Here is a 57671-nt window from a genome sequence, read left to right on the forward strand (position 1 = left end):
CCGCAGGGCGGCCCGGAACAGCCGCCGGGGGCGGAGGGCGGGGCACCGGCCGCGGCGGGCGCGGGGGAGCCGCCGCGGTCGGGGCCCGGCGCCGAGTCCTTCGAGGCCACCGGCCGCACCGGCGACGGCTCGCTGCGCTACGACCGGGTCAGGAACGCCTTCGCCAACGTGGCGGGCGACGTGGTGGACGGCGACAAGTACGTCACGGTCGTCGGCGGCGCCCGCAAGCGGCTGCGCACCCTGTCCCCACTCGTCGAGGAGCGGGTGCGCTTCGCCTACCACGAGCCGCCCGGCTTCCCGGCGGCCCGCGACACCCTGCGCGCCCAGCGGATGCTGATCCTGCGCGGCGCGCCCGGGTACGGCAAGACGGCCATGGCGGTGCGCCTGCTGCAGGGCCTGAGCGCGGACCGGCCGCTCTACCACCTGGACGACGACGTCGACTTCGCCTCCCTCGCCGACCGGATGGAGCGCGGCGACGACGGCATCGAGCAGGGCGTGTGCTTCCTGCTCGACCGGCCCGCCGACATCGGCAACCTGCGCGGCGAGGTGTACGAGAAGGTGCGCGGCGCCCTCGCCGCGGCGGACGCCTGGATGGTGCTCACCGTGCCCGGTGGCCTGGCCGACAGCGAGGTGCTCACCGGCGTCGTCGACGTCACCGAACCGCCCGACCCGCGCGACGTGCTCGCCGCGCACCTGCGCTGGCGCCTGGGCGAGGCCGTACGGGCCTACCTCCTCGCCCAGGACGACGTGCGGCAGCTCGTCGAGGAGCTCCTGGACGGCGGCGCGGCCTGCAAGCAGGCGGCCGAACTCGCCGACGCCATCAGCGAGGAGTACGAGGGCGGGACGCTGGACCCGCAGCGGATCAGGGAGCGCCGGGCCCGGCACGCCGCCGAGGACGTCGAGATCTGGCTGGAGGGCCTGCGTGCCCCCGCCGAGCGCGCCCTCGCGCTGGCCCTCGCCGTGCTCAACGGGCTGCCCGAGGAGAACGTCGCCACCGCCGCCCGCGCCCTGCGCGAACGCCTGGAGGGCGAGCCGGCCTACCTCCTCGCGCCCGGGCCCGACGGGCGGCTGCCCCGGCCCCGCGAGCCCTTCGCGCTGCCGCGCCGGGCCCGGCTGATGCGGCTGCGCGCCCGCTACGCCGCCAAGGAGGACGGCGAGCCGGGCCGGGCGCTGGCGTACAAGGACCCGGCGTACCCGCGCCAGGTCATCGCGCACGCCTGGAACGAGTACGAGGTACAGGACGAACTCCTCGGCTGGCTGTGCGACCTGGTGGACGACCCGGCCGAACAGGTGCGCATCTACGCCGCATCGGCGCTGGGGCTGCTGGCCGCCGAGTCGTTCGCGTACGTGCGCGACCGGGTGCTGCGGCCCTGGGCGCACAGCGAGGTCCCCGCCCGGCGGATGGCCGTCGCGCACGCCCTGTCGGTCTGCGCGCACCTGCCGTGGATCCGCGAGCGGGTCGAGGAGGAGGTGGGCGGCTGGTTCGCCGGCCGCGCCGCCCCGCTGGGGCAGGCGACCGCGGCCCGGGTGCACGGACTGTCCGCCGAACCCGACCGGGCGCTCGACGCGCTCGGGCGGCTCACCGTCGTCGACCACATCGCCGTCGCCGTCGCCGTGGGCTGCGCCCTGACCGACCTGGTCGCCGAGGACGCCGGGCTGGTCGGACGGGTCCTCGGCCTGCTGCACACGCGCGCGTCCGACCACCGGGGCCGCCCCACCGCCCTGCTGTCGTTCCTGATCGTCGCCGCCCAGCTCGACGTGGACCGGGACGAGTGGAAGACCGGCGGGGTGCTGCCCAAATGGCCCGCGCTGCTCCATCTCGCCCACCAGCGCGAGGAGTTGCGGGTAGCCTTCGTCACACTGTGGCGCGAGGCCCTCAACCAGGCCCACTACTCGTCCGAGGCGGAGCAGGTGCTGCGCAACTGGGCCGCGCTGGCGGAGCGCGACCCGGTGCTGCTGGGCATGTTCCGGATGATGATCGGGGCCATCGCCCAGGGCGATTCCCGCTCGGGCCGGATCCTGCGCCGGTGCGCCGCCGACTGGGTCCACCCCGACAACCTGGCCCCGCTGCCCGAGGCCGCCCGGACCGTCAACGCCCAGCTCGACCTGGAGAGGGTGTGAGATGCCGAACTCCCCGTCCCTGATACTCAACGGCGGCCGGCGGCTGCGCCGTGCCGAAGTCGACCGGCTGGAGGGGCTGCCGCCCAACTTCGCCGTGGTCTACCCGGTGGAGGGCGGCCCCTGGGAGGTCGAGACGGCCAAGGACCGCACCCTGGCGCGCCGCGTCTTCGGCGGCAACCGGGTCTGCTACCTGGTCGACATGGGCGTGCAGGTGCGCACCGCCTCGACGACCAGGACGCCGGTGCCCTGCCGGGACCAGGCCCACGTGTTCGAGACGACGCTGCACATCACGTACCGCGTGGACGACCCGGTGACCGTGGTCCAGCGCAACGTCCCCGACCTCTCGCACGCCGTCTACCAGTACCTGATCGGCCAGATCATGCCGGTCGCCGCCGGGTACGCGATCGGCGAGGCGTTCGAGGTGCAGGCGCGGGTGAACGCGATGCTGGCGGGACCGGTGTCGGTGCCCGGCGGCGTCTGCGTGGAGAGCTGCCGCGCGGACATGCGGCCCGACACGGCGGCCCGGGACTTCACCCGCACCGTCGCCAGTACCCACAACGCCCACCAGCTCGGCAGCCTGCGCCACCACGGCGCGGTCGGCGCGGTCCGCCACGAGGTGGAGATCGAGAACCTGCGGCAGGCGGGCGAACTGGCCCGCAGGGAGAAGGAGATCGCCGCCCTCGGGAACCTGGACCTGGACTTCCGCGGGCTGATCACGGTGCACCTCTCCCAGCACCCGCAGGACACCGAGCGGGCCATGCAGATGCTCATGCAGTGGGAGACCGCCCGCCACCAGCACGCGTACGACCAGGAGCAGCGCCAGATCGACATGGTGCGCTACATGATGGACAAGGGGATCATCCGGGAGGTCGACCTGCCCGGCCTGCGCGAGGGCGTCCTGGGCGGGGCGGCCGGGCTCGTCGGCGGCCTCACCGGCGCCGCGGGCGCGCTGCCCGCGGGTGGCACCCCGCAGGCCGCCGCCGGGCCGCCGCTCGCGCCGCTGGCCCAGCAGTCCGCCCCGGCGGCCCCGCCGACCGTCACCTGGGGCGGCACGCCGCCGGCCGGCGCGGCCGGGGCCCGCGCCGCCTCCGGCACCGTCATCGCCCCCGTGTACGTCGCCCTGGACGCCTCGCTCGCCGCCTCCGGCCACCTCGACCAGCTGCGGGACTGCGTGCTCTCGCTGCGCGGCAAGCTGCTCGGGATGCCCGGCCTGGCGTCCGTGGTGCGCCTGTCGGTCCTGACGTACGCGGACGAGGCGCGGGTCGCGGTGCCGCTCACCCAGGTCGAGTGGAGCACCGGGACGCCCGACCTCCAGCAGGGCGGCGCCTGCCGCTGGGCGCCGCTCTTCCGGCGGCTGGGGGAGCTGCTGCCGCTGGAGGTCGAACGGCTCAAGGAGCAGGTGGACCGGGTGATCAGGCCCACCGTGTTCCTGCTCTCCGTGGGCCAGCCCGAGGACGGCGACGCCTGGCCGGACGCGTACCGCGCGCTCATGGAGCTGCGCTACCGGCCCACCATCGCGTCCTGCGCCGTCGGGCGGGCCGACCGCAGGGCGGTGCGGCGCGTCGCCGCCCACCCCGAACTGGCCTGCGCGGCGCCGCCGGACGCCGTGCTCGCGGAGTCCGTGCTGCAGTTCTCCGCGCTGCTCCAGCAGACCGTCGCCCAGCTGGCCACCGACGTCGTCGCCGGGGGCAGGGAGCTGCGGCTGGACCGCCCGCAGGGACTCCTGCGCATCGAAGAGCCAGAGTAGGAAGGGAACACGATCCATGGCCGAGACCCACGGGCAGCTGCTGCCGGTGTACGTCCTCGCGGACGAGTCCGGTTCGATGGCGCCGCACGTCGGCGACCTCAACGCAGGTCTCTCCTCGCTCCACCGCGCCCTGCTCGGCGAGCCCATGGCCGCCGCCAAGGTGCGCTTCTCCGTCATCGGCTTCAACAACTCGGTGACGGAGCACCTGATCCTGGCCGACCTGCGGGCCGAGAGCGAGCTGCCGCACCTGAGCGCGCGGGGCGGCACCAGCTACCAGGCCGCGTTCCAGGCGCTGCTGCGCCGCATCCCGCAGGACGTGGACACCCTGAAGTCCCAGGGCTACCGGGTGCACCGCCCGGCCGTGTTCTTCCTCAGCGACGGGCAGCCGACCGACGGGGGCGCCTGGGTCGCGGTGCACCGCGAGCTGACCGACCGCTCCGTCACCAAGGCGGCGCCCAACATCGTGGCCTGCGGCATCGGCCAGGCCGAGGCCGAGACGATGCTGTCGGTGGCGACCAGCAGCGACTTCGCGTTCATCTCGGTGCCCGGCGCCCAACTGGGCGACTCCATCGCCAAGTTCTTCACCGCGCTCACCAAGAGCGTGGTGCAGTCGGGCAACGCCGTGGCCTCGGGTACCCCGGAGCTGGTCGTGGAGCGCCCCGAGGGCTTCCGCATGGCGATCGACGAGGTGTGAGGCCGCGATGCCGATCTGGCCGCGCAGGCGGGAGGACCGTCCCGGAGGGGAGCCCGTGCCCGAGGGGGACCGGGGGCCGGAGCAGGACGGGCCGGAGGGGGAGGCGGGCGAACCGCCTGCGGGGAAGCCGCCGCGGCACGCGAGGGGCCGGAGCGGGGAGGAGCGGTACGGGGACGCCGTGGTGCGGCCCGTGGACCCGCGCACGCACCTGACGTCCCCGCCGGACGGGACGCCGCCGCTGTTCGGGCCGATGCCCCAGCCCCCGGGGTACGGGGCCGCGGAGTACGGGGCGCCGACGCCCCGGGGTCCGGAGCACCCGGCGCCCGAGTACCGGGCGCCGGAGTACCGGCCCCCGGAGCACCCGGCCCCGCCGCCCCGGGGTCCGGAACACCCGGCACCCGAGTACCGGGCACCCGAGTACCGGCCCCCGGAGCACCCGGCCCCGCCGCCCCGGGGTCCGGAACACCGCACCCCGGAGCACCCGGCACCCGAGTACCGGGCACCCGAGTACCGGCCCCCCGCGTACGAGGTGCCGCCGCCCCCGCACATCCCGGACTACCCGGTGCCGCCGCCCGGGGCCGCGCCGGAGGCCCCGCCCGGGCAGCGCCCGCCCGCCGCGGCGCGGTCCGGGCCGCCCGCGCGGGTCCCGCCCGCCGCCCCGGAGGACGGGCGGGGGCGCGGGCCCGCCTGGCGGCGCCTGGTGCTCGGCACCGGGAGCCCCGTCATCGAGGCGAGGCCCCCGGCCGCGGACACGTACCGCCCCGACACCCTCTTCGACGGCTGGTCCACCCCCGGCGTCACGCTGCGGCTCGCCTCGGTGCGCGGTGACGCCCACCGGGCCGACGGCAGCCCCCGCCAGGACGACCTGTCCGTCGCCTTCCACGAGCCCACCGGCGCCGTCGTCTTCGCGGTCGCCGACGGGGTGTCCCGCTGCCCCCAGTCGCACGTCGGGGCCACCCTGGCCTGCCGCACCGCCGTGGCGGACGTGCTGCGCCAGCTCGGCGGGCCCGGGCGCGCGGTCGACTGGCAGCGCACCCTCTCGGCGGCGGCCTTCCAGCTGTTCATGCGGGTCACCGGGGGCGCCGACCCCACGCCCGAGCAGCGCCAGGAGGCCGAGGGGCAGTACGCGACGACCCTCGTCACCGGACTGGTCGAGCCGGGCGTACGAGGGCAGTTGAGGGTCTGCCTGGTGAGCGTGGGCGACACCGGGGCCTGGCTGCTGTACGGGGGCGAGTTCCGCCCGCTGGTGACCGCCGACAAGGACGGCGAGGGCGTGTACTCCGCGAAGGTGTCCGCGCTGCCCCGGCTGCCCGCCGTGATCGAGCCGAAGTGGTACGACGTGCCGGTCGGCGGGGCGCTGCTGATCGGGACCGACGGCTTCGGCGACCCGCTGGGCGGCGGTTCCGGGCCGGTCGGCCGGGAGCTGGCCCGGGTGCTGGCCTCACCGCCGCGCCAGCCGGGGGAGCTGGCGCACGCGCTGGACTTCTCCCGGGAGACCGAGGACGACGACCGCACGCTGCTGGCGTTCTGGCACCGCGACGCCCTGGAGCGCGGGGGCGGGGAGGGCGGGCCGTGACCGGGGCCCTGCCGGAGGTGCGCGCCTCCGCGTTCGAGAAGGGCCGCCGGGTCGGCTCGGGCGGCCAGGGCACCGTCTGGAGCGTGGAGCGCCGGCGGATCAACGGCGTCTGGCCGGTGGTCTACAAGGAGTACGTGAAGGAGGCCAGGGACGCGCTCGACCCGGGCGTGCTGCGGGACATGGTCGCGTTCCTGCCCGCCCAGGACGCGGCGGTGGGCCAGTGGCTGGCCGAGCACACGGCATGGCCCGCGCAGGTGGTGACGGACGAGCCGGGCCGGGTCACCGGCTTCCTGATGCGGGAGCTGCCCCGGCGCTTCTTCCGCACCCTCGCCTTCGACCCGGGGGCCACCCGGGCCGCGGGCTTCGAGTTCCTGCTCAACAGCGGCGCCTACCTGAAGAGCGCGGGCATCGAGCTGTCGGACCGCCAGCGCTTCCAGCTGCTGCACGACCTGGCCGGCACCCTGCGCAGGCTGCACGAACTCGGCGTCGCGGTGGGGGACTTCTCGCCGAAGAACGTGTACTTCGCGCTGGACGCCGACCCCGGCTGCTTCCTCATCGACTGCGACGCGGCCGCGCTCGGCGGCCGGTCGGCGCTCACCCAGGTGGAGACGCCCGACTGGCAGGTGCCCAAGGGGGAGCGCCTGGCCACGCCCCGCAGCGACGTCCACAAGTTCGGGCTGCTCGCGGTGCGGCTCTTCGCGGGCGACCAGCACACCCGCGACCCGCGCGCGCTGGCCGCCGCGGACGCCAGGGCGGGGCGGCTCGCCGAGCAGAGCCTGCACGCCACGCCGGAGGCCCGCCCGGCCCTCGCCCAGTGGGTCGAGGTGCTGGGCGCGGCCAGGGAGCGCGCCTCGACCACCCCGTCGTCGGCGCCGCCCGCCACGCCCACGGCCACCGCGCCCACGGTCACCGCGACCGTGCCCGGGCGCACCGTCCCGCGGACCACGCCCACCACCACCGTGCGGACGCCGCCCCGTACGCCGCCGCGGGGGCCCGCGCCCCAGCCCCGTACGCCTCCCGCGCCGCCGCGGTTCACGCCGCAGCCCCCGCCGCCGCGCCGCTCCAAGGCCGGTCCGCGGGTGGCCTTCGCGGCGGTCGCCGTGGTCGTCGGGCTCGTCGCGTACGCGGTGGTCGACAACGCAGGGTCCGGCGCGGCGGATCCGTCCTCGCCGAGCTCCGGCGCGTCGGGCGGGAGCAGCGCGCCCGCCGGGCGCGAGGCGCAGGCCAGGTCGGTGTCCGGGCTGCTCGCCCGCAACCAGGGGAACCGGGGCAGCGTCGGCAGCGCGGTCACCGCTCTGGAGCAGTGCCGGGACGTCTCCTCGGCGCGCCGGACGCTGGTGGCGGCGGCCGAGTCCCGCGAGGCCCTGCTGCGGGACCTGGACGGGCTGTCCCTGGGGGAGCTGCCCGGCACGGTCAAGGACAGCCTGGCCGCCGGGTGGAAGGCGTCCGCCGAGGCCGACCGGGCCTACGCGGCGGTCGCCGAGGAGGTGTCGGGCGACTGCTCGTCGGACGCGGTGACGTCGTCGTCGCACTGGGACGACGCGATGGCGGCCAACACCCGGGCGACGGACGCGAAGAAGGAGTTCGTGGCGGGCTGGACCCCGATCGCCGGGGAGTACGGGCTGGACACGGTGCAGGAGGGTCAGGTGTAGGGCCCGGGGAGCCCCGGTGGGGCCCGGTGCGGAGGGCTCAGCCCACCGTGCCGCCCAGCCGCTTGAGCTCGTCGGGCCGGGTGAGCGTCAGCCGGTTGCGGCCGGTGGCCACCCAGCCCCGGCCCCGCCACTGCTCCAGGATCCGGGTGACGGTCCGGCGCGAGCTGAGGACCAGGCCCGCCAGGTCGTCCTGGGACAGCGGCAGCGCGATCAGGATCGAGCCGTCGCCGCCGCGCACGCCGTGCTCCTCGCCCAGGTCGAGCAGGAGGGCGGCGAGCCGGGCCTCCACGGCGTCGGAGCCGGTGGCCGAGCGGTGGCCGTCGGCCTCGCGCAGCCGCTCGGAGAGCACCTGCTGCAGGGCGAGGGCGATCACGGGGGCCTCGCGCGCGGCGGCCCGGAAGTCGCGGGAGGGCAGTTCGAGGGCCTCCACCGCGGTCAGTGCCGTCAGGGTGGCCGAGCGGGGCCCGCCGTCGAGCCCGGCCTGCTCGCCGAGCAGGTCGCCGCTGTCGCGGATGGCGAGGACCGCCTGGTAGCCGGCCATGGAAGTCCTGCTGACCTTGACGCAGCCGCGCCGGATGACGAGGAGGTGGTCGGTCAGTTCGTACTGCCGTACGAGATCGGTCTTGGGGGCGAAGGCGACGGCCTCGCCGACGGCCAGCAGCCGCTGCCGGGCCCCGTCATCCAGGAGCGACCAGAAGGAGGCCCGGCCGGGTCGCCCCGGCTCCGCTCGCGACACCGAACCATCCCCCGATCCGTCCGCGCCGGCCCCTCGCCCGCCGGCCCGGTCACTATAGCCAGGTCACATTCCGCTGTCCCGGGGCTCGTCGGCCTCCTGGAGGCGGCGGTCCAGGGCGAGCGAGAGCTCCGCCTCGACCACGCTCTTGGCCAGCGGGCGCAGCCGGCCGACGTCGTCGGGGGCCGCGTGGGTGCGCAGCAGTTCGGCGAAGAGGGCGGCCAGGGCGTCGGTGTGCTCGCGCACCCGGCGGCCCGCGTCCATCACGGCGGCCAGCGGGATGCCCTCCTTGACCAGGGCGGCCGAGACGTCGAGCAGGCGGCGGCTGATGTGGACGATCTGGTCGCCGTCGGTGGCCAGCCAGCCCAGCTCCAGGGCGGTGGCGAAGTTCTCCGGGGTGACCTCGCCGGCGAAGGTGTCGGCCAGTTCCTCGGGGGTGAGGCGGACCGGCTCCTCCTCGCTGGGCACCAGGCCGAGCACGTCGCCGACGTCGCGGCCGGACTCGAAGGCGGACGCCAGGTCGGCGATGCCGCTGAGGGTGTGGCCGCGCTCCAGGAGGGCGGCGATGGTGCGCAGCCTGGCCAGGTGGTGGTCGTCGTACCAGGCGATGCGGCCCTCGCGCCGGGGCGGCGGGATCAGGCCCCGCTCGCGGTAGAAGCGCAGGGTGCGCACGGTGATGCCGGCCTTCGCGGCCAGCTCCTCCATTCGGTACTCCTGTACGTCCGCCACGCGCGCCACCCTATGCCGTGCCCCAGGAAGTTGTACCGCCGGTAACTTCCCCCGTCCGACCCCTACCGCTCGGTACGGGCCCTGCTCTACGCTCCGCATTGTGCCAGTGATTGCTGGCATGGTTGGCAGGGAGCCGGTACCGGTACGTCTGGGAGGTCTTCAGTGGGGCAGCACGAGCACGTACGCGTGGCGGTGATCGGATCGGGGTTCGGCGGCCTCGGGGCCGCGGTCCGGCTGCGCCGCGAGGGCATCACCGACTTCGTCGTACTGGAGCGCGCGGACTCCGTGGGCGGCACCTGGCGGGACAACAGCTACCCCGGCTGCGCCTGCGACGTCCCGTCCCACCTGTACTCCTTCTCCTTCGCGCCCAACCCGGACTGGCCGCGCACCTTCTCCGGGCAGCGCCACATCCGCGCCTACCTGGAGCACGTCACCGACACCTTCCGGCTGCGCCCGCACCTGCGCCTCGGCCACGAAGTGCTGATGATGACGTGGGACGCCGAGGAGCTGCGCTGGGAGATCGAGACCTCGCGGGGCACCTTCACCGCCGACGTGGTGGTCTCCGCCACCGGTCCGCTCTCCGACCCCAAGACGCCGGACGTCCCGGGCCTGGACACCTTCGAGGGCAAGGTCTTCCACTCCGCCCGCTGGGACCACGACTACGACCTGACCGGCAAGCGCGTGGCCATGGTCGGCACCGGCGCCTCCGCCATCCAGATCGTGCCCGCCATCCAGCCGAAGGTCGGCAGGCTCACCCTCTTCCAGCGCACGCCCCCGTGGGTGCTGCCGCGCATGGACCGGCGGATCAGCGGCGCCGAGCGCTGGGTGCACCAGAAGCTGCCGTTCACCACGGCCGCCCGGCGCGGCTTCCTGTGGTCCATCCGCGAGCTCCAGGTCAGCTCCTTCACCAAGCGGCCGGACAACCTGGGCTTCATCGAGACCATGGCGAAGAAGAACATGGCCAAGTCCATCAAGGACCCGGTCACCAGGCGCCAGTTGACGCCCGACTACCGCATCGGCTGCAAGCGGATCCTGCTGTCCAGCACGTACTACCCGGCGCTCGCCAAGGCCAACGTGGACCTGGTCGCCTCCGGCCTCAGCGAGGTCCGGGGCAACACCCTGGTCGCCGCCGACGGTTCCACCGCCGAGGTGGACGCCATCGTCTTCGGCACCGGCTTCCACGTCACCGACATGCCCATCGCCGACCGCGTCGTCGGGGCCGACGGGATCACCCTCGCCGAGTCCTGGAAGGACGGCATGCAGTCGCTGCGCGGCGCGACCGCCGCCGGGTTCCCCAACTGGATGACGATCATCGGGCCCAACACGGGCCTGGGGAACTCCTCGATGATCCTGATGATCGAGGCCCAGCTGAACTACATGGCCGACTACCTGCGCCAGCTGGACGTGCTGGGCGGGCGCGCCGCCCTGGCCGCCCGGCCCTCCGCCGTCGGCGCCTGGAACCGCCGGGTGCAGGAGCGCATGAAGCGCACCGTGTGGAACACCGGCGGCTGCACCAGCTGGTACCTGGACTCCAGCGGCCGCAACACCACCGTCTGGCCCGGTACCACCGGGGAGTTCCGGCGCGAGACGCGTTCGGTGGACCTCGGTGAGTACGAGGTGGTCAGGCCGCCGAAGAAGGCCGAGGAGGCCGTCGGCGCCGCGACCGCCTCCCCGCGGGGCCTGGGCGCGGCCGAGGGTGACAAGGAGAAGGTCGCGTGAGCCGGGTGACCCGGGCGCGCGGCGCGATAGCCGCCCGCCCCGCCGAGCGCGAGCTGACCGCCGTCTCCGCCGACGGCGCCCGGCTGCACGTGGAGGTGCACGGCACCGGCGGGCCCGCCGTCGTCCTCGCGCACGGCTGGACCTGCTCCACCCTCTTCTGGGACGCCCAGGTGCGCGACCTGGCGGTGGACCACCGGGTCGTCGTCTACGACCAGCGGGGACACGGGCGTTCGCCCGCGCCCGGGCCCGGCGGCTGCTCCACCGAGGCGCTCGCCGACGACCTGGAGGCGGTGCTCGCGGCCACCCTGGAGCCGGGCGAGAAGGCCGTGCTCGGCGGGCACTCCATGGGCGGCATGACGCTGATGGCCGCCGGGGCGCGGCCCCGGGTGCGCGAGCACGCCGCCGCCGCGCTGCTGTGCAGCACCGGGGCGTCCCGGCTGGTCGCCGAGTCGCTGGTGCTGCCGCTGCGCCCGGGCGCCCTGCGCACCCGGCTGACCACCGCGGTCCTGGGCGCCGCGGCGCCGCTGGGGCCGGTGAACGCGGTCTCCAGGGCGGTGCTCAAGTACGCGACGATGGGCCCGGGTTCGGCGCCCGACCGGGTCGACGCGTGCGCCCGCATCGTGCACGCCTGCCCGACCGGCGCCCGGGTGGCCTGGTCGCACGTCCTGGCGGAGCTCGACGTGGAGGAGCGGGTGCGGGAGCTGCGGGTGCCCACCGCCGTGATCGCGGGCACCGCCGACCGGCTCACCCCGCCGGTGCACGCCCGGGCGCTGGCGCTGGCGCTGCCCGACTGCACGGGCCTGACCGAGCTGACCGGGGTGGGGCACATGACCCCGGTGGAGGCGCCGGAGGCCGTCACGGCGGCACTGCGCGCGCTGGTGGACACGTACGTACGAGTGGTGGAGCCCAGGCAGTCGACGAAGGAGGGGGCGGCGTGAAGGTCGCACTTGAGGGACAGGTCGCGGTCGTCACCGGCGCGGCGCGCGGCGTGGGCGAGCTGCTCGCCCGCAAGCTCTCGGCGCGCGGCGCCAAGGTGGCGCTGGTCGGTCTCGAACCCGAGGAGCTGAAGGCGGTCGCCGGGCGGCTGCACACCGAGGCCGACTGGTGGCACGCCGACGTCACCGACCACGAGGCGATGGCGCGGGTGGCCGAGGAGGTCAAGGAGCGCTTCGGCAAGGTCGACATCGTGGTGGCCAACGCGGGCGTGGCCTCCGGCGGCCCGTTCGGCGACTCCGACCCGCTGGCCTGGCGGCGGGTCATCGAGGTCAACCTGATCGGCAGCGCGGTCACCGCGCGGGCCTTCCTGCCGCACCTGGTCGCCAGCCGCGGCTACTTCCTGCAGATCGCCTCGCTCGCGGCGGTCGTGCCCGCGCCGATGATGACGGCGTACTGCGCGTCCAAGTCGGGCGTGGAGGCCTTCGCGCACTGCCTGCGCGGCGAGGTCGGCTACAAGGGCGTGCGGGTCGGCGTCGGCTACCTGTCGTGGACCGACACCGACATGGTGCGCGGGGCGGACCAGGACGACGTGATGCGCGAGCTGCGCTCCCGGCTGCCCTGGCCGACCAACCGCACCTATCCGCTGGGCCCGGCCGTGGACCGGATCGTGGCCGGCGTCGAGCGGCGCTCGGCGCACGTCTACGCGCAGTGGTGGCTGCGCGGCATGCAGCCGCTGCGCGGCTACCTGCCCTCGGTCATCGCCCTGGGCGGGCAGCGCGAGATGAAGCACTTCGAGCCGCGCCTGGGGCAGGTCTCGCGGGGCCTGGTCGGCGCGGGCGGCGCGGCGGACGAGGCGAGCCGGGTCTAGGGGCACGGCCCGTACACGCGGAAGTGGCCCTCCCGGCGTCCCGGGAGGGCCACTTCACGTTCAACGGAACCGGCGCGGGGCGACGGTGTCAGGCGCGGTGCGTCAGGACTCGTAGTCCTGGTCGAACTTGTCCTGCACCGCCTGCTGCGCCTCGCCCGCCTTGTCCTGGGCCTGCTGGCCGCGCTCGGACGCCTCGTCCTTGGCGCCCTGGGCGGCCTGCTTGGCCTTCTCGGCGAGCTCCTGGGCCTTGTCCTTGAACTGGTCTGCCATGCCCATGAAGATTCACTCCTACGAGGGGTGTGGGGATCGGGGAGCTGATCGGCTCCCCCTGGGCCTCGACCAGCCTGGCACGCCCCGGCATTCCGCGCATTTCGATCAATAACGGACCGTGTCCGACGGGCCGTTCGCGCAGGTCAGCCCGGTGACGTCCGCCCCGCGGATCAGTCCCGGGGCGGCAGCGGCGGGCGGGAGCGGTCCGGCACGTCGTCGTACCCCGGCGGGTCCGCCGCGCCGTCCCGGGCCAGCAGGTCCAGCGCCACCCGCACCGCGTCGTCCAGCTGCGCGTGCCGGCCCTCCGCCCAGTCCAGCGGGGTGCGCAGCGCCTCCTCGTCCGGCTCCACGCCGTGGTTCTCCACCGACCAGCCGTACTGCGGGAACCACGCCGCGTTCATCGGCACCGTGATCACCGTGCCGTCGCCGAGCCGGTGGCGGCCGGTCATGCCGACCACGCCGCCCCAGGTCCGCTGGCCCACCACCGGCCCCAGGCCCAGGAGCCTGAAGGCCGCGCTGATCATGTCGCCGTCGGAGGAGGTCGCCTCGTCGGCCAGCGCGACCACCGGGCCGCGCGGCGCGTTGGAGGCGTAGCTGACGGGCTGGGCGTTGCGCGTCAGGTCCCAGCCCAGGATGCGCCGGGTCAGCTTCTCGATCACCAGCTCGCTGATGTGCCCGCCCGCGTTGCCGCGCACGTCCACGATCAGCGCCGGGCGCGACACCTCCAGGCGCAGGTCCCGGTTGAACTGGGCCCAGCCGGACCCGCCCATGTCCGGGATGTGCAGGTAGCCGCACCGGCCGCCGCTCAACTCCCGTACCACCGCACGGCGTTTGGCCACCCAGTCCTGGTAGCGCAGCGGCCGTTCGTCCACCAGCGGCACCACCGCCACCCGGCGCGAGCGGCCCTCGCCCTCGGCGGGCTGGAAGGTCAGCTCCACCGTGGTGCCGCCCGCGCCCGCGAGCAGCGGGTAGGGCCCGGTGACCGGGTCCACCGCGCGGCCGTCCACGTGGGTGAGCACCGCGCCCTCGCGGATGCCGGTGCCGGCCAGCGGGGAGCGGGCCTTGGAGTCGGAGGAGTCGCCGGGCAGGATCCTGGCCACCTGCCAGCCGCCGTCGCGGGGCACCAGGTTGGCGCCGAGCAGGCCCATGGCGCGCTGGTAGTGCGGGGGGCCCTCGTTGCGCCGGGCCGGGGTGACGTAGGCGTGCGAGGTGCCCAGCTCGCCCAGCACCTCGCGCAGCAGGTCGGCGAACTCGTCGGGGGAGGCGACCCGTTCGACCAGCGGGCGGTACTGGTCGAGCACGCCCGCCCAGTCCACCCCGCACATGCCGGGCTCCCAGAAGTAGGCCCGGATGATCCGCCCGGCCTCGTCGAAGGCCTGGCGCCACTCGGCCGCCGGGTCCACCTCGTGCAGGATGCGGCGCGGGTCCAGGTAGACCGTGGAGTCGTTGTCGCCGGACTCGGTGGCGGGCACCGCGCGCAGCTCGCCCTCGTCCACGACGACGAGCCGCGAGCCGTCGCCGGAGACCGCGAACCAGTCCAGGTGGTCCACCAGTTCGCTCTTGCGGGCCTTGGTGATGGTGAAGTGCTCCAGGGTGGGGCGCCCGGAGGTGTCGGCCGGGTTGGCGAACGTCTCGCCCAGCGCCCCCGAGATCGGCCAGCGCAGCCACACCAGGCCGCCGCCGCTGACCGGGTGGAGCGCGGAGTACTTGGAGGCGGCCACCGGGAACGGCGTCACCCGGCTCTCCAGCCCCTCCGCCTCCACCGTCACCGTGCCGTCCGAGGAGTCGTCCTCGGCCGGGTCGAGGCCGCCCGCCGCCGGGCGCCCGTCGGGCGAGAGCGCGAACGGCGAGGGCGTCGCCGAGGACAGCGGCACCAGGTAGGGGCGGCAGCCCAGCGGGAACGACAGGTCGCCGGTGTGCACGTCGTACACCGGGTCGAAGCCGCGCCAGGACAGGAAGGCGAGGTAGCGGCCGTCGCGGGTGAAGACCGGGTTCTCGTCCTCGAAGCGGCCGTTGGTGACGTCGATGATCGTGCGGGCGCCCGGTCCGGCGATCCGGGCCAGCTTGATCTGGCGCAGCGAGCGGCCGATGCCCGGGTGCGACCAGGCCAGCCAGCCACCGTCGGGGGAGAACGCCAGGTCGCGCACCGGCCCGTTGATGGACCGGATCAGCTCGGTGACCTCGCCGTTGGACTCCTCGGTGGCGTCGATCAGCAGCAGCCGGCCGTCGTGCGAGGCGATGGCGAGCCGCTCGCCGTCGGGGTCGGAGACCAGCTCCTGGACCCGGCCCAGCTCGCCGCCGGCCAGCCGGCGCGGCTCCCGGTCGCCGCTGGCCCGCGGCAGGTAGGCGATCTCCACGGCGTCCTCGCCGTCCGCGTCGGTGACGTACGCGATCTGCCCGCCGCTGCCCAGCATCTCCGGCAGCCGCACCCGCACCCCGGGGGTGTCGGCGATGGTGCGGGCCGGGCCGTCGCGGTGGGTCAGCCAGTAGAGGCTGCCGCGCACCGAGACGGCGCTGGCCCGCCCGGTCTCGTCGACCGCGACGGCGTCCACGTGGCTGGCCGCGGGCACCTGGTAGCCGCGCCGGCCCGTGCGCGGGCCGCCCAGGCGCACCCGCAGCCGGCGCGGCACCGCGCCCGGCGAGAGGTCCTCCACGATCCACAGCTCGCCCGCGCACTGGTAGACCACGCGCTGCCCGTCGCTGGAGGCGTGCCGGGCGTAGAAGGCGTCGTGGTCGGTGTGGCGGCGCAGGTCGGAGCCGTCGGGGAGGCACGAGTAGAGGTTGCCGACGCCCTCGTGGTCGGAGAGGAAGGCGATCCGCCCGGCCACGAACATCGCGCAGTCCAGGTGGCCGCCGATGTCCGCGAGGAGCCGCTCGCCGTGCAGCCACAGGCGTCCGGTGGCGCCGCCGCGGTAGCGCTTCCAGGCGGCGGGCTCGTGCGGCGGCTTGCCGGTCAGCAGCAGGGTGCGGCGCTCGCCCCCGGCGTCGGCGACGGCGATGTCGGAGGCCGGGCCCCAGGGCAGCCGGCCGCCGGGCGAGCCGTCGGTGGGCACGCTGTAGGCCCAGGAGAAGTACGAGAACGGCTGGCCGTGCGAGGAGACCGCCAGGATGTCCGTACGCCCCTCCGCGTCCGGCGGCGTCCAGCCGCACACCCGGGTGTCGGTGGAGCCCCAGTAGGTGAGCCGGCGCGACGGGCCGCCGTCGACCGGCGCCAGGTGGACCTCCGGGTCCAGGCTGCGCCAGCTCGTGTAGGCGATGCGGGTGCCGTCGGGGGAGAAGCGCGGATGGCCGACCCGGGTGCGGTCCACCGTGATCCGCCAGGCCCGGCCGGGTTCGTGCCCTCCGGGCACCAGCGGGGCGACCCAGAGGTCGTCCTCGGCGGCGAAGCAGAGCAGGTCCTCGTGCAGGTGCGGGAAGCGCAGGTACGCGACGTCGTCACTCACTCCCCAATGCTTTCCGCGCCCAGGGGGGTCGGCAACTTGTGGTGCAGCACACATGCGAAACGGACCCGTTTCGCTGGCCGCGGGGGTACCGTCGATCCGTACGGTACGAAACCGTTTCGTACACGGTGTCGTCGGGTGGAAGGAAGGGAACGGCCATGGCGGGCAGGCTCACGCCCCAGCGCGAGTCCGAGCTGTACGAGGCCGTGCTCGACCTGCTGCGCGACGTCGGCTACGACGCCCTCACCATGGACGCCGTCGCCGCCCGCACCCGCTCCAGCAAGGCCACCCTCTACCGCCAGTGGGGGAGCAAGCCGGAGCTGGTCGCCCGGGCGCTGCGCAACAACAAGCCGGTGGACATCGGTCAGATCGACACCGGTTCGCTGCGCGGCGACTTCCACGAGATGGTCGCCCGTACCGACGCCTGCCAGATGGAGAAGGACTCCGCGCTGATGCGGGGCCTGGCCCATGCCGTCCACGACAACCCCGAACTCCACACCGCGCTGCGCGAACTGCTGATCGAGCCCGAAGTAGGCGGGCTCCAGGCGGTGCTGCGCCGGGCCGTGGACCGGGGCGAGGTCCGCGCGGACAACCCCGCGCTGGGCTTCGTGACCCACATGATGGTCGGCGCGTTCGTCGCCCGTCAGCTCATCGAGGACAGGAACGTCGACCCCGACTTCCTGGCCGCCTACATCGACGCCGTGATCCTCCCCGCCCTCGGCGTCGAACCGGGCTAGGGGGTGTCTTGTCGGTCAGGCCGGGCTCGCGGGGCCTGGTGCCGCACCTCGCGGCGTTGTCGTCAGTCGACAACGCTCCGCGTTGCGCTCCTTCCTCCGCCTTGCGATGCACGACACCAGGCCCCGCTCTCTGATCCGGCCTGACCGACAAGACACCCCCAACCCGTCCCCACCCGCACCACCTCGCTCCTGACGCGTCACCGCTCAACGCCGTCGGGTCGGCTTCCCATGCCCTGTCCCACCCACCAATGGGAGTACGCCCCCGTGGCAACGTTCCTCTACAAGCTCGGCAAGGCCGCCTTCCGGCGCCGGCGCTGGGTCGCCCTGATCTGGGTCGCCCTGCTCGCCGTCGCGGGCGTCGGCGCCTCCACCGCGGCCAAGGCCACCTCCAGCTCCTTCTCCATACCCGGCACCGAGGCGCAGCGCGCCTTCGACCTGCTGGAGAAGCGCTTCCCCGAGGCGAGCGCCGACGGCGCCACCGCCCGGGTCGTCTTCAAGGCCCCCGACGGCCAGAAGATGACCAGCCCCGACCACAAGGCCGAGGTCCAGAAGGTCGTCAAGGAGCTGAAGTCCGGCTCCGACCAGGTCGCCTCGGCCGCCGACCCGTACGCCACCCAGGCCGTCTCCAAGGACCAGTCCACGGTGTACGTCTCCGTGGCCTACAAGGTCAACGGGATGGAGCTCACCGACGCCACCCGCGACGCGCTCAAGGAGACCGGCCAGCAGGCCCAGGACTCCGGGCTGACCGTCGAGATCGGCGGCGACGCGCTCCAGGCCATGCCGGAGACCGGCGCGGGCGAGATCGTCGGCGTGGTCATCGCGGGCATCGTCCTGGTGATCACCTTCGGCTCGCTGGTGGCCGCCGGGCTGCCGCTGCTCACCGCGATCATCGGCGTCGGCATCGGCGTCTCCACCATCACCGCGCTCGCCAACGTCCTGGACCTCGGCTCGACCACCTCGACGCTGGCCATGATGATCGGCCTCGCGGTCGGCATCGACTACGCGCTCTTCATCGTCTCCCGCTACCGCGCCGAGCGCGCCGAGGGCCGCGCGCCCGAGGAGGCCGCCGGACGGGCCGCGGGCACCGCGGGCTCCGCCGTCGTCTTCGCCGGCCTGACCGTGGTCATCGCCCTGGTGGGCCTCGCGGTCGTCAACATCCCGATGCTGACCAAGATGGGCGTCGCCGCCGCGGGCACCGTCGTGATCGCCGTACTGATCGCGCTCACCCTGATCCCGGCCCTGCTCGGCTTCGCCGGGGACAAGGTGCTCGGCCGCGCCGCGCGCAAGAACAAGCCGGTCGAGGCGAAGGACAACGCGGGCACCCGCTGGGCCCGGTTCGTGCTGCGCCGCCCGGTGTGGGTGCTGCTGGTCGGCGTGCTGGGCCTGGGCGCCATCGCCGTACCGGCCGCGTCCCTGGAGATGGGCCTGCCCGACGACGGCTCCCAGCCCACCTCCACCACCCAGCGCCGCGCCTACGACCTGCTCTCCGACGGCTTCGGCCCGGGCTTCAACGGCCCGCTGATGGTCGTCGTGGACGGAGACAAGTCCGCCGCCGACACCACGTACCGCAAGATCGACGCCCTGGACGGCAAGGTCTTCGTCTCGCCGCCGAGGATGAACGCCGACGGCGACACCGCGATGATCACGGTGATCCCGAAGGACCGGCCCTCCTCGCTGGCGACCGAGAACCTGGTGCACGACATCCGGGCCGCCAACGGCGACCACGTGCTCGTCACCGGCGCCACCGCGATGAACATCGACTTCTCGCAGAAGATGAACGACGCGCTGCTGCCCTACCTGGCGCTCGTGGTCGGCCTCGCCTTCCTGCTCCTGATGGTCGTGTTCCGGTCGATCCTGGTGCCCCTGAAGGCCGCCCTGGGCTTCCTGCTGTCGGTCGTCGCGGCCCTCGGCGCGGTCGTCGCGGTCTTCCAGTGGGGCTGGCTCGGCTCGCTGTTCGGCGTCGAGCAGACCGGCCCGATCATGTCGATGATGCCGATCTTCATGGTCGGCGTGGTCTTCGGCCTCGCGATGGACTACGAGGTCTTCCTGGTGACCCGGATGCGCGAGGCGCACGTCCACGGCCAGCGGCCCGGCGAGGCGATCGTCACCGGCTTCCGGCACGGGGCCCGGGTGGTCGCGGCCGCCGCGGTGATCATGATCGCGGTCTTCTCCGGCTTCATCGGCTCCAGCGAGCAGATGGTCAAGATGATCGGCTTCGGCCTGGCCGTCGCGGTCTTCTTCGACGCCTTCGTCGTGCGCATGGCGATCGTCCCCGCGGTCCTCGCGCTGCTCGGCCGAAAGGCGTGGTGGCTGCCGCGCTGGCTGGACAAGGCGTTGCCGAACGTGGACGTCGAGGGGGAGGGTCTGAACCGCGACCACGGCCAGGACGACCGCGAGCGGGACCTGGTCGGCGTGTGACCCACTGAAGCCCACCGGGGCCCGGCGCCCGAGCGGAGCGCCGCGCGCCCCGGTGCGCGCCGGGCCCGTGGGGACGGGGACCCGGCGCGGGCGTCACGCCGTCGCCGCGTGCCGGGCGCTCAGCGCGCCCCGGCCGCGGCGACGGCGTACGTGCGCCGCAGGAAGCGCACCAGCGCGGAGGAGTCGAACTGCACGACCGTGACGTCCCCGCCGTCCGGCGCGTGGAACTCCACCACGGCCTGGACCCGGCCGCACGGCCAGACGCCCACGTCGCCGCGGCGGGCCGGGGCGCGCATGCCCTTCTCCAGGAGGGTGCGGGGGAAGGCCCACTCGGTGCCGCCGGGGAAGGCGAAGCGCACGTCGGCCGGGTCGCCGGGGTCGTAGCGCAGGGCCACCGGGACCGCACGCGAGAGCGGTGCGTCGGTCACGATCCAGCCCTTGGCGTGCTCCTCCACCAGCATGAGCGCCAGCTCCTCGCGTTATTAGTCGTGTTTGTTAATCAATGTCCCATATCCGCCCCGCATCTGCCCGGGCGGTCACGGGTCCCCGCGCACTCCTTTTGTGACGAGACCGCTCTTGCACACGTTTTGCAGCAAGCCTCACCATGGAGGGTCTTCAACCATTCGCCTTGCCTGATGCGGAGCCCTCCATGCATGTCCCTGACGGATTCATCGACGCGCCGGTGTCCGCGGCCACCGGCGTCGTCGCGGCGGCCGCCGTCGCCGTCAGCCTGCGGGGAGCCCGCAAGGAGCTCGACGAGCGCACCGCGCCGCTGGCCGGACTGGTCGCCGCGTTCATCTTCGCCGTGCAGATGCTGAACTTCCCCGTCGCCGCCGGGACCAGCGGACACCTGCTCGGCGGCGCCCTCGCCGCGATACTCGTCGGCCCCTGCACGGGCGTGCTCTGCGTCTCCGTCGTCCTGCTGATGCAGGGCGTCCTCTTCGCCGACGGCGGCCTGACCGCCCTCGGCGTCAACATCACCGACATGGCGCTCGTCACGGTCGTCGTCGCGTACGCCGTCTTCCGCGGCCTGCTCAAGGTGCTGCCGCGCGCCCGCCGCTCGGTCACCGTCGCCTCCTTCGCCGCCGCCCTGATCTCCGTACCGGCCGCGGCCTGCGCCTTCACCCTGATCTACGCGCTCGGCGGCACCACCGACGTGCCGCTCGGCAAGGTCCTGACCGCCATGGTCGGCGTGCACGTCCTCATCGGCCTGGGCGAGGCCGCGATCACCGCCGCGACGGTCGGCGCCGTCATCGCCGTACGCCCCGACCTGGTGTACGGGGCCCGCGGCCTGACCGCCCCGCTGAAGCTGCGCGTCAACGGCGAGCTCGTCGACGCCCCGGCCGCGCCCGCCGCCCCGGTGGCCGCCCGCTCCCCGCGCCGCGTCTGGATCGCCGGTCTGGTCACCTCCCTCGTCCTGGCCGGCTTCGTGTCCTTCTACGCCTCCGCCAGCCCCGACGGCCTGGAGAAGGTCGCCGCCGACCAGGGCATCGACCGCAAGGCCGAGGACCACGCCGCCAAGGACTCCCCGCTCGCCGACTACGGCGTCAAGGACATCACCGACGCCCGCCTCTCCGGCGGCCTCGCGGGCGTCATCGGCGTCGGCGCGACCGTCGTCGTCGGCACCGGCGTCTTCCTGGTCGTGCGCCGCCGCCGCACGGACGGCGCGGCCGCGCGCGTGGAGGAGACGGCCTGACATGGGCGCAGGGCACGCACACAAGCTCTACCGGCACGGGCACTCGCCGGTCCACGCGCTGCCCCCGCACTGCAAGCTCGTGGCCGCCTTCGCGTTCACGGTGGTCGTCGTGGCCACCCCGCGCGAGGCGTTCTGGGCCTTCGGCGGGTACGCGCTGCTGCTCGGCGCCGTCGCGTTCGCGGCCCGGATCCCGGCGCCCTTCCTGCTGCGGCGGCTGCTGATCGAGGTGCCGTTCGTGGCGTTCGCGGTGCTCATGCCGTTCGTGGTGCCCGGTGACACCGTCGAGTTCGCCGGGGTCTCGCTGTCCGTCCCCGGGCTCTGGGGCGCCTGGAACGTCCTGGCCAAGGGCACCCTCGGGGTCGCCGCCTCGGTGCTCCTGGCCTCCACCACCGAGCTGCGCGAGCTGCTGCTCGGCCTGCAGCGCCTGAAGCTGCCGCCGCTGCTCGTGCAGATCGCCTCCTTCATGATCCGGTACGGGGACGTGATCACCGACGAGATGCGCCGGATGTCCGTGGCCCGCCGCTCGCGCGGCTTCGAGGCCCGCGGCGTGCGCCACTGGGGCGTCCTCGCCAAGTCCGCCGGCGCCCTCTTCATCCGCTCCTACGAACGCGGCGAGCGCGTCCACCTCGCCATGGTCAGCCGCGGCTACACCGGCACCGTGCCGGTGATCGACGAGGCCACGGCCTCCCGGGCGCAGTGGGCGTACGCCGCGACCCTGCCGGTGCTCGCCCTCGCCGTATGTCTGCTGGGATGGACCCTATGAACGCCGCACCCTCCCCGGCCGCGCCCTCGCTGGACGTGCGCGGACTCGCGTACGCCTACCCCGACGGGCACCAGGCCCTCTTCGGTGTCGACCTGACCGTCCGGCGCGGCGAGCGCGTCGCGCTGCTCGGGCCCAACGGCGCCGGCAAGACCACGCTCGTCCTGCACCTCAACGGCATCCTCACCGGCGGCACGGGCACCGTCAGCGTCGCCGGGCTGCCCGTGACCAAGCAGCACCTCGCCGAGGTCCGCCGCCGCGTCGGCATCGTCTTCCAGGACCCCGACGACCAGCTCTTCATGCCGACCGTCCGCGAGGACGTCGCCTTCGGCCCCGCCTCCGCCGGCCTGCGCGGCCCCGACCTGGAGGCCGTGGTCGCCAGGGCCCTGGAGCGGGTCGGGATGGCCGGGTACGCCGACCGCCCGCCGCACCACCTGTCCTTCGGCCAGCGCCGCCGCGTCGCCGTCGCCACCGTGCTCGCCATGGAGCCGGAGATCCTCGTCCTGGACGAGCCGTCCTCCAACCTCGACCCGGCCTCGCGCCGCGAACTGGCCGACGTCCTGCGCTCCCTGGACGTCACCGTCCTGATGGTCACCCACGACCTGCCGTACGCGCTGGAACTGTGCCCGCGCGCGGTCATCCTCAGCGACGGGGTGATCGCCGCCGACGCGCCCACCGGCGAGCTCCTGGGCGACGAGGAGCTGATGCGCACCCACCGCCTGGAACTGCCCTACGGCTTCGACCCCTCGTACGCGACCCGGAATCCGGTCCGTTCGTAGACCGTTGCACCATGTGGGTGCGGCAATGGTCTCCGAGCGAGCGAGGAACGGGATGCACGTGGACGTCCAGGGCACGGTGGCGGCCGGCTTCGAGCCGGTCAGGGACGCCTTCGTCCGCAACTTCGAGCAGCGCGGCGAGCGCGGCGCGGCCGTCGCCGTCTACCGCGACGGGCACAAGGTCGTCGACCTGTGGGCCGGCACCCGCGACGCCGACGGCACCGCGCCCTGGGCCGTCGACACCGCCCAGGTGCTGCGCTCGGCCACCAAGGGCGTCGCCGCCGCCGTACCGCTGCTGCTGCACCAGCGCGGCCAGCTCGACCTGGACGCCCCCGTGGGCACGTACTGGCCGGAGTTCAAGGCCGCGGGCAAGGAGCGCGCCCTGGTCCGCCACCTGCTCGCGCACCGGGCGGGCGTGCCCGTCCTGGACCGCCCGCTGACCGTCGCCGAGGCCGTCGACCCGCACGCGGGCGTCGCGGCCGTCGCCGCCCAGGCCCCCGTCTGGGAGCCCGGCACCGACCACGGCTACCACCCGCACACCTTCAGCTGGCTGCTCTCCGGCCTGGTCCGCAAGGTCACCGGCCGCTCCATCGGCCGCTGGGTCGCCGAGGAGATCGCCCGCCCGCTCGGCCTGGACCTGTGGATCGGGCTGCCCGCCGACGAGGCCCACCGGGTCGGCCGGATCGCCCAGGTCCCCGAAGAGGACGCCTCCGGCACGGCCCTGAAGCTGCGCCCCAAGCGCGCGGTGACCGAGGCGTACGCCGACCCCGGCTCCCTCACCCGGCGGGCCTTCGCGGCGATCGACCCCAAGCCCGACGAGAACGACCCCCGCTACCGGGCCGCCGAACTCCCCGGCGCCTCCGGCATCGGCACGGCCCGCGGCCTGGCCCGGTTCTACGCGGCGACGATCGGCCCGGTCGACGGCCACCGCCTCTTCGCCCCCGCCACCCTCACCCTGGCCCGCACCGAGGAGTCCGCGGGCCCGGACCGGGTCCTGGTCGTCAACACCCGCTTCGGCCTGGGCTACATGCTGCACGGCACCGCGTCCCCGCTGCTCGCCGAGGGCTCCTTCGGCCACCCCGGCCGCGGCGGCTCGCTCGGCTTCGCCGACCCCGAGTCGGGGACCGCCTTCGGGTACGTCACCAACGGCATGCGCAAGTCGGTGACGGCCGATCCGCGCGCCCAGGCGCTGGTGCGGGCGGTGCGTTCGGTGCTGTGATCGCCCCATGAAGCGATTCGAGGGGTACGGAGTACTGATCACCGGCGCCGCCCGGGGCATCGGCGCGGCCACCGCGGCCCGCCTGGCGCAGGAGGGCGCCCGCGTCCTGATAGCCGACCTGGACGAGGAGGCGGCCCGCGGGACGGCCGCCACGGTCCCCGGCTCCCTCCCCCTGGCCTGCGACGTCGCCGACCGCGCCTCGGTGGAGGCGGCGGTGGCGTACGCGGCACGGGAGTTCGGGAGCCTGGACGTCCTGGTCAACAACGCGCTGGCCCGGGTCGACCGCGACCCGGCGGCGTTCGAGGACGAGGACGACGAGAAGTGGCGCGTCTCGCTGGACGTGAACCTGCTGGGCGCCATGCGCTGCGCCCGCGCCGCACTGCCGCTCCTGGAGGCCTCCGGCCGCGGCGCGATCGTCAACATCGGCTCGGTCAACGCCGAACAGGACTTCGGCAACCACGCCTACAGCGCGTCCAAGGCGGGCCTGTCCTCCCTCACCCGCACCCTGGCGGGCCACGCGGCCGCCCGCGGCGTCCGCGTCAACCAGATCAACCCGGGCACGATCGCCACCCGCGCCTGGGAGGGCCGCGAGGACGAACTGGAGTCCCTGGCCACCCGCGTCTACCCGCTGCGCCGGGTCGGCCGCCCGGAGGACGTCGCGGCCGCGGTCGCCTACCTGGCCTCCCGCGACGCGTCCTGGGTGACGGGGGAGACGCTGCGGGTGGACGGCGGACTGCTGGCGGTGAACACGTCGTTCGGCGGGGCGGTGAAGTAGGACGGGGAGCGGGGGCGGGGCGGGGTGCTCCGGCCCGCCCCGCCTCAGCGCGCGTTCACCACCCGCGCCCCCGGTGCCGGGGACGAGGCGACGCGGGCCGTGCGGCACAGGCCGGAGGTGCTGAGGGTCTCGGCGATCGAGCGGGCCGACTCCTCGTCCTTGGCCAGGAACGCCGTCGTCGGGCCCGAGCCGGAGACCAGGGAGGCCAGGGCGCCGGCCCGGGTGCCGGCCGTCAGGACGTCCGCCAGGGACGGGCGCAGGGAGACGGCGGCGGGCTGCAGGTCGTTGGTGAGGGTGGCGGCCAGGGCCGTGGCGTCGCCGGTGCGCAGGGCGTCGAGGAGCGCGGGGGAGGCCACCGGTTCGGGGGCCCGGGGGGTGAGGCGGTCGAACTCGGCGTACACCGCGGGCGTGGACAGGCCGCCGTCGGCGACCGCGAACACCCAGTGGAAGGTGCCCGCGACCGGCAGCTCGGTCAGCCGCTCGCCCCGGCCGGTGCCCAGCGCCGCGCCGCCGACCAGGCTGAACGGCACGTCGCTGCCCAGTTCGGCGCAGATGTCGAGGAGCTCGGCGCGCGGGGTGTCCAGGCCCCAGAGCGCGTCGCAGGCCAGCAGGGCGGCGGCCCCGTCGGCGCTGCCTCCCGCCATGCCGCCCGCCACCGGGATGTCCTTGGCGATGTGCAGGTGGACGTCGGGCGCCAGGCCCGCCCGCTCGGCCAGGGCGATCGCGGCGCGCGCGGCCAGGTTGGTGCGGTCCAGCGGCACCTGGTCGGCGCCGGGGCCCTCGCAGGTGACGCGCAGCGCGTCGGCGGGGGCCGCGGTGACCTCGTCGTACAGCGACACCGCGAGGAAGACGTTGGCCAGGTCGTGGAAGCCGTCGGGGCGCGCGCCGCCGACCGCGAGCTGGACGTTGACCTTGGCCGGGACCCGTACGGTCACGCTCACGCTCACTGTCCGGCCTCCGCGTCCTGAGCGGCCTCGTCCTGCCCGGCCTCGGCCTGCCCGGCCTCGGCGATGCGGGCGAACTCCTCCACCGTCAGCGCCTCGCCGCGCGCCTGCGGCGAGATCCCGGCGGCCACCAGCGCCCGCTCGGCCGCCGCCGCCGATCCGGCCCAGCCGGCCAGCGCGGCGCGCAGCGTCTTGCGGCGCTGGGCGAACGCGGCGTCGACGACGGCGAAGACCTGCGCCTTGGTGGCGGTGGTCTCCACCGGCTTCTCGCGGCGCACCAGCGAGACGAGCCCGGAGTCGACGTTGGGGGCGGGCCAGAAGACGTTGCGGCCGATGGAGCCGGCCCGCTTGACGTCCGCGTACCAGTTGGCCTTGACCGAGGGCACCCCGTAGACCTTGTTGCCGGGCCGGGCGGCGAGCCGGTCGGCGACCTCGGCCTGGACCATGACGAGGGTGCGCTCGATGGTCGGGAAGCGGTCGAGCATGTGCAGCAGCACGGGCACGGCCACGTTGTACGGCAGGTTGGCGACCAGCGCGGTCGGCGCGGGCCCGGGCAGCTCCCTGACCACCATCGCGTCGGAGTGCACCAGCGCGAACCGGTCGGCGCGCGCGGGCATCCGGGCCTCGATGGTGGCGGGCAGCGCGGCGGCGAGCACCTCGTCGATCTCGACGGCGGTGACCCGGTCGGCGGCCTCCAGGAGGGCGAGGGTCAGCGAGCCGAGGCCGGGACCGACCTCCACGACCACGTCGTCGGGCCTCACCTCGGCCGTGCGCACGATGCGGCGGACGGTGTTGGCGTCGATCACGAAGTTCTGGCCGCGCTGCTTGGTCGGGCGTACGCCGAGGGCCGCGGCGAGCTCGCGGATGTCGGCGGGTCCGAGCAGCGCGTCTGCTCCGTCGGCGGGGTTGGTGGTGCTGGTCACCGGTACAGCCTACGGCCGCAGTGCGGCCACGGACTCGACCCCCGCTGCACGTAGAGCTTCTTCGCCCGGAACGTCTGCTCCCCGGAGGTGGCGTTCTGGGCGACGCCACTGCCTCCCAGCGCCCGCCAGGTGCCCGGATCGAACTGGTACAGGCCGCCGTAGGTGCCCGAGGGGTCGACGGCGCCGGGGCGGCCGCCGGACTCGCAGTGGGCCAGGGCGCCCCAGTCCAGGCCGTCGGCCCCGGCGACCGAGGACGGCAGCGGTTTGGTGCCGACCTTGACGAGCCGGTCGACCGGCTCCCGTACGACCTCCTCGGCGATCTTCTTGGGCTTCTGCTTGACGCCGTCGATCACGCGCAGGGCGTACGTGACGCGGCGGGCGCCCTGCTCGCCCTGGCGGACCACCACCTCGGTGCCGGAGAACAGCGAGTCGTCCTTCGCCTTCTCGGTCTCGAAGGGGATGGGCTCCTCGCGGACCTCCTTGGTGCCGGTGATCCGCATGACGTTCACGGTCTGCCCGTCGCGCGGGAAGCTGCCGGGCGGCACCGAGGTGGTGTCCTGGCCGCCGAGGCTGATCCCGGCCTGCTCGACGGCCTCGCGCACGGTGGCGGCGTTGGTGCGGATGGTGCGCTCGCGGCCGTCGGCGAGGAAGGTCACCGTGCGCTCGGTGCGCACCTCCATCTCCAGGCCCTCGCGGGTGATCTCCAGGGAGCGGGAGGCGGACAGGTAGGCGCCCTCGGCGCGCACCCCGAGCTGGCGCAGGGCGCCGTCGACGGTGCGGGCGGTGGTCCACACCTGGCGGCGGCGGCCGTCCAGGGTGAGGGTGACGGGGCGGCCGTAGCGGACGACGATCTCGTCGCCGCTGGCCAGGGTGCGGCCGGGGGCGGGCGCCACGATGTCGTGGTCGCCGACGGCCAGGCCCTCGTCGGCGAGGAGCTCGCCGACGTCGTCGGCGAAGGTGTGCAGGGTGCGCGGGGCCCCGTCCACGGTGAGCTGCACGGCCTTGTCGTGGGCGATGAAGGCGCTGGTGCCGCCCGCGAGGAACGCCACGACCAGGGCCTGCGGCACCAGTTTGCGCAGCCCGTCGGGCCCCTGGGAGGCCTTGCGGCGGCGGGCGGCCCGGCGGGCCTGGGCGCGGCCCCCGGTCTGCTGGCGGGGCAGCCGGGGCTCGACCGGTTCGGGCGCGGGGGCGCCCAGCGGTTCGCGGGTGTCGACCGTGGCGGTCGGGGCGTACGAGAAGCCCTGGTCGGAGGGGTACGCGGAGGCGGGCGCGGGCACCTCGGCGATCCTGGCGGCCCGGCGCCCGCCGCGTTCGGCTCGGTGACTGCCCTGCGAGGTGCTCACGAGGCCGGGACCCTAGCGCCAGTGACGGTCACTCTCCAAAGCGACTCGGTCACGGAATGTTTCCGTTTTCGCCCGGTGATCGAAATGCACCGGATGCGCCGCCCCCGTCACCCGTGCGCCGGGGTCAGTAGTCGAAGGCGCGTGCGGTGTTGGCCGCCAGTGCGGTGCACAGGGTGTCCTCGTCGACGCCGCGCACGGCGGCCATGGCCCGGACCGTGACCGGGACGAGGTACGGGGCGTTGGGCCGTCCGCGGAAGGGCGCGGGCGTGAGGAAGGGCGCGTCGGTCTCCACGAGCACCAGCTCGGCCGGGGCGACGGCGAGGGCGTCGCGCAGCGGCTGGGCGTTCTTGAAGGTCATGTTCCCGGCGAAGGACATGTAGTAGCCGTTGTCCGCGCAGGTCCGGGCCATCTCGGCGTCGCCGGAGTAGCAGTGGAAGACGGTCCGCTCGGGGGCGCCCGCGTCCTTCAGGACCCGCAGCACGTCGGCGTGGGCGTCGCGGTCGTGGATCACCAGCGCTTTGCCGTGCCGCTTGGCGATCTCGATGTGGGCCCGGAAGGAGCGCTCCTGGGCGGCCATGCCCTCGGGGCCGGTGCGGAAGTGGTCGAGGCCGGTCTCGCCGACGGCCTTGACCTGGTCGAGGGCGGCGAGGCGGTCGATCTCGGCGAGGGCCTCGTCCAGGGCGGCGTCGCCGCCGGCCTGCCGGGCGCCCTGGCGGGACCAGCCGTCGGGGTCGCCGTGCACGATGCGCGGCGCCTCGTTGGGGTGCAGGGCGACGGCCGCGTGGACGGCCTCGTGGGCGGCGGCGGTCTCGGCGGCCCAGCGCGAGCCCTTCAGGTCGCAGCCGACCTGGACCAGCGTGGTCACGCCGACGGAGGCGGCCTTGGCGAGCGCCTCCTCGACGGTGCCGGACTGCATGTCGAGGTGGGTGTGCGAGTCGGCGACCGGGACCCTGAGCGGTTCCGGGAGCGGGGGCGGGGCGTCCTTCGAGGTCATGCGCACGATCGTACGAGGGACGCCCCGCGGCCCGCCGGGGGCCGCGTCCCGGCCGCCGCTCCCGGCGGCGTCACGCGGGGCCCTGCCGGCGGCCTACCCGGCGTCCCGGTGGTCGTCGCGGTGGTGGAAGGGGTGGAGCAGGTCCGAAAGGTGCCAGTGGTGCGTCCGCGGCGCTTTTTCGTCGCCTTCGGCACCTTCTTTCTTTTCCGCCGCCTTTTTCGCGTGTGCGCGGGCCATCAGGTTCTGCACAGAAGAGACCTGACCCGCTCGCATGATGCGTACGACATGACCGCCGCAATTCATGCAGGTCGGGCTGGACAGCGGGGAGGGCACCCGCTCGCCATTCGCCTTGTAGACACAGAATGCGTGACCGTGGTTGTCGGTGTGGTGCTCGATCTCGTAGGCCTGCTCCCAGCCGTACCCGCAACGCATGCAGGCGAAGGCGTAGGCCTCGTGGGCAACCGGTGCGCCCGGGTCGGGCACGACGGGGGAACCTGTGATCGGGGTGCCTGTGATCTCACTCATGCCAGCTCCTCTCCACTGAACCAGTGGACGCCTTTTCCGGCCGGAGCGCATCAGCGGCTGCCGATTAATGGAGCGGTCTTGGGCCTTCCCATGCAGAAAGACCCGGCGCCAGGTCTGCGCTTTGCATTTCAGCGCGGCGCTTTACCGTTCGCGGGCGCCGGGCGATCCGCATTCTTTGCCGCCACCACCGCATCGAACACCTCGCGCTTGGGAAGCCCGGCTTCCGCGGCGACCGCCGCGATGGCCTCCTTGCGCCGCTCCCCCGCCTCCTCGCGCACCCGCACCCTGCGCACCAGCTCCTCGGCGTCCAGGTCGCCCGGGGCGGCCTCGGGGGCGCCGGAGACGACCACGGTGATCTCGCCGCGCACGCCCTCGGCCGCCCAGGCCGCGAGCTCGCCCAGCGGCCCGCGCTTGACCTCCTCGTACGTCTTGGTCAGCTCCCGGCACACCGCCGCGCGGCGGTCCGCGCCGAACACCTCGGCCATCGCGGCCAGCGTGTCGTCCAGGCGGTGCGGGGCCTCGAAGTAGACCAGCGTGCGCCGCTCGTCGGCGACCTCGCGCAGCTTGCCCAGCCGCTCGCCCGCCTTGCGCGGCAGGAAGCCCTCGAAGCAGAACCGGTCCACCGGCAGCCCCGAGAGCGCCAGCGCGGTCAGCACCGCGGACGGCCCCGGCACCGCGGTCACCCGGATGTCGCGCTCCACGGCCGCGGCCACCAGGCGGTAGCCCGGGTCGGAGACCGACGGCATGCCCGCGTCGGTGACCAGCAGCACCCGCTGGCCCTCCGCTAGGGCCTCGACCAGCTCGGGCGTGCGCGCGGTCTCGTTGCCCTCGAAGTACGACACGACCCGCCCCCGGGTCTGCACGCCGAGCGCCTGGGTCAGCCGGCGCAGCCGCCGGGTGTCCTCCGCGGCGACCACGTCGGCGGCCTCCAGCTCGGCCGCCAGCCGCGGCGGGGCGTCGGCCGTGTCGCCGATCGGGGTTCCTGCGAGTACGAGCGTTCCGGTCACCGTTCCAGTCACATGACCATCCTCCCAGCCCGGACGGGCGACTCGCACAGGTGCTTTCCCTACGATGGCGCGGTGACCAGTACCGCGCCCGAAGCCGTCCACGGCCAAGACGCCCCCGACCAGCAGCCCGGCTGGCCCCAGCGGCTGCGCCGCTTCGGCTACGCGCCCGGAGCCGCCACCGGCCTGCGCGAGCGCCTGGTGCCCCCGTACACGCGGCCCTCGCCGCGCGTGTGGGCGGTGCTGGGTGTGCGCGAGGCCGCCGCCGAGCGTGCCGAACGGGTGCTCGCCTGGGCGGGCCCGCTGCTGGTGGCGCTGGTCGCGGGGGTGCTCAGGTTCTGGCACCTGGGCAGCCCCAAGGCGGTGATATTCGACGAGACGTACTACGCCAAGGACGCCTGGGCGCTGGTCAGGCAGGGGTACGAGGGCGCCTGGCCCAAGGACATCGACAAGTCGATCCTGGCCGACCCCGGCGCGGTGCCGGTGCCCACCGAGGCCGGGTACGTGGTGCACCCGCCGGTCGGCAAGTGGGTGATCGGCCTGGGCGAACAGCTCTTCGGGTTCGACCCGTTCGGCTGGCGCTTCATGACGGCCCTGCTCGGCACCCTGTCGGTGCTGATGCTCTGCCGGATCGGGCGGCGGCTGTTCCGCTCCACGTTCCTGGGCTGCCTGGCGGGCGCGCTGCTCGCGGTGGACGGGCTGCACTTCGTGATGAGCCGCACCGCGCTGCTCGACCTGGTCCTGATGTTCTTCGTGCTCGCCGCGTTCGGCGCGCTGCTCCTGGACCGCGACTGGTCCCGCCGCAGGCTCGCCGCCGCGCTCCCGGAGGACGAGGAGGGGGTGCTGCGGCCGGACGCGCGGGTCGCCGAGGACCTCCGGCTGGGCTGGCGCCCCTGGCGGATCGCGGCGGGGCTGCTGCTGGGCCTGGCCTGCGGGACCAAGTGGAACGGCCTGTACATCCTGGCCGCGTTCTGCGTGATGGCCGTGCTGTGGGACGTGGGCGCCCGGCGGACGGCCGGCGCGGTCCAGCCCTACCGGGCGGTGCTGCGGCGCGACCTGCTCCCGGCGTTCGTCTCCACGGTGCCGCTGGCGATCGCCACGTACGTCGCCACCTGGACCGGCTGGATCGTCACCAGCGGCGGCTACTACCGGGACTGGGCGGAGAAGGACGGCCGGGGCAGCTCCTGGTCGTGGCTCTTCCCCGACTGGTGGCGCAGCCTGTGGCACTACGAGAACCAGGTGTACGAGTTCCACGTCAATCTGACCTCGGGGCACACCTACCAGTCCAACCCGTGGAGCTGGATCGTCCTGGGCCGCCCCGTCTCGTACTTCTACGAGGACCCCGCGCCCGGCACCGACGGCTGTCCGGCGGACGCCACCGAGAAGTGCGCCCGCGAGGTCCTGGCGATCGGCACGCCGGTGCTGTGGTGGGCCGCGTGCTTCGCGCTGCTGTACGTGCTGTGGCGCTGGGTCTTCAAGCGCGACTGGCGGGCGGGCGCCATCGCCTGCGGCGTCGCGGCGGGCTGGGCGCCCTGGTTCCTGTACCAGGAGCGCACGATCTTCCTGTTCTACGCGGTCGTGTTCGTGCCGTTCCTGTGCCTGGCGGTGGCGTTGATGATCGGCGCGCTCCTCGGGCCGCCCGGCTCGGACGAGCGGCGGCGCACCATCGGGGCGGTCGGCGCGGGCGTGCTGGTGCTGCTGGTCGTGTGGAACTTCATCTACTTCTGGCCGATCTACACCGGCACCTCGATCCCGATGGACGAGTGGCGCGGACGGATGTGGCTGGACACCTGGGTGTGAGGCGGCGAGCCGTGCCGCGCGGGGGCTTCCCGTACGGCATTCCGTACGGCATTCCGTTCGGATAACGACCGCCACCCGTGTCCCCTCCGTCGCGTAGAGTCCCTCCCGTATCCCGCTTGAACGTGTTCAAGTCCAAGCGGGCACGGGGACGTACGGGGACGAGGGGGAAGCGCGGATGCGCAGTGGAGTGAAGGTCGCGATAGCGGGTGGGGTGTTCGCGGTCGTCGCGGGCGGCGTGGGCTACGGGGCCTACAACCTGTGGGACGACGTGACCGGGTCCGGGGGGACCTCGAACAAGAACGCCGTCGCCGAGCGGACCTCGGGACCGATCACGCCCGAGGAGGTCGACGCCACCGCCAAGGGCTTCTTCGCCGCCTGGGCCAAGGGCGACTCCGAGGCCGCCGCGCAGCTGACCAACAACGCCACCGCCGCGGGGCCGCTGCTCGCCGGGTACCGCGAGCAGGCCCGCATCGGCTCCGTGAAGATCACCCCGGGCACGGCCACCGGCGCGAAGCTGCCGTTCACCGTGAACGCCGTCGTCACCGCGGACGGCGCCAGCAAGCCGCTCAGCTACGCCACCGCGCTGACCGTGGTGCGCGGCAAGACCACCGGGCGCCCGCTGGTGGACTGGCAGCCGGCCGTGCTGCACCCGCAGCTGAAGGCGGGCGAGCACCTGAGCACCACCTCCTCGGGCGCCCCGCAGATCAAGGCCCTGGACCACGACGGCGTCGAGCTGACCGCCGAGAAGTACCCCTCCCTGGGCAACGTCATCGACCAGCTGCGCAAGAAGTACGGCGCCGAGGCGGGCGGCAAGCCCGGGGTGGAGCTCGTCGCGGAGGGCGGCACCGGCAACGAGCCCGCCCGCACGCTGCTCACCCTCACCAAGGGCACGCCCGCGGTGATCCGCACGACCCTGGACGCGGGCGTGCAGGCGGCCGCGGAGAAGGCCGTGAAGAGCTACGCGCAGGGGTCGGTCGTCGCGATCAAGCCCAGCACCGGCGAGATCAGGGCCGTCGCCAACAACCCCGCCTCCGGCTACAACACCGCGATGCTCGGCGCCCAGGCCCCCGGCTCCACCATGAAGATCGTGACGGCCGCGATGATGCTGGACCACGGCCTGGTCAACGGCCCCGACAGCAAGGTGGAGTGCCCGGCGACGGTCGACTGGATGGGCCGCACCTTCCACAACCTGGACGACTTCTCGATCGGCGGCGCCACGCTGCGGGACGCCTTCCGCCGCTCCTGCAACACCGCCTTCATCAAGCCGGTCAAGCCGCTGGGCGAGAAGGCCGACAGCGCGCTGGGCGAGACCGCGCGCACGTACTTCGGCATCGGCGCGGTGTGGACCACCGGGATCGCCTCGGCCGACGCCAGCGTCCCCGCCTCCTCCGGCACCGAGACCGCCGCCTCCTACATCGGCCAGGGCCGCATCACCATGAGCCCGCTCGCGATCGCCTCGATCACGGCCACCGCCAAGAGCGGCGCGTTCAAGCAGCCGGTCATCGTCCCGCGCGACAAGGTGGGCGGCGAGCTCGCCACCGCGCGCCCGCTGCCCGCGCAGATCGCCGCCACCCTGCGCGGCCTGATGGCCGCCACCGCGACCGGCAGCGGCACCGGCGCCCGCGCCATGGCCTCGGTCAGCGGCGACAAGGGCGCCAAGACGGGCTCCGCCGAGGTGGACGGCCAGGGCTCGTCCAACAGCTGGTTCACCGGCTACGCGGGCGACCTCGCGGCCGCGGCGGTCGTCCAGTCCGGCGGCCACGGCGGCGACGCGGCGGGCCCGGTGGTGGCCCGGGTGCTGAACGCGCGCTGAGGCGGGTGGTGGGGGGCAGGCCCCGCACTCCGCCCGTACGGTCCCGTCCCCCGGACCAGTAACCTGGGGGGTCGGTTCTTTCCGAGTCTGGAGCGCAATGGCAGTCAATCTGGTCAACGTCGAGAGCGTCAGCAAGGTCTACGGCACGCGCGCCCTGCTCGACGGGGTGTCCCTCGGGGTCTCCGAGGGCGACCGGATCGGTGTCGTGGGGCGCAACGGCGACGGCAAGACCACCCTCGTCCGGATGCTGGCCAAGCTGGAGGAAGCCGACACCGGGCGCGTCACGCACAGCGGCGGGCTGCGGCTCGGGGTGCTCACCCAGCACGACTCCCTCGACCCGGAAGCCACCGTGCGGCACGAGGTCATCGGGGACCTCGCCGACCACGAGTGGGCCGGCGACGCCAAGATCCGCGACGTGCTCACCGGGCTGTTCGGCGGGCTCGACCTGCCCGGCTTCCCGCAGGGCCTGGACACCGTCATCGGGCCGCTCTCCGGCGGCGAGCGGCGGCGCATCGCGCTGGCCCAGCTGCTGATCGCCGAGCAGGACCTGATCGTCCTGGACGAGCCGACCAACCACCTGGACGTGGAGGGCATCGCCTGGCTCGCCGGGCACCTGCAGGTCCGCCGCTCGGCGCTCGTCTGCGTCACCCACGACCGCTGGTTCCTCGACCAGGTCTGCACCCGCATGTGGGACGTCCAGCGCGGTGACGTCTTCGAGTACGAGGGCGGCTACTCCGACTACGTCTTCGCCCGCGCCGAGCGCGAGCGCATCGCGGCGACGGAGGAGGTCAAGCGGCAGAACCTGGTCCGCAAGGAGCTGGCCTGGCTGCGCCGCGGCGCCCCCGCCCGCACCTCCAAGCCGCGCTACCGCATCGAGGCGGCCAACGAGCTGATCGCCGACGTGCCGCCGCCGCGCGACGCCAGCGAGCTGATGAAGTTCGCCTCCGCGCGGCTCGGCAAGACGGTCTTCGACCTGGAGGACGTGACCGTCCAGGCCGGGCCCAAGGTGCTGCTCAAGCACCTGACCTGGCAGCTGGGCCCCGGCGACCGGATCGGCCTGGTCGGCGTCAACGGCGCGGGCAAGACCTCGCTGCTGCGGGCCCTCGCCGAGGCGGAGCGCACCCAGGGCGAGGAGCAGCCGGCCGCCGGGAAGGTCGTGGTCGGCAAGACCGTGCGGCTCGCCTACCTGTCCCAGGACGTCACCGAACTGCCGCCCACGCTGCGGGTCCTGGAGGCCGTGCAGCAGATCCGCGACCGGGTCGACCTGGGCAAGGGCCGGGAGATGACCGCGGGGCAGCTGTGCGAGCAGTTCGGCTTCGGCAAGGAGAAGCAGTGGACGCCGGTCGGCGACCTCTCCGGCGGTGAGCGCCGCAGGCTCCAGCTGCTGCGGCTGCTGATGGACGAGCCGAACGTGCTCTTCCTCGACGAGCCCACCAACGACCTCGACATCGAGACCCTCACCCAGCTGGAGGACCTGCTCGACGGCTGGCCCGGCTCGATGGTGGTCATCTCCCACGACCGGTTCTTCCTGGAGCGCACCACCGACCGCACCTTCGCGCTGCTCGGCGACGCCACGCTGCGGATGCTGCCGCGCGGCATCGACGAGTACCTGGAGCGGCGCCGCGCGATGACCGAGGCCGCCGCGCCCGCCCCGGCGCCCGTGCCCGCCGCGGCCGCCGCACCGGGCAGGTCGGCCGGCGACCTGCGCGCCGCCAAGAAGGAGCTCCAGAAGATCGAGCGGCAGCTGGACAAGATCTCCGCCAAGGAGGCCACGCTGCACACGCAGATCGCCGACAACGCCACGAACTTCGAGAAGGTGGCCAAACTGGACGCGGAGCTCAGGGAACTCGCGGGGGAGCGCGAGGACTTGGAGATGCGCTGGCTGGAACTCGCCGAGGACGCCTAGCCGTAGCCCCCTCCGGGTGAGGCGTGGCGAAGTCGTGGAGAGCCGATAACGGAGCCGTCACAGGCCGGTCCGCCCTTGGGTACAGGGGCGGACCGGCCCCGTTTCGGGCCCGGATCGGGTGATAGAAAGAAGCCCCGCTCGACTCACGCATCACTGCGGAATCCATGTCCGAATCGCTCCTTTCCGGCCGTACGCGCAGGCCGGAATCGCGGGGGAGGCCGGTCGGGCAGCGGACCCGCGCTAAGGGGGAATGGCTGATGACTCAGCCGCCCAGCCAGCAACCGCCGCAGGGGGGCTTCGGCGCGCCGCAGGACCCGCCGCCGCAGCCGGGACAGCCGCCGCAGGCGCCGCCCGTCCCGCCGGCCGCACCCCCGGCCCCGCCCGCCGCGCAGCCGGGCTACGGCCACCCCCAGCCCCCGGCCCAGCCGCCCGCCCCGCCCCAGGGCCCGCCCCCGGCCCAGCCCGGTTACGGCTACCCGGCGGGCGACCAGCCCGGCGGCGCGCAGCCCGGCTACGGCTACCCCGCGGGCGCGCAGCCCGGTTACGGCTACCCCCAGGCCCCCGGCCAGCCCGGCCCGTACGGGCATCAGCCGACCGTCCCGATGGGCCAGGCCCCCGGACCGTACGGCCAGCCCAACCCCTACGGGGGCCACCCGGCGCCGCCGCAGTACCCCGGCGCGCCCACCCCTCCGGGCGGCGGCGGGAACCCCTTCAAGGGCAAGCCCGGCGTGATCGTGGCGGCCGCGGCGGCGGCCCTGCTGGTGGTCGGCGGCGGCGTGTGGTTCGCCGTCAGCGGCGACGACGGCAAGGACCCCAAGCCGCAGGCGGGCAGCAGCCAGGACGCCAAGCCGACCGGCTCCGCCGAGGTCGACAAGGGCGACGGCAACGGCGAGGGCCGCGCCGGGAACGACGACCTCAACGCCGGGCGCAAGGCCGGTGAGTCCAAGGTCGAGTGGCTGATGAAGAACGACGTCGACCTGCCGCGCAACGGCTCCAGCGTGTACGGGCCGTGGGTGGTGGGCGACACCGTCGTCAAGGGCATGTACAAGACGCTCAACGGCTACTCCACGGCCGACGGCAAGCAGAAGTGGAGCGTGCCGCTGCCCACCGAGCTGTGCGCCGCGCCCGTCGCGCCCAGCGCGAGCGGCTCCCTGGTCCTCGGCTACCACGACAAGCCGGGCGACAAGGGCAAGTGCACCATGCTCCAGCAGGTCGACCTCAAGACCGGCAAGCCCGGCTGGAAGGCCCAGGTCCCCAAGGCCAACGGCTTCTTCCAGCTGTCCGAGATCACCCTGGCCATCAGCGGCGGCACGGTGACCGCGGCCGGCACCAACAACTCGTACGGCTTCTCCATGACCGACGGCAAGCAGCTGTGGGGCAAGCGCCCCAGCGGCCAGTGCCAGCCGTACGCGTTCGCGGGCGGCCCGAAGCTCATCGCCGCCGCCAGCTGCTCCACCGGCGGTGACTACAACAAGGAGCAGCACGAGGTCAGCGAGGTCGACCCGGCGACCGGCAAGGTCAAGTGGGCGTACAAGATGCCGCCCAACGTCGAGGTCGACAAGATCTACTCGGTCAGCCCGCTGATCGTCTCCGGCATCAAGCGCGACTCCGCGAACAACAAGCAGTGGAGCATCATCGCGCTGACCGACGGCGGCAAGCTGCGCTCCCAGCTGGCGGGCGGCAAGGACAAGTTCGCGCCGCGCTGCGGCGGCTCCTTCGTGGTCCTCGGACAGAACCTCCAGGACTGCACCGGGATGGCCGCCGACGCCAACACCTTCTACCTCGCCACCGACTCCGGCTCGGTCAGCACCGCCAACGCCGTGGTCGCCTTCGACCTGAACACCGGCAAGCCCAAGTGGCGCGCCGCCGCGCCCGCCGAGCGCACCATGGCGCCGGTGCGCACGGACGGCGGCAACGTCCTGGTCTACCTCCAGCCGCGCTACGACAAGGGCGGTGTGCTCGCCACGCTCGCGCCGACCGGCGGCGCGCCGAAGACGCTGCTGCAGAACCCGGCCTCGACCGCCGAGATCGAGAACTCCTTCTACAGCCCGCGGTACGTGTACGACAACGGGACCTTCTACGTGGCCAGCGGCCGGGTGAGCGCGTCGAACGACGCGGAGGAGAAGGAGACCAAGACGATGATGGCGTTCGGGAAGTAGGAGAGGGAAACCACCGATGACGCAGCCGCCCCCACCCCCGAACCAGCCCCCTGGCCCGCCGCCCGGCGGAGGCTTCGGCGCCCCGCAGCAGCCCCCGGCCGGCGGCTTCGGCGCCCCGACGCCGCAGCAGCCGGGCCAGCCCCCGCAGCAGCCCGGCTACGGCTACCCGCAGCAGCAGCCGGGCCACGGCCAGCCGCCGCAGCAGCCGTACGGCTACCCGCAGCAGCCCCAACAGCCCCAACAGCCCCAGCAGCCCTACGGGTACCCGCAGCAGGCCCCCGGCCAGCAGCCCAACCCGTACGCCGGGTCCGGGTACCCCACGGCGCCGATGAACCAGCAGTCCCCGTACCCCGCCCCGCAGGGGCCCGGGGGCGGCGGCAAGAAGCTGTCGACGCAGATGCGGATCGTCATCGCCGCGGCCGCCGCCGTGGTCGTGATCATCGGCGCCGGCGTCTGGTACGCCTCCAGCGGTGACGACGGCAAGAGCGAGGCCAAGGGCGGCAGTTCGGCCGCCGGCGGCGGGGGTGGCGGCGCCAAGGCCGCCGACGGCGCGGGCAAGGAGAAGGTGCCCGGCAACCCCAAGTCCAAGGTCGCCTTCCAGCTGCCCGTGCCCGCCGTCACCGACACCACCGACGTCAGCGGCTCCTGGGTCACCGACAAGGCGTACGTGAAGACGGGCGTGAACTCGGTCGTCGGCTACGACCTCGTCAAGGGCACCCCGCTCTGGACGATCCCGCTGCCCGGCCAGGTCTGCGCCGCCTCCCGGCACCAGAGCGCGGACGGGAAGACGGCGATCGCCTTCGAGCCCGCCAAGCGGGTGCCGCCCAAGAACTACCAGCGCTGCTCCGAGGTCGGCGCCATCGACCTCACCACCGGCAAGCTGCTGTGGAGCAAGTCCGTCACCGGCGGCAAGGTCGGCGACGACAAGGCGTCGTTCTCCGAGGTCACCCTCAGCGGCAGCACCGTCGCCGCGGGCGGCACCGACGGCGGCGCGGCCTGGGACATGACCGGCAAGGAACTGTGGAAGCCGCAGGTCAGCGCCGACAACTGCTACGACATGGGGTACGGCGGCGGACCCGCGCTGGTCGCGGCCCGCAAGTGCGGTCCGTACGACAACCAGACGGTGACGATCCAGACCCTCAACCCGGCGACGGGCGCGCCCACCTCGGCGTTCAAGCTGCCCGCCGGGGTGGAGTGGGCCTCGATCGTCTCCACCAAGCCGCTGGTGGTGGCCGCCGACGTCGGCGACACCGCGGGCGACGGCTCGGGCATCTCCGACTTCTTCTCGGTCGACGAGGGGACCGGCAAGCTCAAGACCAAGATCTCGGTGCCGGGCGACCGGTTCGCGGCGCGCTGCCGCTCCACCGAGGTGGAGAGCTGCCAGAAGGTGGCCGTCGGCAACGGCCGGATCTACCTGCCCACCGAGGAGCACGAGGTCGGCGACGGCGAGTACGGGCGGACCAACGAGATCGTCTCGTTCGACCTGACCACGGGCAAGCCGACCGCGGACAAGGCGGAGGCGGGCGGCCGCTACCGGATCACCCCGCTGCGCATGGACGGCGGCAACATCCTGGCGTACAAGACCCCGCCCTACGGCAAGGGCGGCCAGATCGTCTCCGTCGACGGGGCGAGCTTCAAGCAGACCGTGCTGATGGAGAACCCGTCGGACGAGCCGGTCCGCAAGGCCGAGGGCAGCTTCCCCGCCGACTACTCGGAGATCCTCTACACCGGCGGCAGGATGTTCCTGTCCGGCGGCACCGTGAGCAAGCCGCAGTCGTCCTCCCTCGACCGGAAGTACCTCGCCATGTCGTTCACGACGAACTGAGGCACCCGCCCCCGGGCGACCGCGAACCGGGCGATCTTGCCCCCGGCCGACCTCAAGTAGCCCTGATTGGCGAAGAATTCGACATTCTGGGGGGCTTCTGACAAGTAAGGGGCGCGCGATGTCGAACAAGCGTGTAGCTTGCCGGGTCAGGAGGGCTGGGGGGCCGGGCGGCCGTCTCCAGGGGGATGGGGGGGTTGCTCGATGGGCGTGCGACTCATGGTGGTCGATGACCACCGGCTGCTCGCCGAGGCACTCGCCTCGGCCCTGAAGCTGCGCGGGCACCGGGTGCTCGCGGCGGCCGCGCCCACCGCGGGCGCGGCCGAGCTGGTGGTGAGCAGGGCGCCGGAGGTGTGCCTGCTGGGTACCGCCTCGCCCGCCGAGCCGGGGGTCTTCGACCCGATCGTGCGGATCAAGCGGGAGCGGCCGCAGGTGGCGGTGGTGGTCCTCGGGCCGGTGCCGAGCCCGCGCGGGATCGCGGCCGCGTTCGCCGCGGGCGCCTCCGGCTACGTGCGCCACGACGAGCGCATCGAGGGCGTGGAGCGGGCCATGGTCAAGGCCAGGGCCGGCGAGGCGGCGGTGGCGCCGCAGCTGCTCCAGGGCGCCTTCACCGAACTGCTCAACCCGGCCGTCCAGCCCGACGACGAGGGCCAGCGGCTGCTGCAGATGCTGACCCCGCGCGAGGTGGAGGTCCTGGTGCGGGTCGCGGAGGGCGAGGACACCCGGCTCATCGCGGCCGGGATGGGGATAGCCCCCAGCACCGCGCGCACCCACGTGCAGCGGGTGCTGATGAAGCTCGGGGTCGGCTCGCGCCTGGAGGCGGCGGCCCTGGCGGCGCGCACCGGCCTGCTGGAGCGCGCCGCGCTGGCCCCGTCGGCCCCGCACCCGGGGGAGCGGGGGGCGGGTCCCGAGCGGATCTGAGGCGTACGGAGTTCTCGGTTCGTACGGAGTCGAAGGGCGCCGTCCCTGGTGGGGCGGCGCCCTTTCGCGTGCCCGGGGCCGTGCGCTCGTGGCCCCGGTCGCGCGTCCGTACAGGTTGCTCCGCCGGTTCCTGGCGCGCGGCATTGACGATGCCTGTTGGCTTGTGGTTTTTTATGTGCGGTTCTGTTGGGCAAGGGTGCGAGGAGCCCAGGTGAAGAAGACGTCGACCCGGCTCGCCGACGGACGCGAGCTGTTCTACTACGACCTGCGCGACGACACCGTCCGCCAGGCCGTCGACCGGCGCCCCCTGGACCCGATCGCCACCACCAGCGAGATCCGCCACGACCCGCTGCTCGGCGACTCCGTGGCGATCGCCTCGCACCGCCAGGGCCGCACCTACCACCCGCCCGCCGACGAGTGCCCGCTCTGCCCCTCGGGCGACGGACGGCACACCGAGGTCCCCGAGGACGACTACGACGTGGTCGTCTTCGAGAACCGCTTCCCCTCCCTGGCCGGCGACTCCGGCCGCTGCGAGGTCGTCTGCTTCACCCCCGACCACGACGCCTCCTTCGCCGACCTCGACGACGAGCAGGCCGGCCTGGTCCTGGAGGCGTGGACCGACCGCACCGCCGAACTGGCCGAACTCCCGCAGGTCAAGCAGGTGTTCTGCTTCGAGAACCGGGGCGCGGAGATCGGCGTCACCCTCGGCCACCCGCACGGCCAGATCTACGCGTACCCCTTCGTCACCCCGCGCACCGCGCTCGTGCGCCGCTCCGTCGCCGCGCACCGGCGGGCCACCGGCCGCAACCTCTTCGACGACACCGTCGCCCGCGAACTGGCCGACGGCGAGCGGGTGGTGCTGGAGACCGCGCACTGGGTCGCCTTCGTCCCGTACGCCGCGCACTGGCCCTACGAGGTGCACCTCTACCCGCGCCGCCGGGTGCCCGACCTGCGGTTCCTGGACGAGGCGGCCCGCACAGAGTTCCCACAGGCCTACCTGGAACTGTTGAGGCGGTTCGACCGGGTCTTCGGGCCCGGCGAGCCGCCCACCCCGTACATCGCCGCCTGGCACCAGGCGCCGTTCGGGGAGCCGGACCGGGACGACTTCGCCCTGCACCTGGAGCTCTTCACCGTCCGGCGCACCCCGGGCAAGCTGAAGTTCCTCGCCGGTTCCGAGTCGGGCATGAACGTGTTCATCAACGACGTGCCGCCGGAGGCGGCGGCCCGCCGACTGCGAGAGGCAGCGACCGCGTGAGCAAGTATCTGGTGACGGGCGGGGCCGGCTACGTCGGCGCCGTCGTGGCGGCCCACCTGATCGGGGCCGGCCACGAAGTGACCGTCCTCGACGACCTGTCCACCGGCTTCCGCGCCGGGGTGCCCGAGGGCGCCGCGTTCGTCGAGGGGCGGGTCCAGGACGCCGACCGCCACCTCGACCCGTCCTACGACGGAGTCCTGCACTTCGCCGCGTCCTCCCAGGTCGGCGAGTCCGTCACCGACCCGGAGAAGTACTGGACCAACAACGTCGGCGGCAGCCTGGCGCTGCTCTCCGCGATGCGCCGGCACGGGGTGCGCCGCCTGGTGTTCTCCTCCACCGCCGCCACCTACGGCGAACCGGTCTCCACGCCGATCACCGAGACCGACCCCACCGCCCCCACCAGCCCCTACGGCGCCACCAAGCTGGCCGTGGACCACATGCTCACCGGCGAGGCCCGCGCCCACGGCCTGGCCGCCGCCTCGCTGCGCTACTTCAACGTGGCCGGCGCCCACGGCGCCCTCGGCGAGCGGCACGACCCCGAGTCCCACCTCATCCCGCTGGTCCTCCAGGTCGCCCTGGGTCGGCGGGAGTCGATCGCGGTGTACGGGGACGACTACCCGACCCCGGACGGCACCTGCGTGCGCGACTACATCCACGTCGCCGACCTGGCCGAGGCCCACCTGCTCGCCCTGGACGCGGTCACCCCCGGCGAACACCTGGTGTGCAACCTCGGCAACGGCAGCGGCTTCTCGGTGCGCGAGGTGATCGAGACGGTCCGCAAGGTCACCGGCCACCCCGTCCCCGAGACCACCGCCCCGCGCCGGGCCGGCGACCCGGCCGTCCTGGTCGCCTCGGCCGCCGCCGCCCACGAGCGGCTCGGCTGGCGGCCCTCGCGGACCGACCTGACCCGGATCGTCGAGGACGCCTGGGACTTCGCCAGGGGAGCCGCGAAGTGACCGCCGTCGCGGACGACTTCACCCGGTTGTACGGCCGCGCCCCCGACGGGGTGTGGGCCGCGCCCGGGCGCGTCAACCTGATCGGCGAGTACACCGACTTCAACGACGGCTTCGTGCTGCCGCTGGCCCTGCCGCACACCGCCGTCGCCGCCTTCGCCCGCCGCGACGACGGCGTGCTGCGGCTGCACTCGGCCGACGTGCCCGGCCCCCTCGTGGAACTGCGCGCCGACGACCTGACGCCGCTCTCCCCGTACGGGCACGGCGGCTGGGCCGCCTACGTCGCGGGCGTGTTCTGGGCGCTGCGCGGGGCGGGGCACCCGGTCGCGGGCGCCGACGTGCACCTGGCCTCCACCGTGCCCACCGGCGCGGGCCTGTCCTCCTCGGCGGCCCTTGAGGTGGTCACCGCCCTCGCCCTGGACGAGCTGTACGGCCTGGGCCTGGCCCGCGAGGAGCTGGCCCGCACCGCCCAGCGCGCCGAGAACGCGTTCGTGGGCGTGCCCTGCGGCGTGATGGACCAGACGGCGTCCGCCTGCTGCACCGAGGGCCACGCGCTGTTCCTGGACACCCGGGACCTGGGTCTGCGCCAGGTGCCGCTGGACCTGGCCGCGCACGGGCTGCGGCTGCTCGTGGTGGACACCCGCGTGAAGCACGCGCTCGGCGACGGCGCGTACGCGCGCCGCCGCGCCGGCTGCGAGGAGGGTGCGCGGGCGCTCGGCGTGCGCGCGCTGCGCGACATCGACCACGCGCAACTGCCGGGGGCGCTCGCCGAGTTGCCGGACGCCACCGTACGCGCCTACGTGCGCCACGTGGTCTCGGACAACCACCGGGTGCGCCGGGTCGTGGACCTGCTCGACGCCGGGAACGTACGGGCCGTGGGCCCCGTCCTGACCGAGGGCCACGCCTCCCTCCGCGACGACCTGGAGGTCTCCTGCGCGGAGCTCGACCTGGTGGTCCGGGCCGCCTGCGGGGCCGGGGCGCTGGGCGCGCGGATGACCGGCGGCGGCTTCGGCGGCTCCGCGGTGGTGCTGGTGGAGGAGGCGGGCGCGGACGCGGTGTCGCTGGCCGTCGAGGAGGCGTTCGCCAAGGCCGGGCACACCGCCCCCCGGATCTTCCCGGCGGTCGCCTCCGCGGGTGCGCGCAGGCTCAGTTGAGCGTCTTGACCAGGGTGTACTCGGTGATGCCGGGCGGGTAGCCGACGACGGTGCCCACGATCTCGTACCCCTGGCGGGTGTAGAAGCCGGGGGCCTGGAAGTCCCAGGTGTCCACCCGCGAGCGGGTGCACAGGCGGGCCTCGCGGGCCCGTCGCTCCGCCTCGGCGAGCAGCCGCGCGCCGAGGCCCGAGCCGCGCGCGCCCGCGTCCACCCACAGCAGCTCCACGTGCAGCCAGTGCGCCCAGGTGCGGCCCGTGAGCCCGCCGACGAGGGCGCCCGAGGCGTCCGACGCCCAGACCTGGAGCGGGAGTTCGCCGTCCTGCCCGGTGCCGGCCAGGGCGCGCAGCGCGGGCGAGGAGGCGAGATTGGTCTCGCGCAGCCGCGAACGGAGCAGTGCGTGGCGTTCCTTGTCGACTTCCGTCTCGATCCGAAACATGCGGCTCACCCTAAACAGACCCGCGACGGCCCCGCACCACCAGTTCTGCGATTCTCCTTCCCCTGTCGGCCCCCGGTCGTACTCTGATGCACAGCACCGGTGGGGGCCGGTGCTGATCAGGGGGCGAGACAAGTCGGGTACGACGCCCGGGGGCGGGGTAGCTGTCACTGCACGGCGGCGGCCGTGCGATCCCGAGCACCTCACCATCCGGGCGCCGTATCCGCGCCGGTCCGTTCCTCGACACACATGGGGGTGTCCGTGGTTCGTATCCGGGTCCTGGTGGTGGACGACCACCGCATCTTCGCCGAGTCGCTCGCCGCCGCGCTGGCGGCGGAGCCCGACGTGGACGTGGCGGCGGCCGGGAGCGGTCCGGCGGCGCTGCGCTGTCTGGAGCGCGGGGCGGCCGAGGGCCGCAAGTTCGACGTGATGCTGGTCGACGCCGACCTGGGCACGGCCGCCGCGCCGGTGGCCCGCGCGGTGCCGGTGGGCGAGGACGGCGTGGTCGACGGCATCTCGCTGGTCGCGGGCGTGCGTTCGGGCCAGTCCTCGGTGCGCACGGTGGTGCTGGCCGAGAAGGACGACCCGCGCCGGGCGGCGCTCGCGCTGCAGGCGGGCGCGTCGGGCTGGGTCGCCAAGGACTGCTCGCTGCAGCGGCTGCTCGCGGTGATCCGCGGGGTGCTGCGCGAGGAGACGCACCTGCCGCCGGCCCTGCTGACCGGGGTGCTGCGGGAGCTGACCGCGGCCCGCAAGCACCGCACCGAGAGCGAGCGCCTGGTGGAGTCGCTGACCCCGCGCGAGCGGGAGGTGCTGCGCTGCATGGTGGCGGGCCTGGGCCGCAAGGCGGTGGCCGAGCGGCTGTTCCTGTCCCCGCACACGGTCCGTACGCACATGCAGAACGTGCTGGGCAAGCTCGGGGTGCACTCCACGCTGGCCGCCGTGGCGCTGGCCCGGCGCGCGGGGGTGGGTCCCGCGGAGCTAGCCGGGGACATTGTCGAACGGGGCGGTCAGCTGGCGTAGCAGGGCGGCCAGTTCGCCGCGCTGGGCGCGCGAGAGCTCGGCGAGGATCGCCCGCTCCTGGGCGAGGAGGCCGGCCAGGGCCTGGTCGGCCCGGTCGCGTCCCTCGGGGGTCAGGCGGACCAGGACGCCCCGGCGGTCGCTGGGGTCCGGGAGCCGCTCGACGAGGCCCTTCTTGGTGAGCCGGTCGATGCGGTTGGTCATGGTGCCCGAGGTGACCAGGGTCTGGGTGAGCAGCTGCCCGGGGGAGAGCTGGTAGGGGGCGCCGGCCCGGCGCAGCGACGTGAGGACGTCGAACTCCCAGGGCTCCAGGTTGTGCTCGGAGAACGCGAGGCGCCGGGCCCGGTCGAGGTGGCGGGCGAGCCTGCTGACGCGGCTGAGCACCTCGAGCGGTTCCACGTCGAGGTCCGGGCGTTCGCGCCGCCATGCTGCGACCAGTCGGTCGACCTCGTCCTCCATGTCGATCAGTGTAGAGGGTTCCTCGACATGAAGTCTCTTGACATCAAGATATATTCTCCTTGACGATGGGGCATGGTCGGGCCGGGACCGCCTTCCGGTTCGACGCGACCTGCCAGCAAGGAGGCTCGAACATGCATTCCGTTCCGCATTGGGACCCGCAGCAGTACCTGCGCCACGCCACCCACCGCACCCGCCCCTTCCTCGATCTCCTGGCCCGCATACCCGAGCTGCCGCCCGGCACCCGCCCCGCCCGCATCGCCGACATCGGCTGCGGCCCGGGCAACGTCACCGCGCTGCTCGCCGACCGCTGGCCCGACGCCCACATCACCGGCTACGACCTCTCCGCGGACATGCTGGAGCAGGCCGAGAAGCGCTACGCCGGAACCACCCCCGGCGGCGGCTGGCTCGACTTCCGCCCCGCCGACGCCGCCCACTGGACGCCCGACGAGCCGTACGACCTGATCGTCTCCAACGCCGCCCTGCAGTGGGTGCCCAACCACCCCGAGTCCTTCCCCGGCTGGATCGAGGGCCTCGCCCCCGGCGGCACCTTCGCCTTCCAGGTCCCGGGCAACTTCACCGCCCCCAGCCACGACCTGCTCGGCCGGCTGTGCGACCTGCCGCGCTGGCGCGAACGCCTCGGCGACCAGGGACGGCGCTTCGTCCACATCCTGGAACCGGAGGACTACCTGCTGCGCCTGGCCGACCTCGGCTGCGCCACGGACGTGTGGGAGACCACCTACTCCCAGCTGCTCCAGGGCGAGGACCCGGTCCTGGACTGGGTCAAGGGCACCGCGCTGCGGCCCGTGCTGACCACCCTGGACGGCGACGAGGCCGCCGTGGAGGAGTTCCTCGGCCAGTACCGGCAGATGCTGCGCGAGGCCTACCCGCCCGGCCCGCACGGCACCGTCTTCCCGTTCCGCCGCGTCTTCGCCGTCGCCACCCGCACCGCCTGACGGCGCGGCCCCGGGCACCTGGGGACCCGGGGCCGCGCCGCCCGCACGCGCGGGGGCGGCGCCCGGCGGCGCTCAGCTCTTGCGGTGCCCTATCAGCCGCGGCTTGGGCTCCAGGCCGTCCAGGCCGTGCCAGGCCAGGTTCACCAGGTGCGCGGCGACCTCCGCCTTCTTCGGCCGCCGGGCGTCCAGCCACCACTGGCCGGTCAGCGCCACCATGCCCACCAGCGCCTGCGCGTACAGCGGCGCCAGCTTCGGGTCGAAGCCGCGGGTCTTGAACTCGCGGCCCAGGATGTCCTCCACCCGCGTCGCGATGTCCGAGATCAGCGAGGCGAAGGTGCCCGTGGACTGAGGGATGGGCGAGTCGCGCACCAGGATGCGGAAACCGTCCGTGTACGCCTCGATGTAGTCCAGCAGCGCGAACGCCGCCTGCTCCAGGAGCTCCCGCGGGTGACCCGCGGTCAGCGACCCCGTCACCATGTCGAGGAGCTGGCGCATCTCGCGGTCCACCACCACCGCGTACAGCCCCTCCTTGCCCCCGAAGTGCTCGTACACCACCGGCTTGGAGACCCCGGCCTTCGCCGCGATCTCCTCCACCGACGTGCCCTCGAAGCCCTTCGCGGCGAACAGCGTGCGGCCGATGTCGAGCAGTTGCTGGCGGCGCTCGGCCCCCGTCATCCGGACCCTGCGCCCCCGGCGGGGCTTGTCGTTGCTGGTACTACCGCCGTCGATCGCCACGTCGTCAATCATGCCGCTTCCGCGGCGTTCTCCTTGCGCCGGGCCTCGATCCGCGAGCGCGACGGCCAGCGCACGTCGTACGCCCAGCCCGCCGCCTCGAACCAGCGGATCAGCCGCGCACTGGAGTCCACCTGGCCGCGCATCACCCCGTGCCGCGCCGACGTCGGGTCCGCGTGGTGCAGGTTGTGCCAGGACTCGCCGCAGGACAGGACCGCCAGCCACCACACGTTGCCCGAGCGGTCACGCGACTTGAACGGGCGCTTGCCCACCGCGTGGCAGATCGAGTTGATCGACCACGTCACGTGGTGCAGCAGCGACACCCGCACCAGCGAGCCCCAGAAGAACGCCGTGAACGCGCCCCACCAGCTCATCGTCACCAGACCGCCCACCACCGGCGGGATCGCCAGCGACACCACCGTCCACATCACGAACTGCCGGGAGATCCGCCGGATCGCCGGGTCCTTGATCAGGTCCGGGGCGTACTTGTGCTGCGGCGTCCGCTCCTCGTCGAACATCCAGCCGATGTGCGCCCACCACAGGCCCTTCATCAGGGCCGGCACCGTCTCGCCGAACCGCCACGGCGAGTGCGGGTCGCCCTCCGCGTCGGAGAACTTGTGGTGCTTGCGGTGGTCCGCCACCCAGCGCACCAGCGGGCCCTCCACGGCCAGCGACCCCATCACCGCCAGCGCGATCCGCAGCGGGCGCTTGGCCTTGAACGCACCGTGCGTGAAGTAGCGGTGGAAGCCGATCGTGATGCCGTGGCAGCCGATGTAGTACATCGCCACCATCAGGCCCAGGTCCAGCCAGCTGACCCCCCACCCCCAGGCCAGCGGCACCGCCGCGACCAGGGCCAGGAAGGGCACCGTGATGAACAGCAGCAGCGCGATCTGCTCGATCGAGCCCTTGCTGTCCCCGCCGAGGGTGGCGGAGGGCAGCGCGTCGCCTGGCTGCGCGGTACGGCTCGCGGATTCGAGCACATCGGGGCTAGCGGTCATGAAGTGTCCCCTGGGGGTGAGGGTGCGAGGGAGCGGGCAAGAGAACGAGGAAGCCCGGAGGGCCGCCAGGCTACGGTTCCGTAACCTACGGCGTCGTAAGTATGGCAGCGCACCGCCCCGCGGCAAGAGGGCGGTGAACAGTGCCGCCGCCGCGGACACCTATCCTGGGAGCGTCGGACAGCGCGGTCCGCAAGCCTCAGTACCCCTGAAGACGTGCTTGAACACTGCAAGGAGCCGCACCTGTGAGCAGTGCCGACCAGACCCCCACCGCCAGCGCCGAGCTGCGTGCCGACATCCGCCGACTGGGCGACCTCCTCGGCCAGACGCTCGTCCGCCAGGAGGGCCAGGAGATCCTCGACCTCGTCGAGAAGGTCCGCGCCCTGACCCGCGAGGACGGAGAAGCGGCCGCCGCGCTGCTGGGGGACACCGACCTGGAGACCGCCGCCAAGCTGGTACGCGCCTTCTCCACCTACTTCCACCTGGCCAACGTCACCGAGCAGGTGCACCGCGGCCGCGAGCTGCGCGAGCGCCGCGCCGCCGAGGGCGGCCTGCTCGCCCGCACCGCGGACATGCTCAAGGACGCCGACCCGGAGCACCTGCGCGAGACCGTGCGCAACCTCAACGTGCGCCCCGTCTTCACCGCGCACCCCACCGAGGCCGCCCGCCGCTCCGTCCTCAACAAGCTCCGCCGCATCGCCGAGCTCCTGGACACCCCCGTCATCGTCTCCGACCGGCGCCGCCACGACCTGCGCCTGGCCGAGAACATCGACCTCATCTGGCAGACCGACGAACTGCGGGTGGTGCGCCCCGAGCCCGCCGACGAGGCCCGCAACGCCATCTACTACCTCGACGAACTGCACGCCGAGGCCGTCGGCGACGTCCTGGAGGACCTCGCCGCCGAGCTGGAGCGCGTCGGCGTCGAACTGCCCGCCGAGACCCGCCCCCTCACCTTCGGCACCTGGATCGGCGGCGACCGCGACGGCAACCCCAACGTCACCCCCCAGGTCACCTGGGACGTCCTGATCCTGCAGCACGAGCACGGCATCAACGACGCCCTCGACCTCATCGACTTCCTGCGCGGACTGCTCTCCAACTCCATCCGCTACACCGGCGCCACCGAGGAGCTCCTCACCTCCCTCCAGGCCGACCTGGAGCGCCTGCCGGAGATCAGCCCCCGCTACAAGCGCCTCAACGCCGAAGAGCCCTACCGGCTCAAGGTCACCTGCGTGCGCCAGAAGCTCCTCAACACCCGCGAGCGCCTCGCCAAGGGCACCACCCACGAGCCCGGCCGCGACTACCTCGGCACCTCCGAGCTGCTGGAAGACCTGCGGCTCATCCAGACGTCGCTGCGCCAGCACCGCGGCGCGCTCTTCGCCGACGGCCGCATGGACCGCACCATCCGCACGCTGGCCGCCTTCGGCCTCCAGCTGGCCACCATGGACGTCCGCGAGCACGCCGACGCCCACCACCACGCGCTCGGCCAGCTCTTCGACCGCCTCGGCGAGGAGTCGTGGCGCTATGCCGACATGCCCCGCGAGTACCGGCAGAAGCTCCTCGCCAAGGAACTGCGCTCCCGCCGCCCCCTCGCCCCCACCCCGGCCCCCCTCGACGCCGCGGGCCACAAGACCCTCGGCGTCTTCGGCACCGTCAAGGAGGCCTTCGAGCGGTTCGGCCCCGAGGTCATCGAGTCGTACATCATCTCGATGTGCCAGGGCGCCGACGACGTCTTCGCCGCCACCGTCCTGGCCCGCGAGGCCGGCCTGATCGACCTGCACGCCGGCTGGGCCAAGATCGGCATCGTGCCGCTCCTGGAGACCACCGACGAGCTGCGCGCCGCCGACGTCATCCTCGACGAGATGCTCGCCGACCCCTCCTACCGGCGCCTGGTCTCCCTGCGCGGCGACGTCCAGGAGGTCATGCTCGGCTACTCCGACTCCTCCAAGTTCGGCGGCATCACCACCAGCCAGTGGGAGATCCACCGCGCTCAGCGCCGGCTCCGCGACGTCGCCCACCGCTACGGCGTGCGGCTGCGCCTCTTCCACGGCCGCGGCGGCACCGTCGGCCGTGGCGGCGGCCCCTCCCACGACGCGATCCTCGCCCAGCCCTGGGGCACCCTGGAGGGCGAGATCAAGGTCACCGAGCAGGGCGAGGTCATCTCCGACAAGTACCTCATCCCCTCGCTCGCCCGCGAGAACCTCGAACTGACCGTCGCGGCCACCCTGCAGGCCTCCGCCCTGCACACCGCGCCCCGCCAGTCCGACGAGGCCCTCGCCCGCTGGGACGCGGCCATGGACACCGTCTCCGAGGCCGCGCACGCCGCGTACCGCAAGCTGGTCGAGGACCCGGACCTGCCGACGTACTTCCTGGCCTCCACCCCCGTCGACCAGCTCGCCGAACTGCACCTCGGCTCGCGGCCCTCCCGCCGCCCCGGCTCCGGCGTCTCCCTCGACGGACTGCGCGCCATCCCGTGGGTCTTCGGCTGGACCCAGTCCCGCCAGATCGTCCCCGGCTGGTTCGGCGTCGGCTCCGGCCTCAAGGCGCTGCGCGAGGCCGGCCTGGACGCGGTGCTCGGCGAGATGTACGAGCACTGGCACTTCTTCCGCAACTTCCTCGGCAACGTCGAGATGACCCTCGCCAAGACCGACCTGCGGATCGCCCGCCACTACGTCGACACCCTGGTGCCCGACGAGCTCAAGCACGTCTTCGCCGACATCGAGGCCGAGCACGCGCTCACCGTGAGCGAGGTCCTGAAGGTCACCGGGGAGGAGCACCTGATGGACGCCCACCCCGTCCTGCAGCAGACCTTCTCCATCCGCGACGCCTACCTGGACCCGATCTCCTACCTCCAGGTCGCCCTGCTCAAGCGGCAGCGCGACGCGGTGGCGGCCGGGCAGGAGCCCGACCCGCTGCTGTCGCGGGCGCTGCTGCTGACCGTCAACGGCGTGGCGGCCGGACTGCGCAACACCGGCTGACCGCCGCCCGGCACGCACGAGGGCCCGCACCCCGGTACGACACCGGGGTGCGGGCCCTCGCCCGTGGCACCCGCCACGGGATCACCACGCGAAGTCACAACGCGAAGAACGTCCCCACCAGCAGCGCCCCGCCGCCCAGCGCGAGGCCCCAGGCGAACCGCGGCATCCGCAGGCCGCCCGCCACCACCAGCGCCGCGAGCAGCAGCGCCCCGCCCAGCGGCAGCCAGGCGTGCAGTCCGCCGGCGAAACCGGTGCGCACCAGCTCCCGGGTGCCCGGCTTGACCACCACGTCCAGGTGGTCGCCCTTCTTCGCCGCGATGGACCGCTCGATCGTCAGGTCCGTGCGCAACGGGCCCGTACCGTCGGCGCGGTACCGGCCCGTGCAGATCTCCTCGCCGCAGCCCGTCACCGCCAGCGTGCCGTGCTCGCGGCCCTTGGCCAGCAGCACGTGCTGCGCGCCGCCCCACGACGACCAGGCACCGGCCACGACGATCAGCAGGGCCACCAGGGCCATGACGAGGTTACGGGTGTGCTGGAGGAGAACCGTCCGCTTCATGGGGCGCGATCCTAGGCCAAAGCATCGCCGTACGAGACCGGGAGCCGGCGGGCCGGGAACGGACGGGCGGCCGGGTGGGCCCGCGTCAGGAGTTGTACGCCGACTGCGCCCGCTCCAGGCCCTCCGCCACCAGGCACTCCACCGCGTCCGCCGCCCGGTCCACGAAGTAGTCCAGCTCCTTGCGCTCCGCCGACGAGAAGTCCTTCAGGACGAAGTCCGCCACCTGCATCCGGCCCGGCGGACGGCCGATCCCGAAGCGCAGCCGGTGGTACTCCGCGCCCATCGCCTTCGTCATCGACTTCAGCCCGTTGTGGCCGTTGTCGCCGCCGCCCAGCTTCAGCCGCAGCACCCCGTAGTCGATGTCCAGCTCGTCGTGGACCGCCACGACGTTCGCCGTCGGCACCTTGTAGAAGTCCCGCAGCGCCGTCACCGGGCCGCCCGACAGGTTCATGTACGACATCGGCTTGGCCAGCACCACACGGCGGTTCGCCGGACCGGGCGGACCCATGCGGCCCTCCACGACCTGCGCCTGCGCCTTCTGCGCCCGCTTGAACTTCCCGCGGATCCGGTCCGCCAGCAGGTCGGCCACCATGAAGCCCACGTTGTGCCGGTTCGCGGCGTACTCGGGCCCGGGGTTGCCCAGGCCCACGATCAGCCAGGGGGCGTTGGCGTCGGTCGTCATCGCGTCCTTCTCCTACCGAGTTCTTCCTACCGGTACCGGGTACCGGCCGGCGGTACCGAGTGCTGCCTACCGGGATCTTCCTGCCGGGTGAACACGACGACGGGGTGACGGGCCGTGCGGCCCGTCACCCCGTCGGTCAGGCAGAGCCTACGGCTCAGGCCTCGGCGGCCTCGTCACCCTCGGCGTCCGCGGCCGGCTCCTCGGCCTGCGCGGCCACGACCTGGAGCACCACGGCGTCCTCGTCGGTCGCCAGCGACACGCCCTTGGGCAGGGTGATGTCCTTGGCCAGCACGGAGGCGCCGGCCTCCAGGCCCTCGACGGAGACCGTCACGGACTCGGGGATGTGGGTGGCCTCGGCCTCGACCGGCAGCGCGTTCAGGACGTGCTCCAGCAGGTTGCCGCCGGGGGCCAGCTCGCCCTCGGTCTGGACCGGGATCTCGACGTTGACCTTCTCGCCGCGCTTGACCAGCAGCAGGTCGACGTGCTTGACGAAGCCCTTGAGGGCGTCGCGCTGGACGGCCTTCGGGATCGCCAGCTCGCTCTTGCCGTCGATGTCCAGGGCCAGCAGGACGTTCGAGGTCTTCAGGGCCATCATCAGGTCGTGGCCGGGCAGCGTGACGTGGACCGGCTCGGTGCCGTGGCCGTACAGGACACCCGGGACCTTGTTGTCACGGCGGATGCGGCGGGCGGCGCCCTTGCCGAACTCGGAACGGAGACCGGCGGAGATCTTTACCTCGGACATGTGCACTCCTCGTGGCACTCGTGGACATCGGGTCACCCGGCCACGAACGGCCTGCTACGAAGAGCGCGTCGATAACGGACAACCGCACCTGACCGGTACGGCCTCCCTCGCCGAGCAACTCCGACAGCTTAACCGGCCACTCGCGCGACACCCAAGTCGATCACGTTTCACGGGACGGGGACCGGGGAACGGCCGAGGGCCGCACCCCGGTCGGTCGGGATGCGGCCCTCGTGTCGTACGTACGGATCAGGACTAGCCCTGCTCCTCGAAGAGGCTCGTCACCGAACCGTCCTCGAACACCTCGCGCACCGCGCGCGCGATCGTCGGCGCGATCGAAAGGACGGTGATCTTGTCCAGCTCCAGCGCACCCGGGTCCGGCAGCGTGTTCGTGAACACGAACTCCGAGACCTTCGAGTTCTTCAGGCGGTCCGCCGCCGGGCCCGACAGGATGCCGTGCGTCGCCGTCACGATGACGTCCTCCGCACCGTGCGCGAACAGGGCGTCCGCCGCCGCGCAGATCGTGCCGCCCGTGTCGATCATGTCGTCCACCAGGACGCAGACGCGGCCCTCGACCTCACCCACGACCTCGTGCACCGTCACCTGGTTGGCGACGTCCTTGTCACGGCGCTTGTGCACGATCGCCAGCGGCGCGTCCAGCCGGTCGCACCAGCGGTCCGCCACCCGCACGCGGCCCGCGTCCGGGGAGACCACCGTCAGCTTCGAGCGGTCCACCTTCGCGCCCACGTAGTCCGCCAGGACCGGGAGCGCCGACAGGTGGTCCACCGGGCCGTCGAAGAAGCCCTGGATCTGGTCCGTGTGCAGGTCCACGGTCAGGATGCGGTCCGCGCCCGACGTCTTCAGCAGGTCCGCGATCAGACGCGCCGAGATCGGCTCGCGGCCGCGGTGCTTCTTGTCCTGGCGGGCGTAGCCGTACGACGGGACGATCACGGTGATGCTCCGAGCGGAAGCCCGCTTCAGAGCGTCGATCATGATCAGCTGCTCCATGATCCACTTGTTGATCGGAGCCGTGTGGCTCTGGATCAGGAAGCAGTCCGCGCCGCGCGCCGACTCCTGGAAGCGGACGTAGATCTCACCGTTGGCGAAGTCGAACGCCTTCGTCGGCACGAGACCGACGCCCAGCTGGTGCGCGACCTCCTCGGCCAGCTCGGGGTGGGCGCGGCCGGAGAAGAGCATCAGCTTCTTCTCGCCGGTCGTCTTGATCCCGGTCACAGCACTGTCTCCTCAGACGTGTTCCCTGGCCGCCATCACGCGCGCGTGCCAGCCGAATTTGTGTGCACGTATCACGGTACGCCGAGTTCGACGCAGCCGTTTCCGGTCAGTTTTCGCCGTCGACACCTTCCGCCGCCGCCTGCGCGGCCTGAGCCGCCGCCGAACCCGGGCGCTTGCGAGCCACCCAACCCTCGATATTCCGCTGCTGGCCACGGGCCACGGCCAGCGAACCCGGCGGCACGTCCTTCGTGATCACCGAGCCGGCGGCGGTGTACGCACCGTCCCCGACCGTGACGGGCGCCACAAACATGTTGTCCGAACCCGTACGGCAGTGCGAGCCGATCGTCGTGTGGTGCTTCTTCTGACCGTCGTAGTTCACGAACACGCTCGCCGCGCCGATGTTCGAGTACTCGCCGATCGTCGCATCACCCACGTACGACAAGTGCGGCACCTTCGTGCCCTCACCGATCGACGCGTTCTTCGTCTCCACGTACGTGCCGATCTTGCCCTTCGCGCCCAGCCGCGTCCCCGGACGCAGATAGGCGAACGGGCCCACCGACGCGCCCTCGCCGATCACCGACGAATCCGCCACCGTGTTGTCCACCCGCGCGCCCCGGCCCACCACCGTGTCCCGCAGCCGCGTGTTCGGACCCACCTCCGCGTCCTCCGCCACGTGCGTCGCACCCAGCAGCTGCGTCCCCGGGTGGATCACCGCGTCCCGCTCGAACGTCACCGTCACGTCCACCAGCACCGACGACGGATCCAGCACCGTCACGCCCGCCGTCATCGCCGCCACCAGCAGCCGCTCGTTGAGCAGCGCACGCGCCTGCGCCAGCTGCACCCGGTTGTTGATCCCCAGGATCTCCCGGTGGTCGGCGGCCACCGACGCACCCACCCGGTGCCCCGCCTCACGCAGGATCCCCAGCACGTCCGTCAGGTACTCCTCGCCCTGGCTGTTGTCCGTACGGACCTTCCCCAGCGCGTCCGCCAGCAGACCACCGTCGAACGCGAACACGCCCGAGTTGATCTCCTTGATCGCGCGCTGCGCCTCCGAGGCGTCCTTGTGCTCCACGATCGCGGTCACCGCGCCCGAGACGCCGTCCCGCACGATCCGGCCGTACCCCGTCGAGTCCGGCACCTCCGCCGACAGCACCGTCACCGCGTTGCCGTCCGCCGCGTGCGTCGCCGTCAGGCCGCGCAGCGTCTCACCCGACAGCAGCGGAGTGTCACCGCACACCACCACCACCGGGCCCTCCAGCGACTGCCCCAGCTCCTCCAGTGCCATCCGCACCGCGTGACCGGTGCCGTTCTGCTGCTCCTGGACGGCGGTACGGGTGCCTGCGTAGTGCTCCTCGAGGTGCGCGCGCACCTGCTCACGGCCGTGGCCGACGACCACGACGAGGTGCTCGGGGTCGAGCTCACGGGCGGCGGAGACGACGTGCCCGACGAGCGAACGTCCGGCGATCTCGTGCAGGACCTTGGGCGTCTTCGACTTCATGCGGGTGCCCTCACCCGCTGCGAGGACGACGACGGCGGCCGGGCGGTTGGCGCTCACGGATGTGCCCTTCGGCTCTGGGTGGGGTGGACATCCGCAGGATACCGGGGGGTTTCCGGGGGGAAATAAGGGCGGGTCCCGACCTCGATGAGGTCGGGACCCGCCCGCGCACGCTCCCCCGCCAGGACTCGAACCCGGACATAAGGCACCAAAAGCCTCAGTGCTGCCAATTACACCACAGGGGAACATCGCCACCGAAACGGACATTTTGCTCACCCGGCCGATTGGCGTTCCCTACTATGCCCCACGGCCACCCTCCGTCGCGACGGTAAAGGTCGGCGCCCTGACGGACGTTCACGAAGGGGCCGGCGCGCTTGTGTCGGATGTCATACGAGCCCGGTCGCCCGGAATTCGGACGCCCGGGTCGAAAGTCCGACCGATTGGTCATATCGGGGAATCAACGCGTGTTCCGGCTGTACACGGGCGTGATTCGGGCGAGGAACTCCTCGGAAAACGGGGTGCGCCCGCCCGTACGCTGGGAGGCATGACCACAACGGGGGCGATCCAGGGCGCGGCGGCGGGTGCCGTCGGGCGGCGCTGGTGGTGGGAGCGGCGGCGGAGTGTGCTGCTGGACGTGGCGCTGGCGCTGGTGTCGGTGTTCGAGTGCGTGCTGGAGGGTGCGGATTTCGCGGCGAAGGCCGGGATCGCGGTGCCGTTCGGGGGTGTGCTGGGGCTGGCCGCGGGGTCGGTGCTGCTGGTGCGGCGGCGGTGGCCGGTCGCGGTGGTGCTGGTGGCGATCGCGGTGACGCCGGCGCAGATGGGTTTCCTGATGAGCGTGGTGGGCCTGTACACGCTGGCGGCGTCGGAGGTGCCGCGCCGGATCATCGCCGCGTTGTCGGGGATGTCGTTGTTCGCGGTGCTGATCGTGACGTACGTGCAGTTGCGGCAGAGCGCGGCGCAGTCGGAGCTGGGGTCGACGGCGTGGCTGGTGCCGTTGATGGCGTTGTTCGTGACGTTGGG

48 protein-coding genes and 1 tRNA gene (1 of these 49 running past the window's edge) are annotated in these 57671 nt (G+C 73.5%); 28 read left to right on the forward strand and 21 right to left on the reverse strand.

Annotated elements, in window-relative coordinates; all coding sequences use genetic code 11:
• The 5 genes from ABT160_RS12375 to ABT160_RS12395 form a co-directional block, all read left to right on the forward strand.
• Positions 1–2121: hypothetical protein (locus ABT160_RS12375; protein WP_351646709.1), on the forward strand; the 2121-nt coding region annotated here is incomplete at its 5' end.
• Position 2122: 1 nt separating this feature from the next.
• Positions 2123–3868, forward strand: coding sequence for a vWA domain-containing protein (locus ABT160_RS12380; RefSeq protein WP_351646710.1), 1746 nt, complete (start codon positions 2123–2125; stop codon positions 3866–3868).
• A gap of 16 nt (positions 3869–3884) precedes the next feature.
• The gene (locus ABT160_RS12385; protein ID WP_351646712.1) at positions 3885–4562 is read left to right on the forward strand and encodes a vWA domain-containing protein; all 678 of its coding nucleotides are present in this window, start codon (positions 3885–3887) and stop codon (positions 4560–4562) included.
• Between the two features lie 190 nt (positions 4563–4752).
• The gene (locus tag ABT160_RS12390; protein WP_351646713.1) at positions 4753–6138 is read left to right on the forward strand and encodes a protein phosphatase 2C domain-containing protein; all 1386 of its coding nucleotides are present in this window, start codon (positions 4753–4755) and stop codon (positions 6136–6138) included.
• On the forward strand, positions 6135–7790 hold the full coding sequence (locus tag ABT160_RS12395; RefSeq protein WP_351646715.1) for a hypothetical protein: 1656 nt from the start codon (positions 6135–6137) through the stop codon (positions 7788–7790). Before ABT160_RS12390 ends, ABT160_RS12395 begins: the two co-directional genes overlap by 4 nt.
• Before the next feature lie 37 nt (positions 7791–7827).
• Here the strand turns inward: ABT160_RS12395 and ABT160_RS12400 are convergent, their stop codons facing one another.
• The gene (locus ABT160_RS12400) at positions 7828–8526 is read right to left on the reverse strand and encodes a Crp/Fnr family transcriptional regulator (RefSeq protein WP_351646716.1); all 699 of its coding nucleotides are present in this window, start codon (positions 8524–8526) and stop codon (positions 7828–7830) included.
• Positions 8527–8589: 63 nt separating this feature from the next.
• Positions 8590–9228: a MerR family transcriptional regulator gene (locus ABT160_RS12405; protein WP_351646878.1), complete on the reverse strand. Its 639-nt coding sequence runs from the start codon at positions 9226–9228 to the stop codon at positions 8590–8592.
• A 186-nt stretch (positions 9229–9414) separates the two neighbouring features.
• On the opposite strand from ABT160_RS12405, the gene ABT160_RS12410 reads away from it, so the two are divergent.
• From ABT160_RS12410 to ABT160_RS12420, 3 genes are read left to right on the forward strand one after another with little or no spacing between them, the layout of a single operon-like run.
• Positions 9415–10971 (forward strand): flavin-containing monooxygenase, encoded by a 1557-nt coding sequence (locus ABT160_RS12410; RefSeq protein ID WP_351646717.1) that lies wholly within the window; start codon positions 9415–9417, stop codon positions 10969–10971.
• Positions 10972–10976: 5 nt separating this feature from the next.
• Positions 10977–11909, forward strand: coding sequence for an alpha/beta fold hydrolase (locus ABT160_RS12415; RefSeq protein ID WP_502984215.1), 933 nt, complete (start codon positions 10977–10979; stop codon positions 11907–11909).
• Positions 11906–12775: an SDR family oxidoreductase gene (locus ABT160_RS12420; protein WP_351646720.1), complete on the forward strand. Its 870-nt coding sequence runs from the start codon at positions 11906–11908 to the stop codon at positions 12773–12775. The genes ABT160_RS12415 and ABT160_RS12420 overlap by 4 nt, the downstream gene beginning before the upstream one ends.
• 102 nt (positions 12776–12877) lie before the next feature.
• On the opposite strand, the gene ABT160_RS12425 is transcribed toward ABT160_RS12420, so the two are convergent.
• Together ABT160_RS12425 and ABT160_RS12430 are read right to left on the reverse strand one after the other, a co-directional pair.
• Positions 12878–13051 carry an alanine-zipper protein gene (locus tag ABT160_RS12425; RefSeq protein WP_351646721.1) on the reverse strand — a complete coding sequence of 58 codons (174 nt, stop codon included), beginning with the start codon at positions 13049–13051 and terminating at the stop codon, positions 12878–12880.
• 164 nt (positions 13052–13215) lie between these two features.
• On the reverse strand, positions 13216–16488 hold the full coding sequence (locus ABT160_RS12430) for a S41 family peptidase (RefSeq protein ID WP_351646723.1): 3273 nt from the start codon (positions 16486–16488) through the stop codon (positions 13216–13218).
• Between the two features lie 155 nt (positions 16489–16643).
• Between ABT160_RS12430 and ABT160_RS12435 the strand changes: the two genes are divergently transcribed.
• On the forward strand, positions 16644–17222 hold the full coding sequence (locus tag ABT160_RS12435; RefSeq protein ID WP_351646724.1) for a TetR/AcrR family transcriptional regulator: 579 nt from the start codon (positions 16644–16646) through the stop codon (positions 17220–17222).
• A 264-nt stretch (positions 17223–17486) separates the two neighbouring features.
• Complete coding sequence (locus ABT160_RS12440) at positions 17487–19640, forward strand: MMPL family transporter (RefSeq protein ID WP_351646725.1); 2154 nt, start codon at positions 17487–17489, stop codon at positions 19638–19640.
• A 119-nt stretch (positions 19641–19759) separates the two neighbouring features.
• Here the strand turns inward: ABT160_RS12440 and ABT160_RS12445 are convergent, their stop codons facing one another.
• On the reverse strand, positions 19760–20101 hold the full coding sequence (locus ABT160_RS12445) for an SsgA family sporulation/cell division regulator (RefSeq protein ID WP_351646727.1): 342 nt from the start codon (positions 20099–20101) through the stop codon (positions 19760–19762).
• A gap of 188 nt (positions 20102–20289) precedes the next feature.
• Here ABT160_RS12445 and ABT160_RS12450 point away from each other — a divergent pair, with 188 nt between their 5' ends.
• Genes ABT160_RS12450 through ABT160_RS12470 form a run of 5 tightly spaced genes read left to right on the forward strand, consistent with a single transcriptional unit; the run spans position 20290 to position 24866 of the window.
• Positions 20290–21336, forward strand: coding sequence for an energy-coupling factor ABC transporter permease (locus ABT160_RS12450; protein ID WP_351646728.1), 1047 nt, complete (start codon positions 20290–20292; stop codon positions 21334–21336).
• A 1-nt stretch (position 21337) separates the two neighbouring features.
• Positions 21338–22099, forward strand: a complete 762-nt coding sequence (cbiQ, locus tag ABT160_RS12455) for a cobalt ECF transporter T component CbiQ (RefSeq protein ID WP_351646730.1) — start codon at positions 21338–21340, stop codon at positions 22097–22099.
• On the forward strand, positions 22075–22875 hold the full coding sequence (locus tag ABT160_RS12460; RefSeq protein WP_351646731.1) for an energy-coupling factor ABC transporter ATP-binding protein: 801 nt from the start codon (positions 22075–22077) through the stop codon (positions 22873–22875). Before cbiQ ends, ABT160_RS12460 begins: the two co-directional genes overlap by 25 nt.
• 52 nt (positions 22876–22927) lie before the next feature.
• On the forward strand, positions 22928–24091 hold the full coding sequence (locus ABT160_RS12465) for a serine hydrolase domain-containing protein (protein ID WP_351646732.1): 1164 nt from the start codon (positions 22928–22930) through the stop codon (positions 24089–24091).
• A 7-nt stretch (positions 24092–24098) separates the two neighbouring features.
• Positions 24099–24866 (forward strand): SDR family NAD(P)-dependent oxidoreductase, encoded by a 768-nt coding sequence (locus tag ABT160_RS12470; RefSeq protein WP_351646734.1) that lies wholly within the window; start codon positions 24099–24101, stop codon positions 24864–24866.
• Between the two features lie 44 nt (positions 24867–24910).
• Here ABT160_RS12470 and ABT160_RS12475 read toward each other — a convergent pair whose 3' ends face one another.
• The 6 genes from ABT160_RS12475 to rsmI all read right to left on the reverse strand — a co-directional run bounded on the left by ABT160_RS12475 (position 24911) and on the right by rsmI (position 30602).
• Positions 24911–25807: a 4-(cytidine 5'-diphospho)-2-C-methyl-D-erythritol kinase gene (locus tag ABT160_RS12475; RefSeq protein ID WP_351646735.1), complete on the reverse strand. Its 897-nt coding sequence runs from the start codon at positions 25805–25807 to the stop codon at positions 24911–24913.
• Positions 25808–25809: 2 nt separating this feature from the next.
• Complete coding sequence (rsmA, locus tag ABT160_RS12480) at positions 25810–26733, reverse strand: 16S rRNA (adenine(1518)-N(6)/adenine(1519)-N(6))-dimethyltransferase RsmA (protein WP_351646736.1); 924 nt, start codon at positions 26731–26733, stop codon at positions 25810–25812.
• Positions 26730–28076 (reverse strand): resuscitation-promoting factor, encoded by a 1347-nt coding sequence (locus ABT160_RS12485; protein ID WP_502984211.1) that lies wholly within the window; start codon positions 28074–28076, stop codon positions 26730–26732. The genes rsmA and ABT160_RS12485 overlap by 4 nt, the downstream gene beginning before the upstream one ends.
• A 124-nt stretch (positions 28077–28200) precedes the next feature.
• The gene (locus tag ABT160_RS12490) at positions 28201–29070 is read right to left on the reverse strand and encodes a TatD family hydrolase (RefSeq protein WP_351646738.1); all 870 of its coding nucleotides are present in this window, start codon (positions 29068–29070) and stop codon (positions 28201–28203) included.
• A 93-nt stretch (positions 29071–29163) separates the two neighbouring features.
• The gene (locus tag ABT160_RS12495) at positions 29164–29595 is read right to left on the reverse strand and encodes a hypothetical protein (protein WP_502984212.1); all 432 of its coding nucleotides are present in this window, start codon (positions 29593–29595) and stop codon (positions 29164–29166) included.
• A gap of 128 nt (positions 29596–29723) precedes the next feature.
• Positions 29724–30602, reverse strand: a complete 879-nt coding sequence (gene rsmI, locus ABT160_RS12500; protein WP_351646883.1) for a 16S rRNA (cytidine(1402)-2'-O)-methyltransferase — start codon at positions 30600–30602, stop codon at positions 29724–29726.
• Between the two features lie 72 nt (positions 30603–30674).
• Between rsmI and ABT160_RS12505 the strand changes: the two genes are divergently transcribed.
• From ABT160_RS12505 to galK, 9 genes are all read left to right on the forward strand, one after another.
• Positions 30675–32399, forward strand: coding sequence for a dolichyl-phosphate-mannose--protein mannosyltransferase (locus ABT160_RS12505; RefSeq protein WP_351646739.1), 1725 nt, complete (start codon positions 30675–30677; stop codon positions 32397–32399).
• 175 nt (positions 32400–32574) lie between these two features.
• The gene (locus tag ABT160_RS12510; RefSeq protein WP_351646740.1) at positions 32575–34212 is read left to right on the forward strand and encodes a penicillin-binding transpeptidase domain-containing protein; all 1638 of its coding nucleotides are present in this window, start codon (positions 32575–32577) and stop codon (positions 34210–34212) included.
• 97 nt (positions 34213–34309) lie between these two features.
• Positions 34310–36118 carry an ABC-F family ATP-binding cassette domain-containing protein gene (locus tag ABT160_RS12515; RefSeq protein WP_351646741.1) on the forward strand — a complete coding sequence of 603 codons (1809 nt, stop codon included), beginning with the start codon at positions 34310–34312 and terminating at the stop codon, positions 36116–36118.
• 257 nt (positions 36119–36375) lie between these two features.
• Entirely contained in the window at positions 36376–38277 is a 1902-nt protein-coding gene (locus tag ABT160_RS12520) for an outer membrane protein assembly factor BamB family protein (protein ID WP_351646742.1), read from the forward strand.
• A 16-nt stretch (positions 38278–38293) separates the two neighbouring features.
• On the forward strand, positions 38294–40102 hold the full coding sequence (locus tag ABT160_RS12525; RefSeq protein WP_351646743.1) for an outer membrane protein assembly factor BamB family protein: 1809 nt from the start codon (positions 38294–38296) through the stop codon (positions 40100–40102).
• Between the two features lie 201 nt (positions 40103–40303).
• Positions 40304–41020 (forward strand): helix-turn-helix transcriptional regulator, encoded by a 717-nt coding sequence (locus ABT160_RS12530; RefSeq protein ID WP_351646744.1) that lies wholly within the window; start codon positions 40304–40306, stop codon positions 41018–41020.
• A gap of 211 nt (positions 41021–41231) precedes the next feature.
• Positions 41232–42275 (forward strand): galactose-1-phosphate uridylyltransferase, encoded by a 1044-nt coding sequence (gene galT, locus ABT160_RS12535; protein ID WP_351646746.1) that lies wholly within the window; start codon positions 41232–41234, stop codon positions 42273–42275.
• Positions 42272–43231, forward strand: coding sequence for a UDP-glucose 4-epimerase GalE (galE, locus tag ABT160_RS12540; protein ID WP_351646747.1), 960 nt, complete (start codon positions 42272–42274; stop codon positions 43229–43231). The genes galT and galE overlap by 4 nt, the downstream gene beginning before the upstream one ends.
• Positions 43228–44382, forward strand: coding sequence for a galactokinase (galK, locus tag ABT160_RS12545; RefSeq protein WP_351646748.1), 1155 nt, complete (start codon positions 43228–43230; stop codon positions 44380–44382). Before galE ends, galK begins: the two co-directional genes overlap by 4 nt.
• On the opposite strand, the gene ABT160_RS12550 is transcribed toward galK, so the two are convergent.
• A complete protein-coding gene (locus ABT160_RS12550) occupies positions 44375–44818 on the reverse strand; it encodes a GNAT family N-acetyltransferase (protein WP_351646750.1) in 444 nt (147 codons plus the stop codon). The two genes, galK and ABT160_RS12550, sit on opposite strands and share 8 nt — an antisense overlap.
• Before the next feature lie 258 nt (positions 44819–45076).
• Between ABT160_RS12550 and ABT160_RS12555 the strand changes: the two genes are divergently transcribed.
• Positions 45077–45835 (forward strand): LuxR C-terminal-related transcriptional regulator, encoded by a 759-nt coding sequence (locus ABT160_RS12555; protein WP_351646751.1) that lies wholly within the window; start codon positions 45077–45079, stop codon positions 45833–45835.
• Here the strand turns inward: ABT160_RS12555 and tamR are convergent.
• Positions 45794–46291, reverse strand: coding sequence for a MarR family transcriptional regulator TamR (gene tamR, locus ABT160_RS12560; RefSeq protein WP_351646753.1), 498 nt, complete (start codon positions 46289–46291; stop codon positions 45794–45796). The genes ABT160_RS12555 and tamR overlap by 42 nt on opposite strands.
• A gap of 131 nt (positions 46292–46422) precedes the next feature.
• Here tamR and ABT160_RS12565 point away from each other — a divergent pair, with 131 nt between their 5' ends.
• Positions 46423–47244, forward strand: coding sequence for a trans-aconitate 2-methyltransferase (locus ABT160_RS12565; RefSeq protein ID WP_351646754.1), 822 nt, complete (start codon positions 46423–46425; stop codon positions 47242–47244).
• A 72-nt stretch (positions 47245–47316) separates the two neighbouring features.
• Here ABT160_RS12565 and ABT160_RS12570 read toward each other — a convergent pair whose 3' ends face one another.
• Positions 47317–47991, reverse strand: coding sequence for a TetR/AcrR family transcriptional regulator (locus tag ABT160_RS12570; protein ID WP_351646756.1), 675 nt, complete (start codon positions 47989–47991; stop codon positions 47317–47319).
• Entirely contained in the window at positions 47988–48974 is a 987-nt protein-coding gene (locus ABT160_RS12575; protein WP_351646758.1) for an acyl-CoA desaturase, read from the reverse strand. Before ABT160_RS12575 ends, ABT160_RS12570 begins: the two co-directional genes overlap by 4 nt.
• A 242-nt stretch (positions 48975–49216) precedes the next feature.
• Between ABT160_RS12575 and ppc the strand changes: the two genes are divergently transcribed.
• Positions 49217–51946, forward strand: coding sequence for a phosphoenolpyruvate carboxylase (ppc, locus tag ABT160_RS12580; protein WP_351646760.1), 2730 nt, complete (start codon positions 49217–49219; stop codon positions 51944–51946).
• A 94-nt stretch (positions 51947–52040) separates the two neighbouring features.
• On the opposite strand, the gene ABT160_RS12585 is transcribed toward ppc, so the two are convergent.
• The 6 genes from ABT160_RS12585 to ABT160_RS12610 all read right to left on the reverse strand — a co-directional run bounded on the left by ABT160_RS12585 (position 52041) and on the right by ABT160_RS12610 (position 56896).
• Complete coding sequence (locus tag ABT160_RS12585) at positions 52041–52502, reverse strand: hypothetical protein (protein WP_351646762.1); 462 nt, start codon at positions 52500–52502, stop codon at positions 52041–52043.
• Positions 52503–52587: 85 nt separating this feature from the next.
• Positions 52588–53184, reverse strand: coding sequence for an aminoacyl-tRNA hydrolase (pth, locus tag ABT160_RS12590; protein WP_351646764.1), 597 nt, complete (start codon positions 53182–53184; stop codon positions 52588–52590).
• Positions 53185–53338: 154 nt separating this feature from the next.
• Positions 53339–53926 (reverse strand): 50S ribosomal protein L25/general stress protein Ctc, encoded by a 588-nt coding sequence (locus ABT160_RS12595; protein WP_351646765.1) that lies wholly within the window; start codon positions 53924–53926, stop codon positions 53339–53341.
• Between the two features lie 252 nt (positions 53927–54178).
• Positions 54179–55156, reverse strand: coding sequence for a ribose-phosphate diphosphokinase (locus ABT160_RS12600; protein ID WP_351646767.1), 978 nt, complete (start codon positions 55154–55156; stop codon positions 54179–54181).
• A 106-nt stretch (positions 55157–55262) separates the two neighbouring features.
• Entirely contained in the window at positions 55263–56711 is a 1449-nt protein-coding gene (gene glmU, locus ABT160_RS12605) for a bifunctional UDP-N-acetylglucosamine diphosphorylase/glucosamine-1-phosphate N-acetyltransferase GlmU (RefSeq protein ID WP_351646768.1), read from the reverse strand.
• 113 nt (positions 56712–56824) lie between these two features.
• A tRNA-Gln gene (locus ABT160_RS12610) sits at positions 56825–56896 on the reverse strand.
• 299 nt (positions 56897–57195) lie between these two features.
• On the opposite strand from ABT160_RS12610, the gene ABT160_RS12615 reads away from it, so the two are divergent.
• On the forward strand, positions 57196–57671 hold the beginning of the coding sequence (locus ABT160_RS12615) for a sensor histidine kinase (protein WP_351646770.1). The gene runs 826 nt beyond the window's last position; the window shows 476 of its 1302 coding nt (coding positions 1–476); its start codon is at positions 57196–57198; its stop codon lies off the right edge, out of view.

The organism is Streptomyces sp. NPDC001941 (assembly GCF_040296945.1).
Classification (GTDB): domain Bacteria; phylum Actinomycetota; class Actinomycetes; order Streptomycetales; family Streptomycetaceae; genus Streptomyces.

Excerpts from the sequence above, each read along its gene's own strand:
- ABT160_RS12380 (WP_351646710.1), top strand. The coding sequence starts at position 2,123 with ATGCCGAACTCCCCGTCCCTGATACTCAACGGCGGCCGGCGGCTGCGC.
- ABT160_RS12385 (WP_351646712.1), top strand. The coding sequence starts at position 3,885 with ATGGCCGAGACCCACGGGCAGCTGCTGCCGGTGTACGTCCTCGCGGAC.
- ABT160_RS12405 (WP_351646878.1), bottom strand. The coding sequence starts at position 9,228 with ATGGAGGAGCTGGCCGCGAAGGCCGGCATCACCGTGCGCACCCTGCGC.
- ABT160_RS12425 (WP_351646721.1), bottom strand. The coding sequence starts at position 13,051 with ATGGGCATGGCAGACCAGTTCAAGGACAAGGCCCAGGAGCTCGCCGAG.
- ABT160_RS12435 (WP_351646724.1), top strand. The coding sequence starts at position 16,644 with ATGGCGGGCAGGCTCACGCCCCAGCGCGAGTCCGAGCTGTACGAGGCC.
- ABT160_RS12445 (WP_351646727.1), bottom strand. The coding sequence starts at position 20,101 with ATGCTGGTGGAGGAGCACGCCAAGGGCTGGATCGTGACCGACGCACCG.
- ABT160_RS12450 (WP_351646728.1), top strand. The coding sequence starts at position 20,290 with ATGCATGTCCCTGACGGATTCATCGACGCGCCGGTGTCCGCGGCCACC.
- cbiQ (WP_351646730.1), top strand. The coding sequence starts at position 21,338 with ATGGGCGCAGGGCACGCACACAAGCTCTACCGGCACGGGCACTCGCCG.
- ABT160_RS12460 (WP_351646731.1), top strand. The coding sequence starts at position 22,075 with ATGTCTGCTGGGATGGACCCTATGAACGCCGCACCCTCCCCGGCCGCG.
- ABT160_RS12465 (WP_351646732.1), top strand. The coding sequence starts at position 22,928 with ATGCACGTGGACGTCCAGGGCACGGTGGCGGCCGGCTTCGAGCCGGTC.
- ABT160_RS12470 (WP_351646734.1), top strand. The coding sequence starts at position 24,099 with ATGAAGCGATTCGAGGGGTACGGAGTACTGATCACCGGCGCCGCCCGG.
- ABT160_RS12490 (WP_351646738.1), bottom strand. The coding sequence starts at position 29,070 with ATGACCTCGAAGGACGCCCCGCCCCCGCTCCCGGAACCGCTCAGGGTC.
- ABT160_RS12495 (WP_502984212.1), bottom strand. The coding sequence starts at position 29,595 with ATGAGTGAGATCACAGGCACCCCGATCACAGGTTCCCCCGTCGTGCCC.
- ABT160_RS12510 (WP_351646740.1), top strand. The coding sequence starts at position 32,575 with ATGCGCAGTGGAGTGAAGGTCGCGATAGCGGGTGGGGTGTTCGCGGTC.
- ABT160_RS12515 (WP_351646741.1), top strand. The coding sequence starts at position 34,310 with ATGGCAGTCAATCTGGTCAACGTCGAGAGCGTCAGCAAGGTCTACGGC.
- ABT160_RS12520 (WP_351646742.1), top strand. The coding sequence starts at position 36,376 with ATGACTCAGCCGCCCAGCCAGCAACCGCCGCAGGGGGGCTTCGGCGCG.
- ABT160_RS12525 (WP_351646743.1), top strand. The coding sequence starts at position 38,294 with ATGACGCAGCCGCCCCCACCCCCGAACCAGCCCCCTGGCCCGCCGCCC.
- ABT160_RS12530 (WP_351646744.1), top strand. The coding sequence starts at position 40,304 with ATGGGCGTGCGACTCATGGTGGTCGATGACCACCGGCTGCTCGCCGAG.
- ABT160_RS12550 (WP_351646750.1), bottom strand. The coding sequence starts at position 44,818 with ATGTTTCGGATCGAGACGGAAGTCGACAAGGAACGCCACGCACTGCTC.
- tamR (WP_351646753.1), bottom strand. The coding sequence starts at position 46,291 with ATGGAGGACGAGGTCGACCGACTGGTCGCAGCATGGCGGCGCGAACGC.
- ABT160_RS12565 (WP_351646754.1), top strand. The coding sequence starts at position 46,423 with ATGCATTCCGTTCCGCATTGGGACCCGCAGCAGTACCTGCGCCACGCC.
- ABT160_RS12570 (WP_351646756.1), bottom strand. The coding sequence starts at position 47,991 with ATGATTGACGACGTGGCGATCGACGGCGGTAGTACCAGCAACGACAAG.
- ABT160_RS12575 (WP_351646758.1), bottom strand. The coding sequence starts at position 48,974 with ATGACCGCTAGCCCCGATGTGCTCGAATCCGCGAGCCGTACCGCGCAG.
- ABT160_RS12585 (WP_351646762.1), bottom strand. The coding sequence starts at position 52,502 with ATGAAGCGGACGGTTCTCCTCCAGCACACCCGTAACCTCGTCATGGCC.
- pth (WP_351646764.1), bottom strand. The coding sequence starts at position 53,184 with ATGACGACCGACGCCAACGCCCCCTGGCTGATCGTGGGCCTGGGCAAC.
- ABT160_RS12595 (WP_351646765.1), bottom strand. The coding sequence starts at position 53,926 with ATGTCCGAGGTAAAGATCTCCGCCGGTCTCCGTTCCGAGTTCGGCAAG.